Raw genomic sequence first — 57671 nt, 5'->3', positions numbered from 1 at the left:
GATCGTAAGTGTTTCTGATCTCCACCATTTCTTTCATGTGTTCCTCCGAAATACTTTCGTTCCCTGATTCGTAGAATAAAATACTTGGATTGTTTTTATTGTAAATAATAGCATCGCGCATCAACTCCGTACGTTGTTCCCATTGACGACCTGTAACATCTTTTTCTGCATCTCCTGCTGGCATGGCTTGGATTAAACCCACTCGATCACAAGATTCTACATCTTGTTTCCAAGGGGTAACGTGCATCCATCTTACCAGATTTCCGTTGCTTTTTATCATCAAACTATTACTGTAATCACTCATCCAGGCGGGAACTGACATTCCTACTGAAGGCCATTCATTACTGGTACGCTGTGCATAACCTTTCATTTGAATTACTCGGTCATTCAAATACACCATTCCTTTTTCGAATTTTGTTTTACGGAATCCTGTTTGAATATTTACCTTATCTACTGCTTTATTGCCTAACAGAACTTCACTGCTAACAGTGTACAAATACCCATAACCCCAGCTCCAAAAATTAAGATTATCTAGAGCTTTAGATGCTTTTAAATCCTTTTTTTCATTTGGATTTATAACGAAAGAATCCCCTAAAAAAGAAGCCACTTCTTTGCCTTTCATATCCACCACAGTCACTTTCAATTTTGCATTAACTGCTTTTGAAAGTTCATTTTTTACTTGTGATGAGACATTTATAACTGCTTTCTTATCGGCTATATTAAAATCTGTTGCATAGACATAAGTTCCAGTTGTTCCCAAAGTAGAAAACAATGGTAAAGTTTGATACACTTTAGACTTTACATGCAAGAAAACATTCTTTGGTAGCCCTCCATAATTGGCATTAAAATTATTATTATTCCATTGAAATCCTGAACCTGAAACTTTTTCTTTGTATTTCCAGTCGTTATCTGTTTTTACCGCAATTACATTTTCCTGAGGAAACGGTTTTACATAAGGCGTTAAATCGAAACCAAAAGCCATTACTCCATTTTCGTGGCGTCCAATAAAAGTTCCATTCAAATAGACTTCCCCCATTTGACGCACACCTTCAAATTCGATGAAAACTTTTTTATCATTCGAATCTTTAGGCAATTGAAATGTTTTGCGATACCAGGCAATTCCCGTTGATAAATGTGTGATATCATTTTTAAAAGCCTCAGCCTGATTCCATGCAAAAGGAAGATTGACAGCAGTCCATTTTTGATCGTCAAATTCTGGTTTTATCGCTTCTTCAGCAGCACCAACATTTAATTTCCAACCGTAATTGAAATTGTATTTTTCTCTCTCTGATTTGTTTTCCTGTGCATTTACCATACTTGCAAACAACATTACAAAACTAAATGCGTATAAAACTCTTTTCAAATTCATTACTTAATAATTTATTAGGGTTTATTCTGTATTATCGGCATTAAGATTAATGCTTAGCAAATATAAATAGCTGATTTTGTTTTTAATTATCATAGATTGCCATAACCATTCATAACTTGCCATTTGGTTGGATATGATATAAAATGGCGGAATACGACTAGTGATATAAGGAAAAACAAGAAGAAATTTATTCTAAAAATGAATAACCGCAGATTATTAAATTACTCTTTTAAAATCTGTGAATCTGTGGTCATTTTTTAGAACTTAAATAATATTACTGTAAGTTTATTTCAAATACTGCGATGGACTACAGCCAAAATGCTTAGAAAAAGTTCGGGAAAAATTAGAAGGCTCCGAAAACCCAAGTTTATAGGCAATTTGAGAAATACTCAAATCCGAATTTCTAAGCAGTTCTTCGGCCTGATTCATTTTGACTTTTGTAATAAATTCATGAACCGTATTTCCGGTTATTCCTTTTAATTTTCGATACAGCTGTCTTTGACTAATACCTAAAGTTTGCGCCAATTCATCCGAATTGAAATCGGTTTCCTCAATGTTGAGGTTGATTTTTTCAATTACTTTTTCAAGAAATTCATTATCCTGATCCGGAACTTCCTGTTGCAATTGTTCTATCTTTTTAATTGTTCCCAATCGGTTTTGCAAAAGAATTCTGTTTTCTAAAAGACTTTTTATTTGCGCATTTAAAACAGTAACATTAAACGGTTTCATTACATAAGCTTCCGCACCCAGATTGTAACCTTCAATTTGGTTTTCCTCAGAACCTTTTGCCGTTAAAAAAATCAGCGGAATATGATTTGTATTTTCATTTGCTTTCAATTCTCTACAAAATTCTGTTCCCTGCATTTCGGGCATCATAATATCCGAAACAATAATATCCGGAATGAATTGGATAGCGGCTTCCAGTCCTTTTTTTCCATCAAATTCCTGAATCAAAGTATATTCTTTACTCAGTTCTTTATTCAAATAAGTTTGCACATCAGGATTGTCTTCTACAATAAGCAATGTGGGTTTTGTACTTTCGAATGGAGTTTGCTCCCGCTCTATTTCTGGAATATGTGTATAATTATCCTTTTGAGGAATTTCTTCCACTTTGACTGAAACGCTATTTTCCATTTTAGCGGCTTCATAAGGCAAACTAATTAGCACTTTAGTTCCTTTGTCAGGCGTACTTTCAATTGCAATAGTTCCTTTTAAAAGTTCGATTAAATTTCGGGTTAAGGACAATCCAATTCCAGAAGAATAACCATGATACGGACTAGATCCGATAGTATTAAACGGTTCGAATATTTTCTCTAATTCGGCAGCATTGATTCCGACACCATTGTCTTCAACTGTAATTTCCAAATTAGATTCCGCATCATTTAGAGTTGCTGAAAGTGCTACAAGTCCTCCATCAGAAGTATATTGAAAAGCATTCGAGACAATGTTTACAATAATTTGTTGTACTTTTTCAAAATCCAGAGAGCAGTACAAAGGTATTTTTTCAACCTGAAGTTGAAGTCTTATGTTTCTTTTCTCAGCTATAAACTGAAACGAAGTATAACATTCTTCTATAAACAAATTAAAATTTTGAACCGTAGGATTTAATTTCAGTTTACCCATTTCTGATTTGCGGAAATCCAAAATTTGATGAATTAACCTAGTCAAATAACTAATGTTTCTATTAACTATCGAAAAATAAACTTCTTTGTCTTCGGGCGCTACTTTTTCTTCCTGAATGCGTTTTAAAGGATCCACAATCAAGGTTAATGGCGTTTTTAAATCATGGGAAATATTCGTAAAAAACTCTATTTTTTCTTTGTTTAAAGCTTCCTGTCTTTCAGTATTTAATCGTTCCAGTTTAATTTCGTTTCTCAAACGATCCCGGTACAACATGGCTTTAAAAATCCAAAAAGCTATTGCTGCTAAGAAACCAACAAAAAGTATTTTAGCCCACCAGGTTTCATACCAAGGCGCACTTACATGAATCCCCAATACTTTTATGGGCGATTTTGCATCATTTGAAGAAACTACACGAACCTTAAAAACATAATTCCCCGGAGGTAATTTATTATAGGTTATTTTACTGTTATTGGTCTTAATCCATTTGTCTTCATAACCTTCTAAGGCATATTCATAAATGGTTTTATTGGTATTCCTGTAATTAAACGAAGCTAATTCTATTGCAAAACTTCTATTTTCATAATCCAGTTGAATCGATTGGGTTTGCGATAAATCTTTGGTTATAATAGTACGCCCATTAATGGTATCCATCGGAACCACTTTTTCATTCGATAAATACAAGGTTTTAAAAATCAACTTATCATTAACAGAATTGGCTTTGATTTCATCAGGGCGAAAAGAAAGATAGCCGTTTTTATCTCCAAAATATATTTTCTGATTCGCTACATCTTTATAGAAAGCTCGTTCTGAAAAAGTCCAGGAGCCAAACTGATCTTCTCTTCTGTAATTGGATATTTTATTGGTTCCAATATCAATCATCGAAATCCCTTGTTTGTGAGCAATCCAAAGATTTCCTTTAGCATCATCGGTTATCGAAGAAATATAAATAGTAGGACTTTCCGATTGCAATTGTATTTTTTCAATTCGCATCGGATTGCTTTTTGCATCTATTTTATTCAATCCTTCGCTAGAACCAACCCAAATGGCACCTCGTTTGTCTCTATGCAAAGCATAAATCATATTTCCTGAAATTTGGTTTTCAAGATGTTTATCAAAAGTATTCAGTTCTAATTTGTCATATATTTTTCCCTGACTGTTTATTTTTAATCGAATAACACCACTTCCCTCAGTTCCCAACCATAATTCCTGATTGTTGACTGATAAAACATCCATTACACTTCCATTATTAATAGTAGTTGTTAAATCGTAAAATTTGATTTTATTGTTGACTAAATTGATACAAGCAATGCCATTGTATAAACCAACCCACAGATTATTTCCAGACGCCTCCAAAGCATAAACAGACCAAATTTCTAAATTAGGATTTAAAGTTCTATTGATTACAACCTTACACTGATTGGTTTTAGGATTGTAACATTCTAAGCCGTTACGGCCGCCTATCCAAATTTGACCTTGACTGTCCTTAAAAAAACTGCGTGCACTTTTAACCTGACTATTCGATTTATAAAAAGGATGATTGTAATCTAAACCATTGTTATTATAAATCAGTATTCCTTCATCAGTAGCTAGCCAAATCTCATTATCTACTTTCAAAATACCTTTAACAGTCGCTAGTTTGCTGTTTTCACTGGCTTTTCTATAGCTGTAATGCAATTCAAACGGATTTCGGCTTGGATTTGCTTTATAGACATCGCCACCTCTGGTTCCCAGCCAGATAATATTTTCGTCATCTATAAAAAAACTGGTAATATAATCATCCAATAAATGCCCAGGATGATTGATATTAGCCGTATAACGATAGACTTCAGCTGATTTTAAATCTTCAACAGTAAATAAATGGGAAGACAAAGAATATCTTTTTCCGTTTACAATTCGGTTTTTATTTAACTCACTAGAATTGCTCGCCAGCTTGTCAATTATGATTTTAGGAACTTTAGCATCAGCAACAATTTTAAAAGAATTCAGCTGATAATTGAATCGAACGTATTTTCTATCATAAGTTAAAAACCAAAGTCCTAATTTTTTATCAGAAACAATATTTCGGATTCGATTATTGGGTAATGAAGTTTTGTCTTTTGGATTATGATAAAAAAAGTCGAATGTTTTTCCGTCGTATCGGTATGCGCCATTCCAGCTTCCAAACCAAATATAACCGATAGAATCCTTAGTAATTCCATGAATTTGAGTCACGGGATTTGCATCCCGACCCGATATTTTTTCGAAAAAAAGATTTTGGGCTTTCAATCCTGTTAAAGACAACAGAGAAAACACAAAGAAAGAAACTACACCAAACCAAATTTGTCGCTTTTTCATAGAATTTCGATAAATAAGTTTCTTTTCATAGTAATTTCTAAAATTCAAAAATAGAAAAACATCCTTTAGAAAATAGAAAAACCTGATAACATTATGTCATCAGGTTTTTTTACTTATATATTTTTCTGAAATTTCTTTTTTACAACACTCTTACCACAAAATAGTTTTTCTTTCCACTTTGCAACAAAACAAATTGATTGTTGATTAAATCTTTGTTCGAAAGCGAGAAATCTTCTTTTACTTTTTCTCTGTTTACCGAAATAGAATTTGCAGTCAAAGCTCTTCTTGCTTCTCCGTTTGATTTAAAAAAGCCTGTTTTTTCGTTTAAAACATCTACGATATTAATTCCCGTTTCGATTTCAATTCTTGCAATTTCAGCTTGCGGAACTCCATCAAAAACTTCTAAGAAAGTCGCTTCGTCCAGTTGTTTCAAATCATCGGCAGTAGCATTTCCAAAAAGAATATTTGAAGCTTTAATCGCATTGTCTAAATCAGCAGCCGAATGCACCATTACAGTAATTTCTTCTGCCAAACGTTTTTGCAACAAACGCAAATGTGGTGCTTCTTTATGTTTTTCAGTTAAATCTTCAATTTCTTCTTTCGATAAGAAAGTAAAAATTTTGATGTATTTTTCAGCATCAATATCAGAAGTGTTTAACCAATATTGATAAAATTTATAAGGAGAAGTTCTAGCTGAATCCAACCAGATATTTCCACCTTCGGATTTTCCAAATTTAGTTCCATCTGCTTTTGTGATTAATGGGCAAGTCAAAGCATAAGCTTTTCCGCTTGCTATTCTGCGCACTAATTCCGTTCCAGTAGTGATATTTCCCCATTGATCGCTTCCTCCCATTTGTAGCGTACAGTTTTTCTCTCTGTACAAATGCAAGAAATCGTAACCTTGAACCAGTTGATACGTAAACTCAGTAAACGACATTCCTTCAGCAGACTCTGAAGACAAACGTTTTTTTACCGAATCTTTCGCCATCATATAATTTACAGTAATGTGTTTCCCTACATCACGAATGAATTCCAGAAAAGAGAAATTCTTCATCCAATCGTAGTTATTTACTAACTCGGCAGCATTGGGTGCATCTGAAGTAAAATCTAAGAAACGAGCCAATTGTCCTTTTATCGCATCCTGATTGTGACGTAAAGTGGTTTCGTCTAATAAATTTCTTTCGTTAGATTTCCCTGATGGATCACCAATCATTCCTGTTGCTCCGCCTACTAAGGCTAAAGGTTTGTGTCCAGCTATTTGAAAATGTTTCAATAACATTACTCCAACTAAGTGTCCTATATGTAATGAATCTGCAGTTGGGTCAATCCCCACATACGCCGCACGCATTTGTTCCATCAAATGTTCTTCTGTGCCTGGCATAACATCGTGGAGCATTCCTCTCCAAGTTACTTCTTCAATAAAATTCTTCATGTTTTTAATCAATTTACTTCGTCAGTTCAGCCTTTCAGGCTTTGAGTGCGCAAATATAATGAATCAATGGCAAAAATCAATTTCAATGACAATGGCAATGGCAAAAAATAAATTCCAAATTAAAAATTCCAAATTCCAATAACACCTCGACAAGTTCATTACGACAATTGGAATTTGGGATTTTTAAAATTAAGATTTTCTAATTGCTATTGATTTTTGTTATTGTCATTGCCATTGATTCATTATATTTACAAAATGATTTTAATTACAGGAGGAACTGGTTTAGTAGGCTCGCATTTGTTACTGCATTTAACAGAAAATGGAGAAAAAGTTCGGGCTATTTACCGCAAAGAAGATAAGATTCAAAAAACAAAATCGCTGTTTCAGCGTTATAATAAATTAGCATTTTTTAATACTATTGAATGGGTGCAAGCTAATATTGTTGACATTCCTTCATTAGAAACTATTTTTGACAATATTACAAAAGTGTACCATTGTGCGGGTTTAATCTCATTTGACCCAAAAGATGAAAATTTACTTCGAAAAACAAATATCGAAGGAACGGCAAACATTGTTAATTTTTGTCTTGCCAAAGGAATCCAGAAATTATGTTACGTAAGTTCCGTAGCCGCTCTAGGCGATTTAGCTGCACACGAAACCATCATTACCGAAGAAACCGAATGGAATCCAGAAAAGCATCATAACGATTATGCTATTTCTAAATACGGTGCCGAAATGGAAATTTGGCGTGGACAACAGGAAGGATTAGATGTCATTATTGTAAATCCAGGTGTGATTATTGGTCCAGGATTTGAAAATCAGGGCAGCGGATTATTATTTAAAAAAATTGCCGACGGACTATTATTTTATACTTCAGGAAAAACAGCTTTTGTGGCTGTAGACGATGTGGTACGAATGATGAAGCAACTGATGGAAAGCAATATTTGCAACGAACGTTTTATTTTAATTGCCGAAAACATTGTTTTTAGAGATCTTTTCAACACTATTGCTGACACCTTAAAAGTAAAAAGGCCTAGCATAGAAGCCAAGCCTTTTATTATGGAAATTACATGGAGATTGTACTGGTTCTTTAGTCTTTTTAGCCAAAAAACAAACCACGTTTCAAAAGATACATTACGTTCATTTCTGGGTAAAAAAGAATTTTCAAACAATAAAATTAAAACGACACTAAATACTTCTTTTTTAGATGTACATCAATACATCAAAGAGAAATTTGCCGTTAATTAACTTTTACTCCGTTTTTAATTACTGTTGATTTTATTTCAGTTGAATTCATTTTTACCTTTTTTGGTTTTTTCTTCAACAATAGCAAACTGTCTTTTTTCTTTACTTTTTGCAATGAATCTTTCTTTGCCAAGGCTGCTTTTTTAGCCACTTTGATAGAATCCAATCGTTTTCTTTTTACTTCAATCAAAGAATCTCTTTTTACTTCTTTTTTGATTATAGAATCCAAAACCGCCTTTTTGCTATCCATGCGTTTGACCACATTATCATACATTTCTTTGTACTCATCAAAATTAGAGGCATAATAAATATTGCTTTGCGCAAATTGAGCACTATCTACTTTATATTTTTTATAAATAAACTCTTTCGGGTTGATTTTATATTTTTCGGTTGTGCTGGGCTGATTGTATTTTATCGCATCCAGAAGCGACATATCATATATAATATTCTCCATCACTTCCTTATCAATAAGATGATCTGGTTTTTCAACCACTTCATTCTTACAGCTAAAAAGCAACATTACAATTACTAAAAATGATACCGTTTTTTTCATTCCCTATCGATCAAATAAAAGTCTTTTTCCGGCGCGAACGTTTTTTACTTTAAAAGCATTGTAAACCAATTGTCCGTTTACAAAAGTATGTGTAATTCTGGATTTAAAGGTATATCCTTCAAATGGAGACCATCCACATTTAGCAAATATATTCTCTTTTTTCACACCCCAAGGCAAACCTGAATTTACAATTACCAAATCGGCAAAATAACCTTCTTTGATAAAACCACGTTTTTCTATCTTGAAAATTTTAGCCGGATTGTGGCACATTTTTTCCACAATTTTCTCTACGCTAATTTTCCCCTGATGAAAAGCTTCAAACATAGCCACCACAGCATGTTGTACTAATGGACCACCAGATGGCGCTTTTAAATACGATTGTTTTTTCTCTTCTAATGTATGAGGCGCGTGATCGGTAGCAATAACATCTATTCTATCATCATTCAAAGCTTTCCATAAAGCATCTCTATCCTTTGCTGTTTTTACTGCTGGATTCCATTTGATAAAATTGCCTTTGGTCGCATAATCATCATTGGTAAACCACAAATGATGCACACAAACCTCAGCCGTAATTTTCTTTTCTTCCAATGGAATTTTATTGGTAAACAAATCCATTTCTTTAGCGGTAGAAAGATGAAAAATATGCAAACGAGCACCTGTTTTCTTAGCCAAAGCAATTGCTTTTGAAGAAGACAAATAACAAGCTTCCTCGCTTCTTATTAAATGATGCACTGTTACAGGAACATCGTCACCATATTCAGCAATATATTTTTCTGAATTAGCTCTAATAGTCGCTTCATCTTCACAATGTACTGCAATTAACATAGGCGTACTTGAAAATATTTTTTCCAAAGTAGCTTCGTTATCCACTAACATATTTCCAGTTGAAGAACCTAAAAATATCTTAATTCCAGCAACATTTTTTGGATTGGTTTTTAGAACTTCTTCTAAGTTATCATTAGTTGCACCCATCATAAACGAATAATTCGCATAGGATTTCTCGGCAGCCAACTGGTATTTTTCTTCTAAAATTTCCTGAGTAACCGCATTTGGAACCGTATTCGGCTGCTCGATAAATGACGTAATCCCACCGGCAACTGCAGCTTTGGATTCTGACTCAATATCGCCTTTGTGCGTTAAACCTGGTTCTCTAAAATGCACCTGATCATCAATGGCACCCGGAATTAAATAATTTCCTTCGGCATCAATAATTTTACAATCGGATGATTTTGCACTAATGCTTTCTGAAATTTCAACAATTAAGTCATTCTCAATTAAAACATCGCCCTCAAAAATTACCCCTTCATTTACTATTTTGGCATTCTTAATTAAAACCCTATTCATTGTTTTTATTTTATAATCTATTAACTAATTTTTTTAATCGAAGCGAAATTACCCCAAACACCGCTTCTACTATTATGGAATTACTCATTTTGGATTGTCCCTTAGTCCTATCGGTAAAAATAATTGGTACTTCGGTAATTTTAAAATTATTGCAAAAAGTGCGATACTTCATCTCTATCTGAAAAGCGTAACCCACAAATTTTATTTTATCCAAATTGATTTTTTCTAAAACTTCTCTTTTGTAGCAAACAAAACCAGCCGTAGCATCGTGAATTTGCATCCCAGTAATCATTCGAACATAAACCGAAGCAAAATAAGAAAGTAAAACTCGGTTTAAAGGCCAATTGACCACATTTACACCTGTAACATAGCGTGAACCAATAACCATATCAGCATCGCCAAAATGAGAAGCATTAAACAACTTTTCTAAATCATGAGGATTGTGTGAAAAATCAGCATCCATTTCGAAAACAAACTCATATTCTCTGGCTAATGCCCACTTAAAACCGTGCACATAAGCGGTTCCTAAACCCGATTTTTCCTTTCTGTTTTCTAGAAATAAACGCCCTTCAAATTCTGTTTGCAAAAACCGAACCTTGTCAGCCGTATGATCTGGAGAATTATCATCCACTATAAGAATGTGAAAATGTTTGTGTTGAGAAAGCGTTGCTCTAATAATGCTTTCAATATTTTCAATTTCGTTATAGGTTGGAATTATAACAATACAATTATTCATATTTCTAGAAATTTCAAGGCAAAAGTAACCTTTTTATGCCATTTGATTCATAATAAAATTATAATAAAAATATTGATATAAAATTTTACTAATTTTGCTTTTGCTATGACAGAATATCTCTTACATCCGAGAATTACCGAAAACAAAGACTGGGCAACCGTTTTATTTGTTTTGGCCTTTGGTATTATTGCCGTTACTAAATCCGTTTATGGAAATCGATTTGGTGATTTTATCAATCTTATTTTTTCTGATAAATATTCTAAAATCTATCGTGATAGCAGCCAGCTTAAAAGCAGTTTTACCATTTCGTTGTTTTTTGTACAAGTCATTTCTTTTGCTTTTTTCATCCAAATTTCATTGAGTATTTTTGGTTATGCCGCAAAAACCGATTGGATTTTATACATCCAAATCATCACTTTTCTGATCTTTTTTATTTTATCGAAGTATTTAGTCGAAAAAATTATTGCAACTACCTTCAATATTGAAGAATTTATGGAGCAATTTAACCTTCAAAAAATTACTTATCGAACCTATATTGGGATAATCATCTTGCCTATCAACATCCTTTTATTTTACTATAACACTTTTTCACAAAATATTCCTATAGCAATAATCAGCATTATACTGGTGTTAAGCGTAATAGCATATTCCCTTTCAATAAAAAAATATCAAAATTTAATATTCAGTAAGTTGTTTTATTTTATTTTATATCTTTGCACTCTCGAAATAGCTCCTTATTTTTTCATGTATTATTTGTTTACAAAAGGGAGCGCTTAGAAAATGTTAAAATATGAAAGTGAAAACAATTTTGGTATCGCAACCAGAGCCTAAAGTAGAGAACTCTCCTTACTTTGAACTCCAACAAAAACATAAAATCAAAATTGATTTCCGCCCTTTTATACATATAGAAGGAGTTAGTGCGAAAGAAATCAGACTTCAAAAAATTGATCTCAACAATTTTTCTGCAATTATTTTAACCAGTAGAAATGCTGTTGACCATTTTTTTAGAGTAGCCGAAGAAATGCGTTTTAAAGTTCCTGAAGGTTTAAAGTATTTTTGCCAATCAGAAGCAGTAGCTTTCTATTTGCAAAAATATGTTGTCTACAGAAAACGTAAAATTTATGTTGGTGCAAAAGATTTTGCCGATTTATCTCCGTTGATTAAAAAATACAAAGACGAGAAATTCTTGTTGCCTGCTTCAGACCAATTGAATGCTGATGCACCAATCACATTAAACAACTTAAAAGTCGATTGGACTCAAGCTACTTTTTACAAAACCGTAATGAGCGATTTGTCTGATTTAGCCGATGTTTATTATGATGTTTTAGCTTTCTTTAGTCCAACAGGAATCAAATCATTATACAAAAACTTCCCTGATTTCAAACAAAACGAAACTAGAATTGCTGTTTTTGGAAGCACAACACAAAAAGAAGCCTTAGATCACGGATTAAGAGTAGACATTCTTGCTCCTGCTCCCGGAACGCCTTCTATGACAATGGCTTTAGAAAAATATGTTGCCGAAGCCAACAAAACAAAATAAACCATAAACTGAATTGCAATAGCAATTGCAAAATTCAATTTCAATAAAAACTTCCAAATCCCAATTAATTATTATTGGAATTTGGAATTTTTATTTTTAGAATTTACTTATCAAATGACATTTGTAGTTGCCATTGCTTTTTGAAATTGAAATTTTATTTTAGTCTCTCCTATTTCCTCCTAAATAAATAGAAAGATAATACAACAACGTAGCGATAGAACCTAAAGCCGCTACTACATAAGTACGCGCTGCCCATTTTAACGAATCTTCGGCACCTGCATATTCGGCAGGATTAAGCATGTTTTTGTTTTTTAGCCAAGCCAACGCACGATTACTCGCATCATATTCCACAGGCAAAGTAACTATGGAAAAAACTGTTGTAGCAGCAAACAAAACAATACCAGCTAAAAGCAAACCTGGAAATGTATTCAGCATAAGAATACCCGCTAACAAAACCCATTGCATATAAGTAGAAGCCACATTGACAAACGGAACTAATTTAGAACGCATAGTCAGCCACTCGTAACCCACAGCATGTTGCACCGCGTGACCACATTCGTGAGCCGCTACAGCCGCAGCTGCTGCATTTCGCTGATTGTAGACCGCTTCACTCAAATTCACCGTCTTATCCATCGGATTGTAATGATCCGTTAATTGTCCCGGAGTGGAAATTACACGTACATCACGGATTCCGTTATCAGCTAACATTTTTTCAGCAATCTCAGCACCGCTCATATTATTTTGCAAATGCAATTTCGAATAGTGCTCAAACTTGCTCTTTAATCTCCAACTTACTAACCAGCTAAACAACATAATTGCTCCAGCAAGAATTAAATAACCGCTTCCCATATCTTTATGTATTTATTTCAAATTTATAAAATATATTCAGCAAATTGCGAACCAAATTCCAGAAATGCCAATTTGACAGCTGTTAAAAAAAATACAATTTCAATGGCAATGACAATTTCAAAAAAATCAATAACAATAGCAATAGTAAAATCCCAAATTTAAAAATTCCAAATTCCAATAAAAAGCAACACACAATCTTGTCATTCCGTAGGAATCTATACTCGAAGTAAATTGTAATATGAGATTCCTGCGGAATGACAAACTGTGAGGTAAAAAAACAATGGCAATGGCAATAGCAATAACAATGAAAATATCAAAAAGTAAAAATTCCAAATCCCAATTAACGCATAGTTATTGGAATTTTAAAATATTGGAATTTATTTCTATCCTACCAAATTAATGATTTTTCCTGGAACAATAATCACCTTATTTGGCGTTCTACCGTCTAATTGTTTTTGGGTTCTTTCGTCTTTCATTACAATTTCTTCTATTTGTTCCTTTGTTAAATCCAAAGGCAAAGTAAGTGTAAAACGCATTTTTCCGTTGAAAGAAACTGGATATTCTTTATCAGATTCTACCAAATGTTTTGGTTCGAAAACTGGAAAAGCCACGGTAGCAATTGAATCGTTATGTCCTAACAAACTCCATAATTCCTCAGCAATGTGTGGCGCATAAGGGGAAATCACGATAGCCAATGGTTCTAAAATAGCACGTGAATGACAATTTTGCGTAGACAATTCATTTACACAAATCATAAACTGAGAAACCGAAGTATTAAAAGAGAAACTTTCGATATCTTCTGAAACTTTTTTGATGGTTTTGTGTAATGATTTTAAGTTTTCTTTTGTTGGTTCTTCATCGGTAACGATCAAACCATTATTCTCATCAAAATACAAACGCCATAATTTTTTAAGGAAACCAAAAACCCCCGAAATTCCTGCCGTATTCCAAGGTTTTGCTTGTTCCAATGGACCTAAAAACATTTCGTACAAACGCAATGTATCCGCTCCATATTCAGCACAAATATTGTCTGGAGTTACCACATTATATTTCGATTTCGACATTTTTTCGATTTCTCTTTCAACTTTAAATGTAAAATCTGGTTCAGTTATTACATTATAAGTTTTAGTAAAATCTAATGCACGTTCAATGTTATTATCTTCTATCTGATTTGTAATTTGATTAACAACACTAATGTCTAATAATACTCTCCTAACACTGTAAGGCAATCCGTAATGAGGTCCATTGCATTTATGTTTCATAGCTAAATCATTGAAAGATTTAATTAAAAAATGAAACATTTTAGCTTCTTCTTCAGTAAATGAATTTAAAATTATTTGTTGATTTGATAAATCTTTGATAAAATAATCCTGAATTTTCCTAAAATTGGCTTTATAGAAATTGGAAATATCTTTACTTATAATAGTTTGAAATTCAAAACTACCTAATTGCGCACCTTCATTATCCCAAAAAAGTAAATCTATAACATCAACATAAGCACTCATCCCCAAAATCATTCCCTGATTGATCAGTTTTTTGAATGGTTCTTCTGTTGGAGCAAAACCTTTGTCTTTTAAAAATTTATTCCAAAAACGAGAATACAATAAATGGCCGGTTGCGTGCTCGCTACCGCCAATGTACAAATCCACAGATTCCCAGTATTTCAATGCATCTTTACTTGCAAATTCGTTTTCATTCCCTGCATCCATATAACGCATCCAGTACCATGAACTTCCGGCCCAACCTGGCATGGTATTCAGTTCCAAAGGAAATACTGTAACCTCCCCCGACCCCTCCGAAGGAGGGGAGAGTAGTTCGTTTGAAACCACTTTGTTGTTTACTGTATCCCAAGCCCAAGTAGTAGCATTCCCTAATGGAGGCAATCCGTCTTCGGTTGGCAAATATTTTTCTACTTCTGGCAAAATAATTGGCAAATGTTGCGCCTCAATCATCTGCGGCAAACCATTTACATAATACACTGGAAATGGTTCTCCCCAATAACGTTGACGGGAGAAAACCGCATCACGCAAACGGTAATTGATTTTACCATACCCTTGGTTGATTTTTTCTAATTCGGCAATTACTTTTTGAGTTGCCTCTTTGTAACCCATGCCATTTAAAAAATTAGAATTTTTTAAGGTAAATCCACTTTTTTCAGCAAAAGCAAAATCCACCCCGCCCTGCGGGCACCCCTCCAACGGAGGGGAATTTAAAGCAAAAATGTTTTTGACATCCTGCATTCCGTTATGGCCTTTAAAGAAATTAGCAAAAGCATAATCTCTTTCATCGCCACAAGGAACCGCCATTACAGCACCTGTTCCATAACCTGCCAAAACATAATCTCCAATCCAAACCGGAATTGCTTCCTTGGTAAACGGATGTTCAGCATAAGCCCCCGTGAAAACTCCTGAAATGGTTTTTACATCTGCCATACGCTCTCTTTCGGAACGTTTTGCTGTTTTTTCGATATATGCTTCAACTGCTGCTTTTTGTTCCGGAGTGGTAATTTGAGCAACCAATTCGTGTTCTGGTGCTAATGTCATAAACGTCACTCCGAAAATGGTGTCGGGACGGGTTGTAAAAGCGTCAATATACCTCACCCCCAGCCCCTCTCCAGCGGAGAGGGGAGCTTGAGCATCGTTCGTTTTAAAAGAATTTCGCAGGCTTAATTCTTCTTTTATCTTCGATAAAACGGATTGTATGTCGTTTAAAACTTCTTCATTAGTAAAACGAATTACTTTATAAAGATGTTTTTGCTCTAATTCTAAAGTTCGCTGTTCATCTAATTCAACTTGTTCTTTTTCATCATGATAACCTCCGTCAACTTCGATAATTAACTTTTTCTCCAAACAAACAAAATCAGCAATAAAATTTCCAATATAATGCTGTCTTCTAATTTTATATCCTAGATTCGAATTTCGAACTTCTTGCCAAAGTACCTCTTCAGCTTCTGTTGGATTTTTACGGTTTTCTCTTGCATTAGCTACTAATTGTGTTGCAATGGAAGCATTAGCTGTCATGTACCCCTTCTCAACAGCCTGGCTCCCCTCTCCGCTGGAGAGGGGCTGGGGGTGAGGTTTTACCGCAAACGAAACCATCGCACCAACACTCTTACCAATCCAGTTTCTCTGACTTTCTTTGATACTTTCACTCCAGTCGATATCATTTAATCCTTGCAACAAACGCTCCGCATAAGCCGAAATACGCATGCTCCATTGGGTCATTTTTTTGCGAATAACCGGATACCCGCCACGCTCTGAAACGCCATTAATAATTTCGTCATTTGCCAAAACCGTTCCTAAGCCTGGACACCAGTTTACTTCGGTTTCTGCCAAATAAGTCAGTCTATATTGCAACAAAATTTTCTCTTGTTGTTCTTTTGCGAAAGCATTCCATTCCGTAGCTGAAAAAGCTTCAATATTTTCATCGCAAACGGCATTGACAGTAGCATTTCCTTCTTTTTCAAAAAGGGCAATTAAAGTCGAAATGTCCTCTGCTTTATCTGAATCTTTATTGTACCAGGAATTGAATAATTGGATAAAAATCCATTGCGTATGCTTGTAATAATCTGGATTTGAAGTACGCACTTCTCTATCCCAATCAAATGAAAATCCTATTTTGTCTAATTGTTTTCTGTAACCTGCAATTTGGTTTCCTTCTTTATCCACGCCACCGTCGATATTCACACGAGTGGTATCTTCCGGACGCTGACCTGTTTGTATCGCATATTGTTCAGCTGGCAATCCAAAACTATCGTAACCCATTGGATGCAAAACGTTAAAACCCTGATGTCTTTTAAAACGAGAATACACGTCAGAAGCAATATAACCTAGCGGATGCCCCACGTGTAATCCTGCTCCCGAAGGATAAGGAAACATATCTAAAACATAATGTTTTGGTTTTTCGGAAGTATTGGATGCTGCAAAAGTTTTATTATCAGCCCAGTATTTTTGCCATTTGGCTTCTATTTCGTTCGGATTGTATTTCATTTTTCGAGTTGCTAAGCTATAAAGTAGCTGAGTTTCTAAGTTTTAATAAATAAAATTATGAAGTCGCAAATTTACGTTTATTGCACATTGCACCAAAGTTATTTGTTGAAAAGAAGAAATAAATCAACAACTAATAGAATGCTAAGTAAGAATACTTATTTTTGCACTCTGTTTTAAAAGCATTTTGCTACACACCTTCTTTTATGAAAAAAACGGTTTTACTCTATTTGCTGATTGTAGTTGGCTTTTTCTGTTCTGAAAAAATAGTTGCACAAGACACTTCAGCTATCACCCATTTATTACTTCAAAAAAAACTCATTACTCAAAAAGAAGCCGATTCATTATTTACACTATCATCTTTTAATCAAAAAGTAAATTCTGAAAATAAAAGCTTCGCTATTGGTTTAGAATTTAGACCCAGAATCGAATACCGTGACGGTTACAGACAATTAAGAACAGAAGATACTAAAGCTGCCTATTTTGGCACACAAAGAAGCCGATTGAATTTTAACTATGAACAACCTAAATTCAAATTCCACACTTCTATACAAGACATTAGGGTCTGGGGACAATATGAGCTTAACAATTCATCAGGCTCATTGAATGTTTTTGAGGCCTACGTAGAAACAGCAATCACAAATCATTTTTCGGTAAAATTAGGCCGTCAAAAAGTGGAATTAGATAACGGAAGACTTTTTTCGGCAGCCAATTGGAGGCAATCTGCTAGAGCGCATGACGGAATTAATTTCATCTACAATAACGATAGGATTCATTCGGAATTTATTACCGCTTTTAATCAAACCAGCGAACGTATTTTTGAAACTGATTTTGCTCCAACCACATTTACCAATTATAAAATGCTAAATATACATTACCTAAAAGCAAAATTAAACAAGCATTTTACTTTGACCACCATTAATGCTGCCGATGGTTATGAAAGCACAACCAACGCTAATACTTTATATACCCGAGCAACTTCGGGCGGAAGATTGGATTTTGAAAAAGGCAATTTATACCTAACCTTAAGCGGTTATTACCAATACGGAAAATTGCAAACTGGAAACCAAATTTCTGCTTATTATTTCCAACCCGAAATCCAACTCAAAACAAATAAACTAACCACTCGATTAGGTGCGGAATATATGAGTGGGGACAATGCCAACAAAACAACTGATATTTCTAAATCATTTGTGCCACTGTATGGCGTGGCTTGGCGATTTATGGGAAATATGGATTATTTTACTTCCTTCCCAACTGATTTAAAAAATGGAGGATTGATCAATCCGTATTTATTCTTTATTTATGATCTCAATAAAAAAGTAAGCTTGCGTTCTGATTTCCATTTATTTTATTTACAAAACAAAGTGAAAGACAATTTAGATCAAGTTGTTCATCCTTATTTAGGTTTCGAAAATGATTTGTCTTTTCATTATAAATACAACTCCTTTACAATGGTTGATTTTGGTTTTTCATATATGGCTGCCAAAAAAAGTATGGAAACACTTAAAGCAGGAAACAGCAATATCACTCCCGTTTGGAGTTATTTAATGATTACTTTCAAACCTGAATTATTTAGTTTTAAAAAATAACTCTGATGGATTGCAGCGCTATTTTAATACTTTTTCTATTAGCACTAGTTGCTTTTTTATATTCATCGGTGGGTCATGGTGGCGCTAGTGGATACTTAGCTATTATGGCAATGGCGGGTGTAGCTCCACTTATGATGAAACAATCGGCTTTAGTGATGAATTTAGCCGTATCCTTATTTTCATTTATTGGGTTTTACAGATCAGGAGTTTTTAGATTAAAGTTATTCCTCCCTTTTGTGATAGCGAGTATTCCCATGGCTTTTTGGGGCGGTACGATGAGTTTGCCCGATGCTATTTATAAAAAAATATTAGCGGTTTGCATTTTTGTTTCCATCATTCGATTAATATACCAATTTGAAGAAAGTAAGGAACCAAATCGAGAAATACCATTATGGGCTGGACTACTTTCAGGTGGAAGCATCGGATTGCTTTCTGGACTTTTAGGCATTGGCGGAGGTATTATTCTTAGTCCTTTAATGCTTTTAATGCGTTGGTCAAAATTAAAAGAAACCGCAGCGGTTTCGGCTTTATTTATTTTTGTCAATTCGCTTTCCGGGCTTTATGGGCAAATTCAAAAAGGAGGTTTTAATCTCACTGCCGATTTACAAATAGCCGTAATTGCTACAATCATTGGAGGTTTACTAGGCTCTTATTTTGGAAGTCAAAAATTCAATACCAAAACATTAAAATATCTTTTGGCTCTTGGACTCACCATTGCAGGCTTAAAATTACTTTTTACCTAAAAATTCTCTTTTTAGAGCCTGTTTAAATTTATAAAAAAGAAATTTTCTTTTCCCCAACCCCTAAAGGGTGGAAATTTTCTTGAAAAATCATCAAAATCACATCCGCCGCCGCGGAATGGGGAAATTAATTTTGATGATTTTTAAACAAGCTCTAGCAAAAATATTTTGAAAATCTGCGCTTTATTGCAAGAAAGTTGAAACTTTGGTCGTTATTAACTTCATATAAAGAAATACTTTATTATTTTTACCCCATAATTAAATAAACTATGAGTTCTTCATTTGATAAGTTTCAAAAACGCAGGTTAATTTCCTCTTATTTTTCGGTAGTTTTAAGCATCTTCTTAGTTTTATTTTTACTAGGAACATTGGGGCTTTTTATCATTAATTCTAAAAAATTAGCGGACGACTTTAAAGAAAAGATTGCTATGACTGTTTTCTTTAAAAACGAAGCCAATGATACTATTTTGAAAAAATTTGGAACCGAGTTAAAGAAAGCTCCTTATGCAAAGTCGATTGTTTATGTAAGCAAAGATGCGGCTGCAAAACAACATACCGATATTATTGGTGAAGACTTCCTGACTTTTTTAGGTGAAAACCCATTGCAAAACTCTTATGACATTCACATCAAAGCAGATTATGTAGAGAAAGATAGTGTTGCCAAAATAGAACAAAAATTACGTACTAACCCAATGATTTCAGATATTGTTTATGACAAACAATTAGTGAATTTAGTTAACGATAATATCAAAAAAGTAAGTATGTGGATTTTAGTAATCAGCGTATTTTTGACTTTTATTGCTGTATTATTGATTAACAGTTCTCTTAGACTTTCCATTTATTCCAACCGATTTATTATTAAAACCATGCAAATGGTAGGTGCAACCAAATCGTTTATTAGAAAACCATTTGTGATGCGAAGTGTAAAACTAGGAATGCTTGGAGCGGCATTAGCCATTTTAGCATTAATTGGACTTTTATCTTATGTAAACTCCAACTTTCCTGAATTAGGAATTTTAGAGAACAAAGTACTTATTTTATTTGTCTTTGCCGCAGTTTTTGGGTTTGGAGTTTTAATCACCTGGTTAAGTACTCATTTTGCTACGCAACGTTTCTTAAATCTAAGAACTGACGACCTTTATTAATTTTAGATTGCAGATTAAAAAAATATAAACTTTAAAAACATAGGAATGAGATTGCTTCGTTCCTCGCAATAAAAAGATGAAAGACGACAAAAAAGAATTTTTATTCGACAAAATCAATTATAAGATTCTATTGATAGGAATTGGAGTAATTACACTTGGATTTATACTAATGTCTGGAGGCGGTAGCGATGATCCTAATGTGTATAGCGATGCTATTTTTAACTTTAGAAGAATTCGATTAGCACCTACAACCGTTTTAATTGGCTTCGGAATTACCATTTATGCCATTTTAAAAAATCCTAAAAAAAATAGTTAGCAGTATTCCGTTGTAAGCTTGTAGTAAAAGCAAATTCGAATAACTGATTACTAAAAACTGAACACTGAATACTAAAAAATGAATACATTACAAGCTATTGTTCTGGCTATAATAGAAGGAATTACTGAATTTCTTCCTGTTTCTTCAACCGGACACATGATTATTGCTTCTTCTTTTTACGGAATAGCACAAGACGATTTTACTAAACTTTTTACAATTGTAATCCAACTGGGTGCCATACTTTCGGTGGTTGTTTTATATTTCAAACGTTTCTTTCAAACACTTGATTTTTACTTTAAACTTTTGGTTGCTTTTATTCCAGCCGTAGTTTTAGGATTATTGCTAAGTGATTTTATTGATAGTTTATTAGAAAATCCGGTTACTGTTGCCGTTTCGCTTTTAATAGGAGGAATCATTTTATTGAAAGTGGACGACTGGTTCAACAAACCCAATACTGCCGAAACCTCTCAAGAAATCTCATATTCACAAGCTTTTAAAATTGGAATGTTTCAATGTCTGGCTATGATTCCAGGAGTTTCCAGAAGTGGAGCCAGCATCGTAGGAGGAATGTCTCAAAAATTGACCCGAACTACAGCTGCCGAATTCTCCTTCTTTTTAGCAGTTCCTACCATGTTTGGAGCTACCGCTAAAAAATGTTACGATTATTACAAAGACGGTTTTATTTTAACTGACGAGCAAACTAATTTATTAATTATTGGCAATGTTGTCGCTTTTATTGTAGCACTTTTAGCTATTAAAACCTTCATTGGATTTTTGACAAAAAATGGATTTAAAGTTTTTGGTTATTACCGAATAATTGCTGGAATCGCTTTATTATTGATTCACTTTTTCATTCATCCGCTTAGCATATTATAATGACAACTGAAGAATATTTAGACGGACAAATTTTACTGATAGACAAACCTTTAAAATGGAGTTCGTTTCAAGCTGTCAATAAATTAAAATACCTGTTGATTAACAAAGTGGGGCTTCCTAAAAAGTTCAAAATTGGTCATGCGGGAACTTTAGATCCATTAGCGACTGGATTGTTATTAATTTGTACTGGAAAATTCACTAAAAGAATTGCTGAACTTCAAGGACAAGCTAAAGAATATACGGGAACTTTTTACATTGGAGCCACTACTCCATCCTACGATTTAGAAACTGAAATCGATGCTACTTTTCCAACTTCACATATTGATGAAGCTTTGATTCACGAAACAGTAAAACAATTTTTAGGCGAAATTGACCAAAAACCACCTATTTTTTCCGCTATTAAAAAAGATGGCGTTCGTTTATACGAACATGCTCGCGCAGGTGAAAGCATCGAAATTGCCAGCAGAAAAACCACCATTCACGAATTTGAAATTACCAGAATTGCACTTCCTGAAATCGATTTCAGAGTGGTTTGCAGCAAAGGAACTTATATTCGCTCACTAGCTTTTGATTTTGGAAAAGCGATGAATTCAGGTTCTCACCTAACCGCATTACGTAGAACAAAAATTGGAGATTTCGATGTGAAAAATGCTATTGATGTTACGCTGTTTGAAGAGTCAATTACTTCAACATAAACACACAATGACACCAATAAAAACTTTATTGTTTCTAGTATTTCTTTCAGGAAGTCTTTTGGCACAAGACAAAAAAATCACATATACTCAATTTGATGTCACAATAGCTTTCACTGGAAATCCTGACGAAGATGAAGTAAACCAATACGACAACGAAAAACAAGCTTTTTTTATACCTGATGGACTGGGAACAAAATTTGGCTATGGAATGCATCATAAAAAATGGATCGCACTTGGGATCCATAGTGGATTGAACTGGGATTGGTCTAATAAATTAGTTGTTGCTCCTGTTTTTGCTAATTTTAGATTAAGCCCAAAAATAAGTGATGAAACCAGAATCACATTACAACTTGGACTTGGCAAAGCAATTGCATTAGGTCGTGGCAACTTAATTGGTGATTATAAAAAAATCAGTCTTGGGATACAAAACGACGATAATATTTTATTTTTTATTGAATTAAATCATTATGCGTTACCCTTTAATAACCAAAAAGATTCGGGAAATGTTAGTTTGGGATTATCTTTAATAAGCTTTTAGAATTATTACTCACTGTTTCTTTACCCAGTAACACATAAAGCACCATCAGATGTTATTCATTTTCAACAATCTCCTGATCTAAATCCAGCATCATATCCATAATTTCTGCTTGGGTTGTCATTCCTTTATCGTGCAAATACCACAATTGCAATTCGGTTTTTATGGTTTCATCAAAAACTTTGTGTTCTTTTCTATAATTAGTAATAAGATCCGCCGCTCCTTTTGGTCTTGGTCCCCAATGCGCTAATGCTCCAGATGTTTCCTTATTAATAACAATCAACTTAGGAATGGCTCTTCCTTTATTCGTTAGAAAATGATCCATCAAATCTAAATTATCATCTCTTAACACAATTCTAAGATCAATTTTTCCCTCAGCAGCTTCGCTCATTTTATCAAAAATAGGCAACAATTGTGCTGCATCTCCACACCAGCCTTCAGAAATTACTAACCAGATAAACTCGTTGTTTAATGACTTTAGTTTATTGCTGTATTCATCAGAAATTTTCATCGTCTTGTCTAAACGATTCATGCGAGTTTCGTTTAGTTTACTATAATTTGTCAATTCTTCAGATTGTTCTTCTCCTGTTGATTTTCCTTCTTTTAATAAATCAGTAACTAATTTTCTATATTCTGGATACGAATAACTATTGAATAAAGCGCGAGCAATTGATTTTATCATGTTTTCTAAATGTTTTCAGTAAAGTTAAGATAAAAATCGTCCATCAAACAAAACAAAAATCACTTCTAAATAACTAAAAAGTGTATTTTTATACAAATTGCAGAAAATGAACCTACATTCCAAATCAATTGGTTTAGCACTTTCGGGTGGCGGATCAAAAGGTTTAGCCCATGCGGGTGCTATTAAATTTTTAGAAGAAAAAAACATTCGTCCCAATCAAATTGCAGGAACCAGCGCTGGTTCAATTGTTGGTGCCATGTATGCCTGGGGAAAAACACCAGAAGAAATTTTAGATTTCTTTAAATCGGTTTATTTATTTCATTGGCGACACATTACTTTTACAAAAGCGGGATTGATTGATTCAGACTCATTCCGAGATTATTTTCAAGCGGTTTTTGAGGATGCTACACTTGCCGATTTGCATATTCCAACTCAAATTACCGCCACGGATATGATTAAAGGCAAATTGAAAATATTCGAACCCGAAACAAAAATTGTCGATGCACTTATTTCTTCTTCTTCCTTTCCAGGCGTTATTTCGCCTTATGAAATTGACGGAAATCATTACAGTGATGGCGGAATTTTGAATCATTTTCCAACGGATTTATTAAGAGATGATTGCGATATGATTATTGGCGTTTATGTGAGTCCTATCAATATGATTACGGCTAAAGATTTGCATTCCATTCGAGCCGTGACTACCAGAGCTTTTGATATTCTTTCTGAAAATTCGAATGTTGCTAAATTCAGTCAGTGCGATTGGATTATTCAACCCAAAGAATTGAGTATCTACAGCACTTTTGAAACCAATAAGATTAAAATGGATACTATTTTCAACTTGGGTTACCAAGCAGCCAAATACAGTTACGAAAACAAAATTTATAAAATTTAAGTCACCCTATTTCAGAAAAAAAGAATATCCCTATATTTGCACCAATCAACGCAACAAACACATGAAATACAAAAGAATTCTTCTAAAATTAAGCGGTGAAGCTTTAATGGGAGACCGTCAATATGGAATAGATCCTGTAAGATTAGCTGAATATGCTGAAGAAATCAAAAAAGTGCACACCAAAGGAGTAGAAATTGCCATTGTAATAGGTGGTGGAAATATCTTTAGAGGAGTTGCAGGGGCAAGCAACGGAATGGACAGAGTACAAGGAGATTATATGGGAATGCTTGCTACTGTTATTAACGGAATGGCATTACAAGGTGCTCTGGAAGAAAAAGGCATGAAAACGCGTTTGCAAACAGCCTTAAAAATGGAGTCTATTGCTGAACCTTATATCAAAAGAAGAGCCGATCGTCACTTGGAAAAAGGAAGAATCGTAATCTTTGGAGCTGGAACAGGAAATCCGTATTTCACTACTGATACCGCTGCTGTTTTACGTGGAATTGAAATCAATGCCGACGTAATCCTAAAAGGAACTCGTGTAGATGGAGTATATGATTGTGATCCGGAAAAAAATGCTTCGGCAGTAAAATTTGATTTCATCTCTTTTGATGATGTAATCAAAAAAGGATTAAATGTAATGGACACAACTGCTTTTACATTAAGTCAAGAAAACAAATTACCTATCTTAATTTTTGATATGAACCAAAGCGGAAATCTGGAAAGAATTTGCGACGGTGAAAACGTAGGAACTGTAGTAAACATATAAATAGCAGACAGCAGTTTACAGATAGCAGGAAATCTGAAATCTATAATCTGAAATCTATAATCTGAAATAAAAATGACTGAAGAAATTGAATTTATATTAGATAGCACGCAAGAATCAATGGAAGGTTCTATTGCTCACTTAGAAAAAGAATTTCTAAATATTCGTGCTGGAAAAGCATCTCCTGCAATGCTAGGAAGTGTTTTTGTAGATTATTACGGTTCGGCTACACCATTAAATCAAGTAGCAAAAATTAGCGTTCCTGATGCCAGAACTATTACTTTGCAACCTTTTGAAAAAAACCTGTTGCATACTATTGAAAAAGCAATTATGGTAGCTAATATTGGGTTTAACCCAATGAACAATGGTGATATTATCATTATTAGCGTTCCGCCTTTAACAGAAGATCGTCGTCGTGAATTAGCAAAACAAGCTAAATCTGAGGCTGAAGATGCAAAAATAGGAATTAGAAATGCTAGAAAAGATGCCAATACAGACATCAAAAAACTAGAAAAAGAAGGAACTTCAGAAGACATTTGTAAAAGTGCGGAAGAAGAAGTCCAAACTTTGACTAATACTTATATCAAAAAAATAGATGAGCTTCTTGTTGCAAAAGAAGCCGAAATCATGAAAGTATAACTTTCAGGAAACATACTTTTAAATCCGTTTGGTTTTACTAATTCTAACTTTTTAGGAACAGTTCAACCAGACGGATTTTTTATTCTTACTTTTGCAATACCAAAACGAGTTTACAAGCGTTTTGATACAAACATTTACCATGAAGCAGCTTTTTTTGTTATTCTTTTTCACGCTTTCGCTTCAAGCGCAATTCCAAATTAATGGAATTGTAAAAAATACTAACTCTAACGAAGTTTTACCCTTTGCTACAATTACTACTGATAATGGAAACTACAGCATTACCGATGTAGATGGAAAATTCAGCATTACTTCCAGCACGCCGATTTCTTTTTTTTATGTTTCCTACATTGGTTATACCAAAACCAAAATTAACATTCAAAAAAACACTACTTTTTACAATGTATCCTTAACGCAAGCAACAGCTAATCTCAATGAAGTTGTAATTAATACGGAAAATGCAGCCTTAGCGATTATCAAAAAAACCATTGCGCTAAAAGACAACAACAACCCACAAAAAAGACTAAAAAGTTTTGAGTTTAAAACCTATAATAAATTAATTGTTTCTGCCAATCCCGATTCTATTTCCGGGCAAATTGATTCAATTATTGTTCGAAGAACTAAAAAAGGAGTTTATTATAAAATTGACTCAACCAATTACAAATTTAAAACTACGGTAGACAAACGTCATTTGTTTCAAACCGAAAAAGTATCTCAGTATCAATTTGGTAACAACAAATTAAAAGAAACTATTTTAGGAACTAAGATGGCGGGATTAAAGCAACCGCTGTATGAAATTCTAACTTTTAACTTGCAATCATTTTCTATTTATGATCCAAAATACGAACTTTTTGAAACCAAATACAACAGTCCAATAGCCGATAATTCCATCAAAGAGTATAATTACAAACTCCTCGATACGGTAGCTATTGCTGGGCGGGATTCGTACATGATTTACTTTAAAAACAAGAAAAAAAGTAAGGACAAAGGATTGGAAGGTATTTTATACATTGACCAAAATAGTTTTGCCGTTTCTAAAGCCATCATGCGTATTAGAGGTTTGCTCGACATTAGTGCAAACCATGATTTTGAATATTTCCCTGAAGAGAATATTTGGTTTCCAATTCATAAAAACTTCCAGATTATAAAAGGAAAAAACGACGATGATATCAAAATTTTTGGCGGAACAATTCAGTTTGATGGCGATGTGGAACAAGATCTTAGCGTTAGAAAAAAACAACCTTCGGATTATATTTATTTGCGTTCTGAAAGTCGCAATTTTGATATCAAAAATAATAAATCAATCCAGATTCCAAATCCATATTATGCAGTCGAAATTGATAAAAATGCTTTAAATAAAGAAGAATCTTTCTGGGAAACGTATCGAAAAGACAGCATTGATATCCGAACCCAAAAAACTTACAGCGACATAGACAGTATTGCGGTTCGAAAAAAAATTGCTAATCGCGTGCAATTGGGCAAAAAAATCATCAATGGTTATCTTCCAATTGGTTTTTTCGACATGGATTTACGTAAAATTTTCAGCTATAACAATTACGAAGGTTTCCGTCTGGGTTTAGGTGGTGTAACCAATGAAAAACTTTCTAAGGATTTTAGAATTGAAGGTTATTATGCTTACGGAACTAAAGATGGAATGTTTAAAGGAAGTCTTGGAGCAGCAGCAAAAGTCGACAAACAAGCCAATTCCTGGCTCGGAATTTCTTATACGGATGATTTGCGAGAAATTGCGAGTACTTCTTTTTCTATCGAAAAAAAACCATTCAAAATATACGACCCCAGACCTATTAATATCAGTACTTTTTACAATTATTTAAGTTGGAAAGGGTATTATGAAACCAAACAAATCCTAAAAACTGAAAGCATCTGGGAATTGTCTCATACTGAAATAGAACCAAAATTCAATTACACATTCCTTCAAAACGATAAATTATACACTTCCTATGTTATGACTACCGCAATGGTGTCTTTGCAATGGAGTCCGTTTAGCGATTTTATGCAAACACCTACTGGACGTATTGAAATTGAAAAAAGATTTCCAAAATTCACTTTTCAATATACCCAATCCTTAGGAAGATTGTGGGACAATGATTTTGACTTTAGCAAATTTGACTTTAAAACCGAATATGAAAGGAAATACCTAAGTGGTCAAAAAACTTCTTTATTACTTCAGGCAGGTTATGCCTTAGGCGATGTTCCGCTAACGCATTTATACAATACTTCGCCAAATAATATCACCAAAGGAACAATTATTGAAAGAATTACTTTTGGTGGAAAAAACAGTTTTGAAACTATGTTTTTTAATGAGTTTTTCTCGAATAGATATGCTTTATTCCAATTCAAACATGCTTTTAACCGAGTAACTTTATTCAAAAAAATAAAACCTTCGTTGGTTATTGTATCCCGAATGGCCTGGGGAGATTTAGACCATCCTGAACAACATTTAGGATTGGGTTTTAAAACTTTAGAAAAAGGTTTTTTTGAATCAGGAATCGAACTCAATCAAATTTTTAACGGTTTAGGATTGACTACTTTTTTCCGTTATGGCCCCAATCAATTGCCTAAACTTGAAGATAATATAGCTGTAAAACTAAGTTATGTATTGAATTTAGGGTTTTAAAATCATGCGGTCGAGTAAATAAGAAAACCGAACCATTTCTATAATATTTCATCCAGTTAAAGTATTTTTGTGATAGATTTAATTTGAAGCCAAATCTATATGAAAAATATTGACAAGAACAGTTTAGAAAACGCATACCGATTGTTTGAATCGAATGACATAGACAAAATAGAAATTGGTACAACAAAAGGTCTGAGAGAAATTCACCGTTATTTATTTGATGGTTTATATGATTTCGCTGGAGAAATAAGAAAACTCAACATTTCAAAAGGCGGGTTTAGATTTGCAAACGCATTATATCTTAATGAAATTCTAGTTAAGATTGAGCAAATGCAAGAAAACAATTTTGAAGAGATTATTGCTAAATACGTCGAGATGAATATTGCTCATCCTTTTATGGAAGGTAATGGTCGATCTATGAGAATATGGTTAGACATGATTCTAAAAAATCGACTTAACAAAGTTGTAAATTGGCAATTTGTTGATAAAACTCTTTATTTACAATCAATGGAAAGAAGCCCTATTAATGATTTGGAATTAAGAACTTTATTAAAGGAAAACTTAACTAATGAAGTTAACAATAGAGAAATTATCTTTAAAGGAATTGAACAATCCTATTACTACGAAGGCTACGAAAAAGAGGAATAATAAAATATTTAAACCATTTAGACATTAAGAAAATTAAGGCTTGCAGTTCTTAAATTTCTTAATGTCTAAATGGTTTGAAAAAAAGCAAAAATCCGCAATCCTCTTTAAGATTTTATAATTAGAACAGAAGAAACATCTACGAGCCAATTAGTATCCGCATCAATAATGTATTTCCAACTTTCTAGACTGATAATCATTAAATTTTGATGGTCTAGAAACTCTTTTTTTACAATTCTATCGTGCATAATCATAATGTGATTTGGAGCAATCTGTTCTATAGAACGAATCGTTTCCTGCATATCCCGACTGTTTTTTACTTCGCCAATAGCGTCTAAAACCGTAATTTGAGAACCATTATTATTGATTAGCTTTTTAGCATACTCCAATAAAAAAATATCGTCTTTATTAAAAATTGGAATAAAGACCTGATCGATTTCTTCAAAATCTTTGTCAATAAAAATTCCAACAGGCATTTTACTTTTGGCAATAATATGACGGGTACTTTCATCAAAAGGCGAATTTTCAAACAAGCCTTCTTTTCCAGTAAACTTATCTATCAATCGGTCAGGATTGACTATTTGGGTGGTAAAACCTAAAATTTTTCCCAGTAAAGTTCCTTCAAAAATTGACTGTCCTAAACCTATTAACAATAAATCATAATCTCCATGGTTAGCAGTATCAACAATATCAGTATTAATATCATTAGTAACTTTAAAAACACTCACCATATTTTGCTCTAAACGTTCGGACTCTTTAATAACAGGCGTTAACATTTTTCGTTCATGATCTTTTACACCAAAAGAGTGTATCTCTGTACTTAACGAAAGGTGTAACCCCGTAACAATAGAATTTTCTGGTTGTTTTTTGACTAAACTATTAGCAATTTTCAACAATTTCTTTCCTTTTTCGGGAGTAGAAAACGAAAATAAAATCTTGTATTTGCTCTTATTGCTAATTTCCTCAGGAATTATTGTGGCTTTATTTTTAAAAATAAAATCAATAAAATCTAAAGCGGGCCCTGTCATAAAAGTGGTGACTAACGCCATAATAACCATCATTGTAAAAATCTCAGTAGACAAAACACCTAAATCATATCCAATATTTAAAACCACCAATTCCATTAATCCACGTGTGTTCATCAAAGCACCAATAGCTAAACTATCTTTCCAGCTCTGCCCTACAAATTTGGCAGCAAAAGCACTACCAAAGAATTTCCCCACCACCGCAACGGCAATAATTATAGCGGTAATTTTCCATAAATAAGGATCGTTTAGCAAACCTATCTGTGTACGCAAACCTGTGAAAACAAAAAACAAAGGCAACAAAACGATAATGGAAACATCTTCTACTTTTTCGATAAAAATGTTTCTGAATTTATTATTTTCGGGCATAATAGCTCCAGCTAAAAATGCTCCAAATAAGGCGTGAATTCCAATCAATTCAGATAAATATGCCGAAAATAAAAGGGTTATAAAAAAAATAGCCACTACTGGTTTATTTAAACTTTCGCGCGTTGAATTCAAATCGCCCACACGTTTTAAAAATGGACGAACTATTTTAAGCATCACAATTACATATAAAATAGCCAACCCAATAACGTACAATGCACTAGTAAACGAACCCGCTTTTACAATAGCAATTACTACCGCCAGAATACACCAGGCCGTAATATCATCGGCAGCGGCACAGGTAATGGCAATGGTTCCTAATTTTGTTTTTTGCATTTCTCGTTCCTGAACAATTCGGGCTAAAACTGGAAATGCTGTAATACTCATTGCTATTCCAAGGAACAGTCCGAAAGAAGAAAACTCCACTCCCATGGGTGCAAAAACCGGATAGATAAAATAAGCCAAAGTCAATCCTAAGGCAAATGGAATTACAATACTGGCATGACTAATTACAACGGCATCATGCGCTTTGTTCTTAAGTACTTTCAAATCCAATTCCATTCCGATTACGAACATGAAAAATATCAATCCTATCTGGCTCAAAAACTGCAAGTTTCCTAAAGAAGCCTCAGGGAACAAAAGAGCTGAAAATTCAGGAAAATACATTCCGACCAATGATGGACCTAAAACAATTCCGGCAATCATTTCACCAATTACTGATGGCTGTCCAATTTTCCTGAAAATCCAACCAAACAAACGCGCCGCTAAAATAATAGTCACAATTTGAGCCAATAAAATAGCTAACGGATGTTGTAAATTATCAACCATTGAATGTAAAAAATCATTCCAATGATTGCTTTCGATGCTTTTAGGAACAATTCCACGTCCTACTTCAAGCGAAGGCCCTATTGAAATTAACCAATAAATTAAAGCTGTAAAACCACCAATAACTGTAATGTAAAACAAAGAGTTTTTAATATTATTCATAACCCGTTTTTTTAATTCTTTGAGCAAATATCAGAAGTGATTTTTAAGTGAAAAAGTAATTTTAAACCTAATTTTTAATCTATGTAACAAGTAGGGAAAACTTTGTAATAAGTTATATTTTTATCTTTCTCAAAAAGTCGGCACGATAGGTTTCACTTAATAATAAGCTGCTATTTTTTTCATTTTCATCTAAATGATGCAAAACAATTTCATTGTGATTGAAAAATTTAATTGCCTTAACTGCTACTATTTCTTTCTTGTTCACACGACAAAAATCGGCTTCTGGTAATTCTTTTAAAAGCGTATCGAAGTTAATATTCTTCAAATTCAGCCAACTTCCATCAACTAAAAGCACGGTTTTATCACGGCTATCGCCCAAAGCTGTTTTGATGTATAGAATTTGATTAAAATACAAGAGACTCTTTCCTTTATCTGTATTTAATTGAATAAATCTCTTTGTGTTAATTGCGCTATTAAAACGTTCAAAAGCTTTTAAAATCGCTTTGTGCAAACGCTCTAATTTTACTGGTTTTGTGATATAATCAATAGCATCTATAGTAAAAGCATCGGCTGCATAATCTTTGTATGCTGTACAAAACACGACCATTTTATCCTGCACTAAACTGGCCAGATGCAATCCGTCAATTGCTGGCATTTCGATATCCGTGATTAATAAATCAAAATCGAGATTAGGAATTTCAGCCAACAGTTTTTCAGGATTATTAAACGTTTTTACAATTTCTACTTCGGGAATTTGTTCGCAAAGCATTTTCAGGTACGTTAATCCAGGTAACTCATCATCTAGAAGCAAGCATTTCAGTTTTGTATTCAAGCAGATTAATCTTTAAGTGAGCAGTATAAATATTGTTTTCTATAAATTTTTCTAGTTTGAAATTATTTTTATAAATAATTCGCAAGCGATGTTCTAAAGTAGTATTTCCAATACCGCTTCGTTCTTTTTTTAATACTTTTTTATCCGAAACTTTATTAGAAACCGTCATTGAAAAAACATTGTCCTTAAACTCAAAAAGAACTGAAATAAAAGCATCTGAACTCTGTAAATCAGCATGTTTAAATGCGTTTTCAATCAAATCGATAGAAATTAACGGAGCTAACAAAGGCTGTTCATATAATTTCTCTTCTGAATTGATTTTGGTTTTTATCTTTAATTCAAAAAGCGGACTGATTTTGATTTTATTGATTTCGATTAAATTCAGCGCAAAGTCGATTTCTTCTTTGGCTGTAACATATTTTTTCTTGCTTTCGTACAAAATATAATCCAACACATTGGCTAATTTATCCAAAGCAAAATAGGTTTGATAAGCATGCGATTGAATTGAATTCAAAATATTCTTGAAAAGATGTGGATTTAGTTTGGCTTCTAATGTCTCTAATTGCAAATCATTCACTTTCATTTCGAGGTCAAAAAAGCTTTTTTTAGCCTCATTTTTTTCCTTTCGGGCAAGCATTAATTGATAGATCATAAAACCAATAATGACTATTAGAAGTAAAATGATAATTAAAAAAATAAAAATAATATTATCGCTTTGTTGCATAATCTATTTCGGTTCGATTTATTAATGACTTGACACAAATTTCAGCCCAATGATGGATGCAATAAGTGTTACTATGAAAAATAATCTCCAAAAAGTAGCTGGTTCTTTAAATACTAAAATCCCAACTAAAACGGTACCTACAGCTCCAATTCCTGTCCAAACTGCATAAGCTGTTCCAATAGGTAATTCCTGAGTAGCTTTGTACAATAAAAACATACTTATGGTTAAACTCACTAAAAAACCCAACATCCAGTAGGCTGATTCCATTCCGGTAGTTTCTTTAGCTTTTCCTAAACAAGAGGCAAAAGCAACTTCAAATAAACCTCCAATTATCAATAATACCCAACTCATTTCTTTATGATTATATAATTAAAATTTGAGGAAAGTTATTTTGCCAGAAAGCAAAAACTACCTCGTACTCTGTTTTTTTTAAAATTCAAAATGCTACACAAAGATGCTAAATTCTTCAATAGTATTTACATCCCTAAAATTAACTTTGAGACTAAGAAAACACCGCTAAAAAACCTAAATTTAATTTAAAATTTACAAATAATCCGCTCCATTCCTATGGTTTTTAATACATTTGCAGCCATTTAAAACCCTATGAAAAAGAAATTAAAAGTGGGATTCTGGGAATTTGTTGCCCGAATTGTACTTAAAAACAAAATAGCGATACTAGGACTTATTTTTCTAATAACCCTTTTCTTAGCTTTTCAATGGAAAAACATCCGATTTTCATTTACAGAAGCCAACTTACTTCCTGACAACAACATCGTTAACACTGAATACAATGCTTTTCTAGACAAATTTGGCGAAGAAGGAAATCTGATTGTGGTAGGTGTTAAAGACAATGCGCTTTTTACGCCAAAGGTTTTCACGGCTTGGAACAAATTGATGACTGAATTTAAATCGCAAAAAGAAATTGATTTAGTGGTATCAGTTAGTGATTTGAAAAAATTACAAAAAAATGAAGCCATAGAAAGCTTCGAATTAGTGCCTTTTGTTGACCAAAACAAAGTTATCGATCCAGCTTATCTTACTACTGTCAAAAAAGATTTATTCGAAAACATGCCTTTTTATGAAGGATTGCTTTTTAATAATGACGGCACCATTCGCTCCGCTATTTACATGGACAAGAAAATTGTAAATACTGCGGCTCGAAAAGATTTTATTCTAAACGAATTTATCCCAAAAGTGGAAGCTTTTGAAAAAGAAACAGGAATTGACTTGCGTGTTTCGGGAATGCCTTACATTAGAACGCTAAATGCAAAAAGTATAACTGATGAAATCAGTTTGTTTATAGGTGCTTCGTTACTGATTACTTCGTTGATTTTCTTTTTCTTTTTCCGATCGTTCCGTGCTACTTTAATTTCGATGCTAATTGTAATTATTGGTGTGATGTGGACTTTTGGATTATTGGGTTTATTCCATTTCGAAATTACCGTACTTACCGCTATTGTTCCCTCATTAGTGATTGTAATTGGGATTCCAAATTGTATTTTTCTTACCAATAAATACCAACAGGAATATCGTGCTCACGGAAACAAAGCGCGTGCTTTACAAAGGGTTATTACCAAAGTAGGAACAGCTACTCTAATGACCAACTTAACAACGGCGGCAGGTTTTGCTACTTTTATTATTACTCAAAGTGAATTATTGAAAGAATTTGGTATTGTTTCTTCATTGAGTATTATTGCTTTATTCTTTTTATGTTTAATTGTAATTCCTATTTATTATAGCTACCAGCCCGTTCCTAAAGACCGTCATCTGGAACATTTAAGTCGTAATTATACTAAAACATTTATGGCTTGGATAGAAAAAACAGTAAAATACAATCGTCGTTATGTCTATGCAGTAGCTATATTTTTGTTTTTAATTAGTAGTCTTGGTGCTTTAAAAATTCAAACTTCGGGAAGTTTAATTGAAGATATGCCTAAAAAAACAGGCTTTTTTCAAGACATTCTTTTTTTCGAAAAAGAATTTAATGGAGTAATGCCGCTAGAAATTACTATTGATACACAAAGAAAAAAAGGTGTTATGAAACTTTCGACCATGAAAAAAATGGACGAATTACAAAAAACTATTGAAGAAATTCCTGAATTATCTAAGCCTATTTCGATTCTGAATTTGGTTAAATATTCCAAACAAGCTTATTACAACGGAAATCCTGACTATTATGAATTGCCTACGTCGCAAGAGCAAAGCTTTATTTTGGGTTATGCTAAAAATGCAACTAAAGACAGTAAAGAAAACATCATGAAAAGTTATGTAGACAGTACGGGGCAAGTAGCACGTATGACTACTTTTATGAAAGATATTGGAACTGGAAACATGGCTAAAATAGAAGACCAACTTTGGTCAAAAATAAATACTATTTTTCCAAAAGACCGTTATAAAGTGGTGATGACAGGAAAAGCTTTGGTTTTTGAAAAAGGAACTAAATACTTATTAGACAATTTGGTCAGCTCTATTCTTTTTGCTATTTTGTTAATCTCATTATTGATGGTTTTCATGTTCCGCTCGTTCAAAATGGTGGTAGTTTCTTTAATTCCAAACATACTTCCATTGATGATCACGGCTGGATTGATGGGTTATTTTGGTATTCCGTTAAAACCTTCCACGATATTAGTTTTTAGTATTGCTTTTGGACTTTCTGTAGATGACACCATCCATTTTCTAGCACAATACCGACAGGAATTAACAAACAACAACTGGAAGATAAAAAAATCCGTTTTTGCAACAATCAAAGAATCTGGAATTAGTATGTTTTACACTTCGGTGGTATTATTTGCTGGGTTTTCAGTTTTTATGCTATCTGATTTTGGAGGAACCGTGGCTCTTGGAGGATTAATTGCTATTACATTAGCGTTTGGAATGTTATCTAATTTAATGTTATTGCCTTGTTTGGTATTAACATTAAACAAATCATTAGCTAATGAGCAGGAATTTATTGAACCAAAAATTGATGTTTTAGATCATCAGGATGAATTAGAAGATAAATAAGAATATAAAATTAAATTAAAATGGCAATAGATCAACACGTTACATTAGTAAATAAATACATAGAAAAAACAATCGATTTTGGTTTTGAATTCGCACCTAAATTATTGGGCGGACTCATTGTTTTGATTATCGGTTTGTGGTTTACAGGAATGGTCACTAAAGCTGTAGGACGCTCATTAGAGAAATCAAAAATTGATCAATCACTAGTTCCTTTCTTAAAAAGTTTGACAAACATTACCTTGAAAGTTTTGGTTGTTATTACGGTTATGGGTATTATTGGTATCCAAATGACTTCGTTTGTAGCTATTCTGGGTGCGGCTGGTCTTGCCGTTGGTATGGCGCTATCGGGCACGCTTCAAAATTTTGCTGGAGGAATTATAATTTTAATTCTAAAACCATTTAAAATTGGTGATTTTATAGAAGCACAAGGGTTTACAGGAACAGTAAAAGAAATCAGCATTTTTTCGACCATGCTAAATACTCCAGACAAAAAATTAGTTATTATTCCTAACGGGCCGCTTTCTACAGGTGCTTTGATTAATTATTCAGCTGAGCCAACACGAAGAGTAGATTGGACATTCGGAATTGCTTATGGTGATGATGTAGAAAATTTTAAAAGAGCTCTTAATGATTTTATTGCCCAAGACGATCGAATTTTAAAAGATCCTGCTCCTTTTATAGGACTTTCGGCACTAGCAGATAGTTCAGTTAATTTTACCGTAAGAGTATGGGTAGATGGTCCTGATTATTGGAACGTATTTTTTGACATGAATGAAAAAGTATATACTAAATTTACTGATTACAACCTTAACATTCCATTTCCCCAAGTGGATTTTAATGTTAGAAACTTCAAATTATAATTTATTTAAAATCTTATCACAAATATATGAACTTCCCTCTTTTTAAGACGGGAAGTTTTTTATTTAAAAATAGTTTTTTCTTACAAACAAAACTTAAAATTAATATATTTGGAATTGATTACTATAAAACCAACTCCAAATGACCAAAAATTTAATCTTCCTATTTCTATTAGTTAGCTTCATTTGCAATGCGCAAAACACTGTAAATGAAAAAACAGCGCTTACTACCACTGAAAACGACTCTATATTAATTTGTCCTTTTCCAAAAAATTGTGGTTATTATAAAGGTGAAATCGAATATGATGGGATTATCAGAAAAGCAAACGGTAAAGGCATAGCTAATTTGAGTCAAGGAATAGCCGAAGGAAATTGGAAAAACAATCGACTGGATGGATATGGATCTTTTCATGTTAAACAAGTATATAAATATACAGGAGAATTTAAAGACGGTCGTTTTTGCGGACAAGGCTCAATGACTTATAACAATGGCTCTAAATATGTTGGCGAATGGAAAGACAACAAATTTAACGGTAAAGGAACTATGACTTATGCAAATGGAGCCAAATATATTGGCAATTGGAAAGAATATAGATTCGATGGCCTTGGTACTTTTTATATTCCAAATGGACAGAAATTTGCTTTCGAATGGACGGATCAAAACACAAAAGAGCAAAGATTCATAACTTATGCAAAAGATTTAAAATACTCTGGAAAATTCAAATTGAAAGACAACAAATTTAATGGTCAAGGAACCCGAATATACGAAAGTGGAAATATTTATACAGGTGGATTCAAAGAAGGGAAATTGAATGGTCAAGGAACACAAATTTATCCAGATAGCTCTAATTATAGTGGTCAATGGAAAGAAGACAAATTTGAAGGCAAAGGAACGCTTATAAACATTAGTGAAAAATATAATTATGCAGGCGATTGGAAAGATGGCAGAATGAATGGTCAAGGAACTATCGACTATACAAATGGTGAAAAATATTCTGGGGAATGGAAGAATGGAAGTAGAACTGGACAAGGAACTTATACTTGGCCCAATGGTGATAAATATGTCGGTTTGTTTTTAAACTTCAAACAAAATGGACAAGGTACAATGACTTATGTAAATGGAGAAAAATTTGTTGGCGAATGGAAAGATAGGAAAGAATTTAATGGAATTATTTATAATAGCAATGGAACTAAAAAATCCAACTACAAAGATGGTGTCCTAATAGAATAAAACGGATACTACTTCATCAAAAAAATAACATATTTTTTTTCGATAAACAAAAAGATTCTTAACAATACCAACAATTAGGCAATACTTCTTCACCAAATGGGCAGATGTGGAAAAAAATCTTATTTTTACTAAAGACCACTTAGAAAAATTACATTAAAATGAGTTTTTAAAAACTGGTCTCAATATTAATAATACCACTAACTAGTACAAAACAACATGGGGAATACCAATTCGGAAAAAGAAAAATTAGCCGTTGCTAATAACTACAAAAATTGGAAAAAATGGGGACCATATTTGGCCGAAAGACAATGGGGAACCGTTCGCGAAGATTACAGTCAACATGGAGAAGCATGGGAATACATCGACCATGACAAAGCACGAAGCAATGCCTACAGATGGGGAGAAGAAGGAATTGGTGGTTTTTGCGATTCTCGAGAGATTTTGTGTTTGGCACCTGCTTTTTGGAATGGCAAAGATCCTATCCTAAAAGAACGTTTATTTGGACTTACCAACAATCAGGGAAATCATGGTGAAGACGTTAAAGAACTCTACTTTCATCAACTTTCTACGCCTACACACACTTACAACAAATACCTTTACAAATATCCACAAAACGAATTTCCATATACCGATTTAGTCAACAACAATAGGAGAAGTCGGGAAGAAACCGAATTTGAATTACTAGACAGCAATGCCTTTAAAGACAATGCTTATTTTGATTGTTATATCGAATATGCCAAAGCTGGTATTGATGATATATTGATGAAAATTACCGTGGTTAATAGAGCTTCAACTGATGCCAGTATCCACGTTTTGCCACATATTTGGTTTCGTAATTTCTGGAAACACAACACCAGACATCCACGTCCTAATATGGAATCTGTTGCTAATAATGTGATACTTACTAAAAGCAGCAGAAATGGAGACTATTACTTCTATCATCAACATGGCGAACAGTTATTTTGCGAAAATGAAACCAATAACGAACGTATTTACAATGTTCCTAGCGAATATGAATATGTTAAAGACGGAATTAACAATCACGTTGTAAATGGCGAATCGACTGTAAATCCTAACAAAATTGGGACTAAAGCAGCCATTTGGTACAAATTCGATTTAAAAGCTGGCGAAGAAAAAAGCATTAACCTCCGTTTAAGTAATATTGCCTTAGAAAACCCTTGGGCAGATTTTGAAATGTTATTTGAACAAAAAAAACAGGAATGTGAAGCTTTTTATAACGAAACCATAAACGAAAAAATCCCCGAAGCACATCGCGCGATTGCAAAAAGTGCGTTTTCAGGTTTGTTGTGGACAAAGCAATTCTATTATTTTAATATCCACAAATGGCTGTTTGGTGGAACCGAAGAAACACCAGCAAACAGAACGAATCCACGCAATTTTAGTTGGCAACATCTTAATAACCGACACATTATTTCCATGCCCGACAAATGGGAATATCCTTGGTATGCCGCATGGGATTTGGCTTTTCACATGGCGTCTTTTGTAGAAATCGATCCTTATTTTGCTAAACAACAATTGCTGTTAGTTTTACAAGAAAGTTATATGCATCCTAATGGTCAAATTCCTGCTTACGAATGGAATTTTAGCGATGTAAATCCACCTGTTCATTCCTGGGCAGTTTGGCATGTTTACGAAAAAGACAAAGTTCGTACTGGCAAAGCCGATACTCCATTTCTGGAAAAAGCATTCCAAAAACTGCTTATCAATTTCACCTGGTGGGTAAACCAAAAAGATACCAGTGGTACCGATTTATTTGAAGGTGGATTTTTAGGTTTGGATAACATTGGAGTTTTCGACCGCAATCACATGCCTGAAGGAATTAAAAAAATGCAACAAGCCGATGCGACAAGCTGGATGGCTATGTTTTCGTTGAATATGCTTCGAATGTCACTCGAATTGGCAAAAACCAACAAAATCTACGAAGAAGTATCTGCTAAGTTTTTCCGTCACTTTTTGAATATTGCCTGGGCGATGCATCACATTGGTAAAAAAGACATTTCACTTTGGGATGACGAAGACAATTTCTATTATGATGTTGTCGAAATGTCAAATGGTAAAACGGAGCGTTTGAGAGTTCGCTCATTAGTGGGTGTAATTCCAATGTTTGCAGTCGAAATAATGCACAAAGATTTATTTGATGAATTAAAAGATTTTAGAAGACGGGCGAACGAAATTATAAGAACACGTCCCGACTTAGCCTCGTTAATTTCTAATTTAGATAAATTCAACGAAGATGGCAATTTTCTATTCTCCATCATGCGCGGTTTTAGATTAGAACATTTGTTAAAACGCTTGCTGGATGAAAATGAGTTCTTATCCGAGTTTGGAATTCGTTCACTTTCTAAGTTCCACAAAGACCATCCTTTTGTATTTAATAATTCGCACCAAATTCAGTATGAACCTGGCGAAAGTCGTTCGGCTATGTTTGGCGGAAATTCAAACTGGCGAGGCCCTATCTGGATGCCATTAAATTATATGATTATTCAATCGTTGCGAAAATATTACACTTTTTACGGTCCAACTTATGTGTATGAATTCCCAACGGGTTCTGGAAATAAACTAAACCTAAAAGAAATTGCAAACGAACTGAGCAAACGACTCATCAAACTCTTTGAAAGAAACGAAGAAGGTAAATTTCAATACCATGCTGACGACCATGAAAAGCATTTTGCCAAAGACGAACATTTTAGAAACGAGCACTTCTTCTATGAATTTTTTGATGGTGACAATGGTAAAGGACTCGGTGCTTCCCATCAAACAGGATGGACGGCGCTTATTGCTAATTTAATTCTGGAATTAGAAGATAATAGTTAAAATTAATATTTGTGAAATACTTAAAATCCTATCTCTTTTTCAGGAATGAGATAGGATTTTTTGTTTTTGAAGCGGTAATTTTGAGATTTTTAAAAAGAGTGAGTCAAGTTAGCAGTTAGAGTAAGAAAATTCCGTTTTATAAAAAAATTTAATATATTTGAGAAAAACAATACTAAACAAAACCTCACATACAACACTAAATATCAATAAATTAATTTCATTTATAAATGATTTAGTAGTTATCTATAAAAATGAGAAAACATAAAAAAAAATATTATTTAGCAGGATTAATTAGCATCATAATGCTTCCTATTATGTGCATTATATACTTGAAACATATAGATGCTTTTACCACCTATGGATCATTAAGTTTATCTGTTTGGAATGGTACAGATTTTAAAGAGGAAACTACAAATTTTTTAAATTCAAAGAAGTTCGCAGTTGTAAATATAACCGGTGATTTAGGGTCTGATACAGCAAAATTAAAAATTGCTCAAGAAAGTGTGAAACAAATAATTTTAACTAAGGATTCAATAAAAGGAATAAAATTTCATTTCGAAAAAAAATCACAATATTGGTCTTACATTAGAGTTATCGACATTTTAAATACAGAAAAAGCTTCCACTTTCTTAACATATAAAAATGACATCTGGTTTGCTAATCCAAGAATACCGAAACCTGATAAAAATTTAAAAGAGATAAAACCCTTTATTTGTATTTCAGGTAGATTACAAAATGAATATCTTGAGAGAGTACAAAATGAATATCTCGAAAAAAATAAATATAAAATATTTTACCAAAAAGTAATAGAATTTTCTAAAAAATATTATTTACCAATAATAGCCTATGTTTTTATGGTGTTTTTTACATTAAGAAGATTAGTAAACGAAAAAAAAGCATCTGCTAACACAACAACACAGAAAAACAAAATAGATAAAATATGAAGCATAAATTTCAACTACTAGACTTTCCAAATTCTAATTTTGAAATAGAAACATCAATCTGGACAGGAAAATCAAAATTACTAAAAGACAATGTTCAAGTTGAGCAATCAAAGGAAAAAGGCAGACCATTTCTTATACCTAATGGAACTAGCGACTTAATCAAAGCATTTCCCAAACAATCATTTCCTGACTTTATTCCAACTTTAGAAATAAATGGAGTTAAAAATCAAATAGTAGAAAAACTTAAATGGTTTCAATATGTTTTAGGTGGATTACCAATTATATTATTATTTGCAGGAGGTGCAATTGGAGGTGCAATTGGTGTTGTTGGTGCAATTACGAATTTTAATATTTTTAGAGAAGAAGGTTCAGAGGCCTCAAAATATTTGAAGGTGACAGGAGTTGTATTAGCAACATTTACACTTTACTTTGTTATTGTAACATTTTTTTCGATATTAATAAAATAGGAATTTGACCAACTGGTGCTCGATTGCATCGAGTACCTACTCCAATTAAAAGAAAAATCGAAGCGTTTGTAACGCGCATAATCAAAACAAAAACAACCAGAAATATTATATCGAGACCTACGCATTCCCACAAATTACCGTCAATTGTGGATGGATTAAAATCCATCCCTACAAAATATGCCGAGCCTACGGCTCTTTGACACGCTTCTATAAAATGAATTGAATTTCTATACCAGATTTAGACAATAAAGTTCCGTAGGAACGACGCATTTTGTAGCCCCGAAATTTATTTCGGGGTAAAATAGTTGATATTCATTAGAAAGTCCCGTAGGGACGATACATAAATCTTTAGTAAATTCAATTTGTTAATTAAAAAATCACAATGACTGCACCTGAATAGACTCTTTCCTGCAATGGCATTTACAAACAAATCCTTTATATTTGCAATTAAGAACAAGAGGAATTTTAAAATTAACTCTATACGCAAAATGAGGCATACCAAAGTTAAAGACTTACTAAATAGTACCACGACGCTTCAGGAAGTAAATGCAAAAGGTTGGGTGAGAACTTTTAGAAACAACCAATTTATTGCTTTGAATGATGGTTCTACCATTAACAACATTCAATGTGTAGTCGATTTTGAAAATACTGCTGACGAAATTTTAAAAAGAATCACTACCGGAGCTGCGGTTTCGGTAACTGGAACTTTGGTTGAGAGTAAGGGATCAGGACAAAAATATGAAATTCAGGTAGCGAAATTAGAAATTCTTGGAGATTCAGATCCCGAGAAGTTCCCAATGCAACCTAAAAAACATTCGCTGGAATTCCTGCGTGAAAATGCACATTTGCGTGTAAGAACGAATGCTTTTGGTGCAATTATGCGTATTCGTTCGGTATTATCCTTTGCGGTGCACAACTATTTTCAGCAAAAAGGTTTTGTATATGTGAATACGCCAATTATCACTGGAGCTGATGCCGAAGGAGCTGGAGAAATGTTTCAGGTGACTTCGTTGCCATTGGACAATTTGCCAAAAAATGAAGAAGGAAACATTGATTACAAGAAAGATTTCTTCGGAAAACATACTAATTTAACGGTTTCTGGACAACTGGAAGGCGAAACTTTTGCCATGGCTTTGGGACAAATTTATACTTTTGGACCAACGTTTAGAGCAGAAAACTCCAATACTTCTCGCCATTTGGCAGAATTCTGGATGATCGAGCCGGAAGTGGCTTTCAATGATTTGGATGACAATATGGATTTGGCTGAAGATTTTATTCAGTACGTAATCAAATATGCTTTGGATAATTGTGGAGACGATTTGAAGTTTTTAGAAGGAAGACTTTTAGAAGAAGAAAAATCAAAACCTCAGGCGGAAAGAAGCGAAATGACTTTGCTGGAGAAACTGAATTTTGTTTTAGAAAACAATTTCAAACGTGTTTCTTATACGGAAGCCATTGACATCTTGAGAGAATCGACTCCAAATAAAAAGAAAAAATTCAGTTATATTATCAAGGAATGGGGTGCCGATTTACAATCGGAACACGAGCGCTATTTGGTAGAAAAACACTTTAAATGTCCGGTAATTTTGTTTGATTATCCGGCAAATATTAAAGCGTTTTACATGCGTTTGAACGAAGACGGAAAAACCGTTCGTGCCATGGATATTCTTTTTCCAGGAATTGGAGAAATTGTAGGAGGTTCACAAAGAGAAGAGCGTTTTGATGTTTTGGTCGAAAAAATGAAGGCTTTAGGAATTGACGAAAAAGAATTATCATGGTATTTAGATACCCGAAGATTCGGTTCGGCAACACATTCTGGTTTTGGACTTGGATTTGAAAGATTAGTACTTTTTGTAACCGGAATGTCCAATATTCGTGATGTAATTCCGTTTCCTAGAACACCAATGAATGCAGAGTTTTAATTCTCGCTGCGAAGTTTTTTTAAAATATTTGCCACAAAGGCACTAAGTCTCAAAGTTTTTTTAAATAATAATTAAAAAAAAGCCAGAAGATGCAAAGGCACTAAAAAAAAAATCAACGATATTACATTAATAAAATAATTTACAACTTGGCGCCTTTGCGTCTTAGCGGCAATTAAAACATGATTACAGAAAAAACCGAAGCCATTGCAAAAATTGTTGTTAATTCTGCATTCAAAGTTCATAAAGAACTTGGGCCAGGTTTGCTGGAAAGGGTTTATGAAATATGTTTGGCTCATGAAATCAGAAAAGCGGGACTAGATGTAAAAAGACAGATTGATATTCCAATTGTTTATGATGGTATTGAATTCAGTGAAGGTTTACGATTGGATTTATTAATTGAAGATTGTATCATTATAGAAGTAAAAGCAGTCGAACAAATAAATCCCGTTTGGGACGCTCAAATTATAAGCCATTTGAAATTATTAAATAAAGATTTGGGTTTTTTAATTAATTTTAATGTACCTCTTATAAAAAGTGGTATCCGAAGATTTATCAATACAAAAAAGAATTATTAAAAACCTTTGTGACTTTACGCCTTCGTGGCAATAAAAAAATAGTGCCTTATTATGCTAAAGCAATTCTTAAATTTAAAATTATCCCAGAAATTATCTCCACAGCAAATTCAGCTGATGAAGTTAATTCAATTGCCTACGCAAGCTTTTGAACAACGTCTTTTAGAAGAAATGAATGAAAATCCAGCCTTAGAAACTGGAAAAGAAGATGAGGAATACGAAAAAGACGAGTTTGAAAATGATGATTATGACGATTTCGATGACTCTGAAAGCATTGATGCCGACGACATCAACATCGACGAATATTTAAGTGACGATGACACGCCTGATTATAAAACCCAGGCAAATAATTACAGCGATGACGATGAAGCTCGCGAATCGCCACTGGCGGCACCAATCAGTTTTCATCAGGATTTAATCAACCAACTCAATACTTTTATCTTAGACGATCACGAAAGAGAGATTGCTGAATTTCTTGTAGGCAGTATTGACGATATGGGTTATATCCGCAGAAGTATTCCTGATATTGTGGATGATATGGCATTTACCCAAGCTATTTATACGGATGAATACATGGTAGAACGCATGTTGCAAGTTATTCATCAATTAGAACCTTCTGGTGTAGGTGCCCGCGATTTACAAGAATGTCTTTTATTACAACTAAAACATAAAACTCCGACGGATTCGGTTGAATTGGCTGCCGATATTATCGAAAATCAATTTGATGCTTTTACTAAAAAACATTACGATAAACTGATTCAGAAATACAACATTTCGAATGAACACCTTAAAAAAGCGGTTTTTGAAATAGAAAAACTCAATCCCAAACCAGGAGGAGGTTTTACAGGAAATAACAAAATAACTGAAAATGTTGTTCCCGATTTTGCTATTCGAATTGTTGATAATGAATTAGAATTAAGCCTGAACGGAAGAAATGCGCCTTCGCTACACGTTTCTAAGGATTATCAGGAAATGATGCAAACCTACAAGGCTTCGAGGGATAAATCAAATTCTCAAAAAGAAGCAGTTCAGTTTATAAAACAAAAATTAGATTCTGCCAAATGGTTTATTGATGCTATCAAACAACGCCAAGAAACACTTTTTGTGACCATGAACGCCATTATGCATTATCAGGAAGAATATTTCCTTGATGGCGACGAAACCAAATTGAAACCGATGATTTTAAAAGACATTGCCGATATTGTTGGTCTTGACATTTCAACAGTTTCTCGTGTTGCTAACAGTAAATATGTAGAAACGCCTTATGGTACAAAATTAATTAAGGAATTTTTCTCAGAAGCCATGAAAAATGATCAGGGTGAAGATGTTTCGACATTGGAAATCAAAAAAATACTTCAAAATATTATTGAAGAAGAAGATAAGAAAAAACCACTTCCTGATGATCAGCTAGCCGAATTATTAAAAGAAAAAGGCTATCCAATTGCCAGAAGAACTATTGCTAAATACCGTGAACAACTGGATATTCCTGTAGCAAGAATGCGAAAAAAGATATAAGTATTCACCTTTCCGAAAATAGAAAAAGGCTGTTTCAAATTCATGAAACAGCCTTTTTTTATAATAAAAAATTAATTTATTCTTTCTTCTTACCATCAATGATAGCTCCTGTTCCAGCACCAACACCGGCACCAGCTAAACCACCAATAATTGCACCTGTTCCTTTTTTCTTGCTAACAATTGCACCTGTAGCCGCACCTACACCAGCACCAATAACGGCACCTTTAGCAGTACTACTCCATTTCTTTTTTGCTGCTGGAGCTGGAGCAGCTTGAGTTGTTGTGTGGTTAACCACCGTTACCTCTTTTTCTTTAGCCGCTGTTTCCGCTTCTTGTTTTGCCATTTCTATTTTCATGGAGTCAATCGCTTTTTGTTTCACCATTTCCATTTTCATAGAATCAATTTTAACTTGGCTATCATCCATAACTCCTGCTGTTTCTGCTTTTTTACAAGAAACAATCATTAAAGAAGCTAACATTACATAAATATATTTCATGACTTTTTAATTTTAAATATTAATATGCAACAAATATACGACCAACACAAGTGAATCCGATTTATATAATTCTGTTAATTTATTATAAAATTCTAATTACCAAAACAAACTAACAGTCAACAAGTTAAACTTCGCTGTTTTTTTGCATCGCTTCAAAATAAGCCGCTCTACTTAAAGGTTCGTACTCTTCAGTCTCACCTAATAGTACTAATTTGTCATTTGCGGTTTTTCTAAAACTAAAATGTGCTAAGTTTCCCGTTCTGGTACACACCGCATGAACCTTGGTAACATATTCGGCTGTCGCCATCAAAGCAGGCATGGGACCAAAAGGATTTCCTTTAAAATCCATATCTAATCCTGCAACTATTACTCGAATGCCTTGGTTGGCTAAATTATTACAAACTGTTACAATTTCGTCGTCAAAAAATTGTGCTTCATCAATCCCAACCACATCGCAACCTTGTGCCAAAATAGCAATATTTGCCGCAGCAGGAACTGGTGTCGAACGAATTTCATTGGCATCGTGAGAAACCACCATATCTTGATGATAGCGGGTATCAACCTCTGGTTTGAAAATTTCTATTTTTTGCTTAGCGAATTGTGCTCTTTTTAATCGGCGAATCAATTCTTCTGTTTTACCCGAAAACATCGAACCGCAAATAACTTCAATCCAACCAAATTGCTCTTTATGATTTACTGTATTTTCGAGAAACATTTTGTATTTTTCTAACTTAAAAAATGAATAGTTTTTATTACTTTGTAAACTTATAAATCGGCTTAAGATTTTATACTTTTACACTTTCTCAAAAGTAGAAAATTTTTAGCAATTTGGAGGTTTATGAGTACTTAATTAAAAGTAATCTCAAAAATCCTTCTGCATTCAACAAACAAAAAGTCATTCGCCAAAATACATACTATAATTTAATCATTATGAAAAAAAGATTAGAAGCCGATTTAATTAGCATCGCTCATAGAATATTACAAATCAAGGATAAATCTGATGTCAATCAATTGTATTTGGAAACCCAAAAACTTTATGAAAAACTGTCTGTTTTAAAATTTGTAGAAGAGAATTACAGCGATGTAAGACCTACAATTGGTAACTACAGCGAAATTGAAAAAGAAATCGAAAATTTTTATGATGAAGAAGCTTTGTTGCCTGTTGAAACGGAAATAGAAATGAACGAAAGTAATATGTTTCAGGATGTGGAAACCGATGAACCTATTGCCGAAAAAGAAGAAACAGAAGCCGAAGCAATAGTTGAATCTGAAACAAGTATTGAAGAAGAAACTACCGATGAGGAAATTGTAGCTGACGAAAATGATGATGATGAATTAGTTTCTGTGGAAGAAACGGAAACCGAAGACAACAATATTGAATTTCATGAATCAGAACCTGAAATTGAGGAAGATGAAGAGGAAGAAAAAGCTGAAGTAAAAGAAGATGAGGAATTCAAGGCTGCATTTGAATTAACAGAAGAAGCTGAAGACGAAGAAAAAGAAGAGAAACAAGAGGAAGAGGTTAAAAAAACTGAAACTGTACAAATTTCATTTGAAGATTTATTAGGCTTAAGTTATAGCGAACCTGAATTTGTAAAAGTAGATGACGTTCCTGCTCCCGCAAAAGAGATTGTTTTTGAACCAATCAAACCAGCAGAAACTCCAGTACAAAAAGCTGTTGAAACCGCTGAGAAAGCAACTCCAAAAAAGGTTTCCTTAAATGATAAATTATCCAAAGGAATCGAAATCGATTTGAATGATCGTATTGCATTTGTAAAACATCTTTTTGGCAACAGCAATGAAGATTACAATCGTGTGATGAATCAATTGATTACCTATGATAATTTTTTCGAAACCAAAAGTTTCATAGACGAAATGGTAAAACCCGATTACAACAACTGGGAAGGAAAAGAAGAATATGAAGAACGTTTTATGGAAATTATTGAGAAAAAATTCCTTTAAAAACATAAACAACAATCGCTGCTTAAACTAATTTATGTCAAAATTATATATCGTTCCCACGCCAATAGGAAACCTCGAAGACATGACTTTTAGAGCCATTCGGATTCTAAAAGAAGCCGATTTGATTCTTGCCGAAGACACGCGTACCAGTGGAAAACTCTTAAAGCATTTTGAGATAAGCACCCACATGCACAGTCATCACATGCACAACGAGCACAAAACCATCGAAAATGTAATTTCCCGACTCAAAGCTGGCGAAAATATTGCATTGATTTCTGATGCCGGAACACCTGCTATTTCCGATCCTGGTTTTTTATTAACACGTGCCTGTGTCGAAAACGGAATTGCTGTAGAATGTCTTCCAGGCGCTACCGCATTTGTTCCTGCTCTGGTGAATAGCGGATTACCAAATGACAAATTTGTTTTCGAAGGTTTTTTACCTGAAAAAAAAGGGCGTCAAACCCGATATTTAGAACTAGCCGAAGAAACCAGAACCATGATTCTGTATGTTTCCCCACATAAATTAGTAAAAACATTAGCAGAATTTGTGACTTATTTTGGCGAAGACCGACAAATATGTGTTTCTAGAGAACTCTCAAAATTACACGAAGAAAACCGCCGAGGAACCGCAAAAGAAGTATTAGCTCACTTTGAAAAAACTGCTCCTCGTGGTGAAATTGTTGTAGTTGTTGCTGGAAAAACCATCGTTAAAGAGCCTAAGAAAAGTAAATTTTCGAAAGAAGAAGAAAAAGAATAATAAAAATTTAACCCCAGATTAAAAATCCTTAAAATCTTTTTTAATCTGTGGCAAAAAATAAAATTTAAAATCATGAGCATTCAAGCCTTTTTAGAAAAATTAAAAGAAACACCAGAAGCAATCACTTTTCCTGAAACTATTGCTGTTATTGAAGAAAATTACAACTTTACTCCTACCGCTTTTCAAAATGGAGATACTCATAATGCTGCAGGAACAAACTCAGGTTCTTGTAAATTATTTGCTTTTGCTCAATTACAAAACTTATCTCAAGCTGAAACCTTATTTTGTTTTGGTGCATTTTACCAAGATGAAGTATTAGGCGATCCAGAAGGAACGAATCATCAAAATATTAGAAACTTTATGATTCACGGTTGGGACGGAATCGAATTTGAAGGAACTGCTTTAGAGTTGAAATAAATTATTTAAGATTTTCAATTAACGATTTTGATTTCAGATATAAAATCAAAAATCGTTAATCGACATTCAAAAATCACAAATCAAATGCGTTGGACTCTTAGACCCAAACCTTCGGAAGACAAAATCAAACATTTAGCACAAGCCTTAAATGTAGAAGATTTTGTTGCCCAACTTTTAGTACAACGCGGAATTGAAACTTTTGAAGAAGCCAAACATTTTTTTCGTCCTTCGTTAGAACATTTGCATGATCCTTATTTGATGAGAGATATGGAAAAGGCAATTGAACGCATAGAAAACGCCATTGAAAACCAAGAATGCATATTGGTTTTTGGCGATTATGATGTTGATGGAACTACAGCTGTTTCACTTGTTTCATCCTATTTAAAAAGTTTTTATCCCAATGTTGCCACTTATATTCCAGATCGTTATGACGAAGGCTATGGGGTTTCCTTTAAAGGAATTGACTTTGCTGATGACAATGGTTTTTCATTAATAATTGCTCTGGATTGCGGAATTAAATCCATTGATCATGTGGCTTACGCCAAAGAACGTAACATTGATTTCATCATTTGCGATCACCATAGACCAGGAGAAACTTTACCTGATGCTGTTGCCATTCTCGACCCAAAAAGAAATGATTGCAACTATCCTTATGATGAATTATGTGGTTGTGGAATTGGTTTTAAACTCATTCAGGCTTTGGGTTTAAATCGAAATCAAACCATCGAAGATTTGGCTCCCTATCTTGATTTGGTTGCCACTGCCATTGCTGCTGATATTGTACCAATGACAGGTGAAAATCGAGTGTTGGCTTATTTTGGTTTACAAGTAATCAACAATAACCCAAGACCCGGAATTAAAGCTTTGGTTCATCAAATAAAGAAAAAAACATTAGATATTACCGATGTTGTTTTTATCATTGCACCTAGAATTAATGCCGCTGGACGAATCAAACACGGAAATCATGCCGTAGAATTATTAACCGAATTTGATTTTGAACAAGCACAACAATTTGCTTCTGAAATCGAAAAATACAATGCTGACCGAAAAGATTTAGACAAACAGATTACCAAAGAAGCTTTTCAGCAAATTGAAGAAAATCAGGAGCAAGAGCGTTTTACAACTGTAGTTTTTCAGGAAGATTGGCACAAAGGCGTCATCGGAATTGTAGCTTCCAGATTAATCGAAACCTATTATCGCCCGACATTGGTTTTTACCAAAAGTGGAGACAAATATGCTGCTTCGGCTCGTTCCGTAAAAGGATTTGATGTTTATAATGCTCTGGAAGCTTGTTCGGAACATTTGGAGCAATTTGGAGGACATATGTATGCTGCAGGAATGACCTTAAAAGCCGAAAATTATGCTGTTTTCAAAGAAGCTTTCGAAAAACAAGTTCAGGAGACGATTCATCCCGACCGACTTGTTCCCGAAATAGAAATTGATGCGGAAATCAATTTTTCTGATATTACACCAAAACTCACCCGAATCCTGAAACAATTTGAACCTTTTGGACCTATGAATATGACACCTGTTTTTCTAACCAAAAATGTAATTGATACAGGTTATGCAAAAAAACTAGGCTCTGGAGACGAACATTTGAAACTATTTGTAAAACAAAACAACTCTGAAGGCATTGCCGCTATAGGTTTTGGTTTAGGAAATAAAATCGATTTGACTACGAATCAAAAACCATTTCAAGCTGCTTATTGCATTGATGAAAATGAATGGAATGGGAATGTTTCAACCCAATTACGATTAAAAAGCATTCAATAATGAATCTAAAAAAAATAGGCAAAAAAGATCCATACGCTGCCTTGCGTTACAAAGAATTTAATACCTTTTTATTCCTGCGTTTTGCCATGGTATTTGCCTGGTCAATGCAATTTATAGTAATCGAATGGCAAGTATATAGCATTACCAAAGACGCTCTTTCATTAGGAATTATAGGCTTAATGGAAGTCATTCCAGCAGTTTCATTAGCCTTATTTGCAGGTCACATTGTAGACCAAAAAGAGAAAAAAGGATTATTAATGAAATGTATTTTTGGCTTCTCAGTAATTAGTTTTGGCCTTTTTCTATTGACCTGGCCAGCTGTTGTTGAAGGATATTCAAATCAAGTCATTTTATATTCTATCTATTTTCTAGTTTTTCTAGGAGGATTAGTAAGAGCTTTTCTTGGACCAACTATTTTTTCGCTTTTATCCTTACTTGTTCCAAAAAAAATCTATCCCAATGCTGCTACCTGGAGCAGTTCCGTTTGGCAAATTGCTGCGGTGGTAGGACCTGCTGTTGCAGGATTTTCCATTACATTAATTGGGGTTCATTGGTCTTTATGCTCCGTTTTTGCTTGTTCAATTATGGCTTTATTGGCTTTATCTCAAATAAGTAAAAAACCAATTATGAATCCAAAAATTGGCGAACCTGTAATGCAAAGTTTAGCCGAAGGAATCAAATTTGTTTTTAATAACAAAACCGTTTTAGGAGCAATTACACTAGACATGGTTGCCGTACTATTTGGTGGTGCGGTAGCTCTTTTACCTATTTTTGCACAAGACATTTTAAAAGTAGGACCAGAAGGTTTTGGTTTTTTGAGAGCAGCACCAGCTGTTGGAGCTTTCTTAACCATGCTCATTACAGCTTATGTTCCTTTAAGTAAAAATGCGGGAATGAAATTATTGAGTGCTATTTTTGGTTTCGGAGTATGTATTATCATTTTTGGACTTTCTACCTTATTTTGGGTTTCTCTTTTTGCTTTGTTTTTTAGTGGCGTTTTTGATGGTATTTCGGTGGTTATTCGTCAAACGATATTACAAATTAAAACGCCTGATAACATGCGTGGAAGAGTTTCAGCTGTAAATTCCATGTTTGTTGGTTCTTCAAATGAGTTAGGTGCTTTTGAAAGTGGGCTAACTGCTCGATTAATGGGAACAGTAACTGCAGTTGTTTTTGGCGGAAGCATGACGCTTCTAGTGGTTTTAACAACTGGAATCATCTCTCCTACTTTTAGAAAATTAGATTTGACTAAAGATATTGAAGAGCATGAAAATCAAGACTAAAATTCATTTCAATTTTTATAATTCTTAATTGAATTGACACACAACAAACAACGGAAAAATCTTAAAAAAATGCTTAATTGCTATGAAAAATTAATTTTTAATAAATAAATTAATATGTTTAGGTTGAATTTATAGTACTTTCAACTTTTTTAAAAGAACATATATGAGTTTCAAATCTGAAATTAATGCGGTAAGAAGAAAAATTACACGTGGTTTAACCAAAAATATTGGGAGTAATAAATTGAACCACAATCCAAATGTAGTGGTTGATTTTAAAAACATTCTTATCTCTCGTCCCAATCATCGTCTGGGAAATTTACTTCTTATCACACCATTAGTTCAAGAAATCAATAGTGTTTTTCCTGATTGTAAAATCGATTTATTTATAAAAGGGAATTTAGCTCCCATTATTTTCGAAAATTACTCATCTGTAGAAAGCTACATTGTTTTACCCAGAAAACCTTTTGATAATCTCCTAAAATATTTTCAGGTTTGGTTTAAAATCAAACAAAAAAAATATGATTTAGTCATTAATATCGATAAAGGTTCTTCTTCTGGACGTTTGTCAACACAATTGGCTAATGCTAATTTTAAGTTTTTTGGAGAATTAAATGAAGAAATTGTTCAGGAACATCCAGATTACAAGCACATGGCAAAATATCCGGTATATGAGTTTCGTCATTATTTGAATCAACTTGGACATCCACAACAACAAAAACCAGTCCCTACAATTAACATCAAGTTGAGCGATAAAGAACTTCAGGATGCAAAATTAGTATTAGAAAAAATTGTTCCTAATAATAAAAAAACAATTTCCATTTTTACTTTTGCTACAGGCGAAAAATGCTATTGCACTGATTGGTGGGATACTTTTTATGAAAAACTACTAATCTCTTTTCCAGATTATAACATTGTAGAAGTATTGCCAGTTGAAAATGTTTCTCAAATCAATTTCAAAGCGCCATCCTTTTACAGTAAAGATGTTCGCGAAATAGCTGCTTTTATTGCAAACACATCTCTTTTTATTGGTGCCGATAGTGGAATTATGCATCTGGCTTGTGCCTCACAAACTCCTGTTTTAGGCTTATTTTCTATTACAAAACCAGAAAAATATGAACCTTATGGCAACGGAAGTCAAGCTATTGAAACTAAAGTTACCAGTTTAGAATCAATGATGAATATCATAAAAAATCAGCTTGATTAACTACAGAATCATTACTGGTTTTATTTTTTATTATTTTTATTTAGAATTAATATAAATAAATAATTATATTTGTTTCATACATTAAAAATCATGGAGCAAATACAACAAATCTATCTCAATAGCCTCGGAATTACTTTTTACTGGGAAAAACAAGAAGGCATTATTCCAAACAGAGTTCAATTGATATTTAAGGAAATTGGACTGTTTTTTACTGTTGACGAATTAAACGAATTTGAATATTTAATTGACGAAAGTATTGCCAAAAACAACTGTTGTGAAGGCTGTGCTTTAAGGAATGCTAACTGTAAATTTTTATTAAAAACACCTTTGTATCAGCTTGATCTATCAGTTTCTATAGCTGAATTAAAGTTCTTAAAAGACTTGGTTAACGGAACTTTATTTAGAATAAAAATGGAAATTTACCTGAATGGAGATGGGCAAAATTAATTTTCGAATGTTTTAAGTTCAAAATTTTCTCCATCGAAAACACCATAAGTAAAATACGAAATCCAGTCGCCTAGATTGACATAGTCGGAGTTTTCTCCCACTGGATGAATCATTGGTAAATGACGGTGACCAAAAATCAAATAATTATAATGTTTGGTTTCTAATTTTCTTTTGGCATATAAAATCAGCCATTCATTGTCTTCGCCTAAAAATTTAACGTCAGATTCTCCGGAAATCAATTTGTTTTTTACCGAAAGATATTGTGCCAAACGCACGCCAATATCCGGATGAAGCCATCTAAAAAGCCATTTAGAAAACGGGTTAGTAAATACTTTTTTCATGCGTTTGTATCCTAAATCTCCAGGACCTTTTCCGTCTCCATGTCCGATAAGGAAGGTTTTTCCATTAAAAGTAAACTCTTTATTGTCATGAAAAACGGGAATATTTAGCTCTTTTTCGAAATAATCATCCATCCACAAATCATGATTTCCAACGAAGAAATAAATTGGGATTCCGCTGTCGCGAATTTCAGCCAACTTCCCTAAAACACGGACAAAACCTTTAGGAACCACGGTTTTGTATTCGAACCAAAAATCGAATAAATCACCTAAAAGAAAAATACCTTCAGCATCTTTTTTTACTTCGTCAAGCCAGGCAACAAATTTCTGTTCTCGTGGAAAACTCAATTCGGCTGTTGGTGCTCCAAAATGTTGGTCAGAAGCAAAATATACTTTTTTCATTTAGATAAACTTGGAATTTAAAAAATTGGAATTTCTACAAATTATCACTCGCAAACCATTCGGCAAACGAAGATTCTGTTTCTTGCAATTTTAAAGAGAAGAGCGTAATTCCTGCTGGTAAGCGTCCTATTATTCTTTCTGCAAAATCAACAACCATATTTTCACTAGTTGGTTGATAATCTACTAAAATTACGTGATGGCCGCGGTTTTTTAATTCTTGAGCCAACTCAACATGTGGAGTCGTTTCGTTAAAAACAGTTGCATGATCAAACTGATCTACAATCTCTTCTTTGACAATTTTTTTCAAATCCGAGAAATCGATTACCATTCCGAATTTAACATCATTACGATTGGTAATTGGCTTTCCAATAACCGTTACAGACAATTTATAACTATGACCATGTACGTTTTTACACTTTCCGTCGTAACCGTATAAGGCATGACCTGTTTCGAAACTAAATTGTTTTGTAATTCTGATATTACTCATTTTGGTTTTATTTTGACTGCAAATTTAATGAATTGATATGAGAAATAGCTTTCCTTCTATGAACTTATACAAATTGTAAAATAGAAGCTTTTGATTTTAAAACCATTTAGAAATTAAGAATCATTTAGAAATCCTGTATAAATAAGAATAAAAAAATGAATTGATTTAAGAAATAGATTTCCTATGAACTTATCCTAATTACAAGAATTGAATTTTTAATTCATTAAGATTAAAACTTATATGGTAAATCATTTACGTTTAAATTGTTCCAATGCATTTTTAGTAAAATCAGATAAAACCAATTGTCCCGTAATTGTAGCTCTTTCTAATAATAGCGATTCCCAATTTTCAGTTCCTTCCCAAATCACTTTCTTCATTTCGAATAACGCATCGGGATTATAAGCAGCTAATTTGGAAGCAAAATCAGCAATAGCACTATCTAATATTTCAGTAGTTTCAAAAACGGCAGCATACAGTCCTTTTTGTTCTGCCCAATCTGCGGATTTCCATTCATGAGCTGCTAAAGTCATTTCGGTCATCGCCGTTTTTCCAATTTTTCTGCTCACAGCTGGTTCAATTACAAAAGGACCAATTCCGATGGCTAATTCGGATAATTTTATTGAAGCAGTTACAGTTGCAAAAACATAATCGCAAGCTGCTACAATACCCACTCCTCCTCCAACTGCTTTTCCATGAATACGTCCAATAATCAGTTTAGAACAACGACGCATAGCATTAATTAAATGAGCAAAACCAGAGAAAAACTCCAATCCTTCCTCGTGATTTGAAACAGCCAAAAGTTCATCAAAAGAAGCACCAGCACAAAAAGCTACCGTTCCTTTGCTTTTTAAAACAATCGCATTAACGTCATCATTACCACTTAAATTATTAATTTCGGAAGTCAACAAATCCAATAAGGAACGTGGGAAAGAATTGCTTGCTGGATGTCCAAATTCAACGGTAGCAATATTATTTTCAATAGTTGTAATCAAGGAGCCATTAGAACTTTGCATATTCATCGAATAGTTAGTTTTTAGGTAAAGTTAAAAATATTCAACAAAAAGAATAGTTTTTTTAAAAGTTGTTTTTTGAATCCTATAAAATACTATATTTGCCAAACTTCGGGGGATTAGCTCATTTGGCTAGAGCGCTTGCCTGGCAGGCAAGAGGTGATCGGTTCGAATCCGATATTCTCCACAAAACAAATTCAGCTTATAAATCTTAATTTATAAGCTTTTTTTATGCCAAATTGGCTCTAGAAAGTAAAATTCAAATCAAATTGAAAGAAGCTCTCTATTGCTTGAATATATACTGATTCCCAAAAAGCATACAATCCAACTCTGGACTTACATAATATCTTCAAAAAACAACTGATAAAGTCATTGGTTTTACCTATCAAGAACAATAATAAATCATTATCAAACGATATTGAATTATTTTGACAACAGAAGTACTAATGCTTCAGCGAATCTTTCAATGCAAACCTGCCTGCCACAGGCAAGTAATAAAAGCTTTTAGGTCCCAATTCAGAGGTGTTAGGAATGTAGAATTTTTTCTTTTTAGACTAACTAATATATATGTTTAAATTTTGTCAATACACAGGTTTTTGTGTTGAACCCAAAAAACGATGATTGATGTAAACGAAAAAACCCTATT

49 protein-coding genes and 1 tRNA gene (1 of these 50 running past the window's edge) are annotated in these 57671 nt (G+C 33.5%); 32 read left to right on the top strand and 18 right to left on the bottom strand.

Going from position 1 to position 57671, the window contains the following annotated elements; genetic code table 11:
* The 3 genes from AAGV33_RS11915 to tyrS all read right to left on the bottom strand — a co-directional run.
* On the bottom strand, positions 1 to 1369 hold the 5' portion of the coding sequence (locus tag AAGV33_RS11915; protein ID WP_373392247.1) for a glycoside hydrolase family 2 protein. 1616 nt of this gene lie to the left of the window's left edge; the window shows 1369 of its 2985 coding nt (coding positions 1–1369); its start codon is at positions 1367 to 1369; its stop codon lies beyond the left edge, outside the window.
* 285 nt (positions 1370 to 1654) lie between these two features.
* Positions 1655 to 5326: a hybrid sensor histidine kinase/response regulator transcription factor gene (locus AAGV33_RS11910; protein ID WP_373392246.1), complete on the bottom strand. Its 3672-nt coding sequence runs from the start codon at positions 5324 to 5326 to the stop codon at positions 1655 to 1657.
* 139 nt (positions 5327 to 5465) lie between these two features.
* Positions 5466 to 6758: a tyrosine--tRNA ligase gene (gene tyrS, locus AAGV33_RS11905; protein WP_373392245.1), complete on the bottom strand. Its 1293-nt coding sequence runs from the start codon at positions 6756 to 6758 to the stop codon at positions 5466 to 5468.
* Positions 6759 to 7013: 255 nt separating this feature from the next.
* Between tyrS and AAGV33_RS11900 the strand changes: the two genes are divergently transcribed.
* Positions 7014 to 8006 carry an NAD-dependent epimerase/dehydratase family protein gene (locus AAGV33_RS11900; RefSeq protein ID WP_373392244.1) on the top strand — a complete coding sequence of 331 codons (993 nt, stop codon included), beginning with the start codon at positions 7014 to 7016 and terminating at the stop codon, positions 8004 to 8006.
* On the opposite strand, the gene AAGV33_RS11895 is transcribed toward AAGV33_RS11900, so the two are convergent.
* From AAGV33_RS11895 to AAGV33_RS11885, 3 genes are read right to left on the bottom strand one after another with little or no spacing between them, the layout of a single operon-like run.
* Positions 7999 to 8556, bottom strand: a complete 558-nt coding sequence (locus AAGV33_RS11895; RefSeq protein WP_373392243.1) for a DUF4296 domain-containing protein — start codon at positions 8554 to 8556, stop codon at positions 7999 to 8001. The genes AAGV33_RS11900 and AAGV33_RS11895 overlap by 8 nt on opposite strands.
* Before the next feature lie 3 nt (positions 8557 to 8559).
* On the bottom strand, positions 8560 to 9900 hold the full coding sequence (locus AAGV33_RS11890; protein ID WP_373392242.1) for a dihydroorotase: 1341 nt from the start codon (positions 9898 to 9900) through the stop codon (positions 8560 to 8562).
* A 10-nt stretch (positions 9901 to 9910) separates the two neighbouring features.
* The gene (locus AAGV33_RS11885; protein ID WP_373392241.1) at positions 9911 to 10636 is read right to left on the bottom strand and encodes a polyprenol monophosphomannose synthase; all 726 of its coding nucleotides are present in this window, start codon (positions 10634 to 10636) and stop codon (positions 9911 to 9913) included.
* 105 nt (positions 10637 to 10741) lie between these two features.
* Here AAGV33_RS11885 and AAGV33_RS11880 point away from each other — a divergent pair, with 105 nt between their 5' ends.
* Both AAGV33_RS11880 and AAGV33_RS11875 read left to right on the top strand, forming a co-directional pair.
* Positions 10742 to 11413, top strand: a complete 672-nt coding sequence (locus tag AAGV33_RS11880; RefSeq protein WP_373392240.1) for a DUF4271 domain-containing protein — start codon at positions 10742 to 10744, stop codon at positions 11411 to 11413.
* Positions 11414 to 11426: 13 nt separating this feature from the next.
* Positions 11427 to 12176 (top strand): uroporphyrinogen-III synthase, encoded by a 750-nt coding sequence (locus AAGV33_RS11875; RefSeq protein ID WP_373392239.1) that lies wholly within the window; start codon positions 11427 to 11429, stop codon positions 12174 to 12176.
* Between the two features lie 159 nt (positions 12177 to 12335).
* Here AAGV33_RS11875 and AAGV33_RS11870 read toward each other — a convergent pair whose 3' ends face one another.
* Positions 12336 to 13025 carry a zinc metallopeptidase gene (locus tag AAGV33_RS11870; RefSeq protein ID WP_373392238.1) on the bottom strand — a complete coding sequence of 230 codons (690 nt, stop codon included), beginning with the start codon at positions 13023 to 13025 and terminating at the stop codon, positions 12336 to 12338.
* Between the two features lie 383 nt (positions 13026 to 13408).
* Positions 13409 to 17014, bottom strand: coding sequence for a leucine--tRNA ligase (locus AAGV33_RS11865; protein ID WP_373392237.1), 3606 nt, complete (start codon positions 17012 to 17014; stop codon positions 13409 to 13411).
* A gap of 203 nt (positions 17015 to 17217) precedes the next feature.
* Between AAGV33_RS11865 and AAGV33_RS11860 the strand changes: the two genes are divergently transcribed.
* The 7 genes from AAGV33_RS11860 to AAGV33_RS11830 all read left to right on the top strand — a co-directional run bounded on the left by AAGV33_RS11860 (position 17218) and on the right by AAGV33_RS11830 (position 22913).
* Complete coding sequence (locus AAGV33_RS11860) at positions 17218 to 18603, top strand: alginate export family protein (protein ID WP_373392236.1); 1386 nt, start codon at positions 17218 to 17220, stop codon at positions 18601 to 18603.
* 5 nt (positions 18604 to 18608) lie between these two features.
* Positions 18609 to 19346, top strand: coding sequence for a sulfite exporter TauE/SafE family protein (locus AAGV33_RS11855; RefSeq protein ID WP_373392235.1), 738 nt, complete (start codon positions 18609 to 18611; stop codon positions 19344 to 19346).
* Positions 19347 to 19612: 266 nt separating this feature from the next.
* The gene (locus AAGV33_RS11850; protein WP_373392234.1) at positions 19613 to 20488 is read left to right on the top strand and encodes a cell division protein FtsX; all 876 of its coding nucleotides are present in this window, start codon (positions 19613 to 19615) and stop codon (positions 20486 to 20488) included.
* Between the two features lie 76 nt (positions 20489 to 20564).
* Positions 20565 to 20804, top strand: coding sequence for a DUF3098 domain-containing protein (locus tag AAGV33_RS11845; protein WP_373392233.1), 240 nt, complete (start codon positions 20565 to 20567; stop codon positions 20802 to 20804).
* Positions 20805 to 20882: 78 nt separating this feature from the next.
* Entirely contained in the window at positions 20883 to 21680 is a 798-nt protein-coding gene (locus tag AAGV33_RS11840; protein WP_373392232.1) for an undecaprenyl-diphosphate phosphatase, read from the top strand.
* A complete protein-coding gene (gene truB, locus AAGV33_RS11835; protein WP_373392231.1) occupies positions 21680 to 22375 on the top strand; it encodes a tRNA pseudouridine(55) synthase TruB in 696 nt (231 codons plus the stop codon). The genes AAGV33_RS11840 and truB overlap by 1 nt, the downstream gene beginning before the upstream one ends.
* 7 nt (positions 22376 to 22382) lie before the next feature.
* Positions 22383 to 22913, top strand: a complete 531-nt coding sequence (locus AAGV33_RS11830) for a hypothetical protein (RefSeq protein WP_373392230.1) — start codon at positions 22383 to 22385, stop codon at positions 22911 to 22913.
* Between the two features lie 52 nt (positions 22914 to 22965).
* Here the strand turns inward: AAGV33_RS11830 and AAGV33_RS11825 are convergent, their stop codons facing one another.
* Positions 22966 to 23592, bottom strand: a complete 627-nt coding sequence (locus AAGV33_RS11825) for a thioredoxin family protein (RefSeq protein WP_373392229.1) — start codon at positions 23590 to 23592, stop codon at positions 22966 to 22968.
* Between the two features lie 106 nt (positions 23593 to 23698).
* Here AAGV33_RS11825 and AAGV33_RS11820 point away from each other — a divergent pair, with 106 nt between their 5' ends.
* The 5 genes from AAGV33_RS11820 (at position 23699) to fic (ending at position 29172) form a co-directional block, all read left to right on the top strand.
* Positions 23699 to 24484, top strand: coding sequence for a patatin-like phospholipase family protein (locus AAGV33_RS11820; protein ID WP_373392228.1), 786 nt, complete (start codon positions 23699 to 23701; stop codon positions 24482 to 24484).
* A 61-nt stretch (positions 24485 to 24545) separates the two neighbouring features.
* Positions 24546 to 25253: a UMP kinase gene (pyrH, locus tag AAGV33_RS11815; RefSeq protein WP_373392227.1), complete on the top strand. Its 708-nt coding sequence runs from the start codon at positions 24546 to 24548 to the stop codon at positions 25251 to 25253.
* A 72-nt stretch (positions 25254 to 25325) separates the two neighbouring features.
* Positions 25326 to 25889, top strand: a complete 564-nt coding sequence (gene frr / locus AAGV33_RS11810; RefSeq protein ID WP_373392226.1) for a ribosome recycling factor — start codon at positions 25326 to 25328, stop codon at positions 25887 to 25889.
* A gap of 139 nt (positions 25890 to 26028) precedes the next feature.
* Positions 26029 to 28524 carry a DUF5686 family protein gene (locus AAGV33_RS11805; protein WP_373392225.1) on the top strand — a complete coding sequence of 832 codons (2496 nt, stop codon included), beginning with the start codon at positions 26029 to 26031 and terminating at the stop codon, positions 28522 to 28524.
* Positions 28525 to 28623: 99 nt separating this feature from the next.
* Positions 28624 to 29172: a protein adenylyltransferase Fic gene (gene fic / locus AAGV33_RS11800; protein ID WP_373392224.1), complete on the top strand. Its 549-nt coding sequence runs from the start codon at positions 28624 to 28626 to the stop codon at positions 29170 to 29172.
* 104 nt (positions 29173 to 29276) lie between these two features.
* Here the strand turns inward: fic and AAGV33_RS11795 are convergent, their stop codons facing one another.
* From AAGV33_RS11795 to AAGV33_RS11780, 4 genes are all read right to left on the bottom strand, one after another.
* The gene (locus AAGV33_RS11795) at positions 29277 to 31547 is read right to left on the bottom strand and encodes a cation:proton antiporter (protein WP_373392223.1); all 2271 of its coding nucleotides are present in this window, start codon (positions 31545 to 31547) and stop codon (positions 29277 to 29279) included.
* Positions 31548 to 31659: 112 nt separating this feature from the next.
* On the bottom strand, positions 31660 to 32379 hold the full coding sequence (locus tag AAGV33_RS11790) for a LytR/AlgR family response regulator transcription factor (RefSeq protein ID WP_373392222.1): 720 nt from the start codon (positions 32377 to 32379) through the stop codon (positions 31660 to 31662).
* Positions 32345 to 33103 (bottom strand): sensor histidine kinase, encoded by a 759-nt coding sequence (locus AAGV33_RS11785; protein ID WP_373392221.1) that lies wholly within the window; start codon positions 33101 to 33103, stop codon positions 32345 to 32347. Before AAGV33_RS11785 ends, AAGV33_RS11790 begins: the two co-directional genes overlap by 35 nt.
* A 21-nt stretch (positions 33104 to 33124) precedes the next feature.
* Positions 33125 to 33454 (bottom strand): DMT family transporter, encoded by a 330-nt coding sequence (locus tag AAGV33_RS11780; RefSeq protein ID WP_373392220.1) that lies wholly within the window; start codon positions 33452 to 33454, stop codon positions 33125 to 33127.
* 252 nt (positions 33455 to 33706) lie between these two features.
* Here AAGV33_RS11780 and AAGV33_RS11775 point away from each other — a divergent pair, with 252 nt between their 5' ends.
* The 9 genes from AAGV33_RS11775 to rpoN all read left to right on the top strand — a co-directional run bounded on the left by AAGV33_RS11775 (position 33707) and on the right by rpoN (position 46449).
* Positions 33707 to 36106 (top strand): efflux RND transporter permease subunit, encoded by a 2400-nt coding sequence (locus AAGV33_RS11775; RefSeq protein WP_373392219.1) that lies wholly within the window; start codon positions 33707 to 33709, stop codon positions 36104 to 36106.
* 20 nt (positions 36107 to 36126) lie between these two features.
* Entirely contained in the window at positions 36127 to 36966 is an 840-nt protein-coding gene (locus AAGV33_RS11770; protein WP_373392218.1) for a mechanosensitive ion channel family protein, read from the top strand.
* A gap of 139 nt (positions 36967 to 37105) precedes the next feature.
* The gene (locus AAGV33_RS11765) at positions 37106 to 38194 is read left to right on the top strand and encodes an MORN repeat-containing protein (protein ID WP_373392217.1); all 1089 of its coding nucleotides are present in this window, start codon (positions 37106 to 37108) and stop codon (positions 38192 to 38194) included.
* 216 nt (positions 38195 to 38410) lie between these two features.
* Positions 38411 to 41029 (top strand): MGH1-like glycoside hydrolase domain-containing protein, encoded by a 2619-nt coding sequence (locus tag AAGV33_RS11760; protein WP_373392216.1) that lies wholly within the window; start codon positions 38411 to 38413, stop codon positions 41027 to 41029.
* Positions 41030 to 41280: 251 nt separating this feature from the next.
* A complete protein-coding gene (locus AAGV33_RS11755) occupies positions 41281 to 41973 on the top strand; it encodes a hypothetical protein (RefSeq protein WP_373392215.1) in 693 nt (230 codons plus the stop codon).
* Positions 41970 to 42440, top strand: a complete 471-nt coding sequence (locus AAGV33_RS11750) for a hypothetical protein (RefSeq protein WP_373392214.1) — start codon at positions 41970 to 41972, stop codon at positions 42438 to 42440. Before AAGV33_RS11755 ends, AAGV33_RS11750 begins: the two co-directional genes overlap by 4 nt.
* Positions 42441 to 42928: 488 nt before the next feature.
* Positions 42929 to 44362, top strand: coding sequence for an asparagine--tRNA ligase (gene asnS, locus AAGV33_RS11745; protein ID WP_373392213.1), 1434 nt, complete (start codon positions 42929 to 42931; stop codon positions 44360 to 44362).
* A gap of 179 nt (positions 44363 to 44541) precedes the next feature.
* Complete coding sequence (locus tag AAGV33_RS11740) at positions 44542 to 44937, top strand: GxxExxY protein (protein WP_373392212.1); 396 nt, start codon at positions 44542 to 44544, stop codon at positions 44935 to 44937.
* 51 nt (positions 44938 to 44988) lie between these two features.
* Complete coding sequence (rpoN, locus tag AAGV33_RS11735) at positions 44989 to 46449, top strand: RNA polymerase factor sigma-54 (protein ID WP_373392211.1); 1461 nt, start codon at positions 44989 to 44991, stop codon at positions 46447 to 46449.
* A 76-nt stretch (positions 46450 to 46525) separates the two neighbouring features.
* On the opposite strand, the gene AAGV33_RS11730 is transcribed toward rpoN, so the two are convergent.
* Positions 46526 to 46945, bottom strand: a complete 420-nt coding sequence (locus tag AAGV33_RS11730) for a YMGG-like glycine zipper-containing protein (protein ID WP_373392210.1) — start codon at positions 46943 to 46945, stop codon at positions 46526 to 46528.
* A gap of 124 nt (positions 46946 to 47069) precedes the next feature.
* Positions 47070 to 47660 (bottom strand): thymidine kinase, encoded by a 591-nt coding sequence (locus tag AAGV33_RS11725; RefSeq protein WP_373392209.1) that lies wholly within the window; start codon positions 47658 to 47660, stop codon positions 47070 to 47072.
* A 215-nt stretch (positions 47661 to 47875) separates the two neighbouring features.
* On the opposite strand from AAGV33_RS11725, the gene AAGV33_RS11720 reads away from it, so the two are divergent.
* The 7 genes from AAGV33_RS11720 to AAGV33_RS11690 all read left to right on the top strand — a co-directional run bounded on the left by AAGV33_RS11720 (position 47876) and on the right by AAGV33_RS11690 (position 54788).
* On the top strand, positions 47876 to 48907 hold the full coding sequence (locus tag AAGV33_RS11720; protein WP_373392208.1) for a hypothetical protein: 1032 nt from the start codon (positions 47876 to 47878) through the stop codon (positions 48905 to 48907).
* Between the two features lie 34 nt (positions 48908 to 48941).
* Positions 48942 to 49664: a 16S rRNA (cytidine(1402)-2'-O)-methyltransferase gene (gene rsmI, locus AAGV33_RS11715; RefSeq protein WP_373392207.1), complete on the top strand. Its 723-nt coding sequence runs from the start codon at positions 48942 to 48944 to the stop codon at positions 49662 to 49664.
* Between the two features lie 72 nt (positions 49665 to 49736).
* Positions 49737 to 50081, top strand: a complete 345-nt coding sequence (locus AAGV33_RS11710; RefSeq protein WP_373392206.1) for a HopJ type III effector protein — start codon at positions 49737 to 49739, stop codon at positions 50079 to 50081.
* 84 nt (positions 50082 to 50165) lie between these two features.
* A complete protein-coding gene (gene recJ / locus AAGV33_RS11705) occupies positions 50166 to 51854 on the top strand; it encodes a single-stranded-DNA-specific exonuclease RecJ (RefSeq protein WP_373392205.1) in 1689 nt (562 codons plus the stop codon).
* On the top strand, positions 51854 to 53137 hold the full coding sequence (locus tag AAGV33_RS11700; RefSeq protein WP_373392204.1) for an MFS transporter: 1284 nt from the start codon (positions 51854 to 51856) through the stop codon (positions 53135 to 53137). The genes recJ and AAGV33_RS11700 overlap by 1 nt, the downstream gene beginning before the upstream one ends.
* Before the next feature lie 163 nt (positions 53138 to 53300).
* Positions 53301 to 54341 carry a glycosyltransferase family 9 protein gene (locus AAGV33_RS11695; RefSeq protein WP_373392203.1) on the top strand — a complete coding sequence of 347 codons (1041 nt, stop codon included), beginning with the start codon at positions 53301 to 53303 and terminating at the stop codon, positions 54339 to 54341.
* A 90-nt stretch (positions 54342 to 54431) separates the two neighbouring features.
* Entirely contained in the window at positions 54432 to 54788 is a 357-nt protein-coding gene (locus AAGV33_RS11690) for a hypothetical protein (protein WP_373392202.1), read from the top strand.
* Here the strand turns inward: AAGV33_RS11690 and AAGV33_RS11685 are convergent.
* The 3 genes from AAGV33_RS11685 to AAGV33_RS11675 form a co-directional block, all read right to left on the bottom strand.
* Complete coding sequence (locus AAGV33_RS11685; RefSeq protein ID WP_373392201.1) at positions 54785 to 55528, bottom strand: UDP-2,3-diacylglucosamine diphosphatase; 744 nt, start codon at positions 55526 to 55528, stop codon at positions 54785 to 54787. The two genes, AAGV33_RS11690 and AAGV33_RS11685, sit on opposite strands and share 4 nt — an antisense overlap.
* A gap of 34 nt (positions 55529 to 55562) precedes the next feature.
* Positions 55563 to 56015 carry a 6-pyruvoyl trahydropterin synthase family protein gene (locus AAGV33_RS11680; RefSeq protein ID WP_373392200.1) on the bottom strand — a complete coding sequence of 151 codons (453 nt, stop codon included), beginning with the start codon at positions 56013 to 56015 and terminating at the stop codon, positions 55563 to 55565.
* Positions 56016 to 56263: 248 nt separating this feature from the next.
* Positions 56264 to 57034, bottom strand: coding sequence for an enoyl-CoA hydratase/isomerase family protein (locus AAGV33_RS11675; protein ID WP_373392199.1), 771 nt, complete (start codon positions 57032 to 57034; stop codon positions 56264 to 56266).
* A 104-nt stretch (positions 57035 to 57138) separates the two neighbouring features.
* On the opposite strand from AAGV33_RS11675, the gene AAGV33_RS11670 reads away from it, so the two are divergent.
* A tRNA-Ala gene (locus tag AAGV33_RS11670) sits at positions 57139 to 57212 on the top strand.
* Positions 57213 to 57671: the final 459 nt, after the last annotated feature.

This window comes from Flavobacterium magnesitis (assembly GCF_041729735.1).
In the GTDB taxonomy this organism is placed as follows: domain Bacteria; phylum Bacteroidota; class Bacteroidia; order Flavobacteriales; family Flavobacteriaceae; genus Flavobacterium; species Flavobacterium magnesitis.
This window is presented reverse-complemented; position numbering and strand designations above follow the sequence as displayed.

Bases quoted from the DNA above. Each gene is read 5' to 3' on its own strand.
- AAGV33_RS11910 (WP_373392246.1), bottom strand. From the start codon at position 5,326: ATGAAAAAGCGACAAATTTGGTTTGGTGTAGTTTCTTTCTTTGTGTTT.
- tyrS (WP_373392245.1), bottom strand. From the start codon at position 6,758: ATGAAGAATTTTATTGAAGAAGTAACTTGGAGAGGAATGCTCCACGAT.
- AAGV33_RS11900 (WP_373392244.1), top strand. From the start codon at position 7,014: ATGATTTTAATTACAGGAGGAACTGGTTTAGTAGGCTCGCATTTGTTA.
- AAGV33_RS11895 (WP_373392243.1), bottom strand. From the start codon at position 8,556: ATGAAAAAAACGGTATCATTTTTAGTAATTGTAATGTTGCTTTTTAGC.
- AAGV33_RS11890 (WP_373392242.1), bottom strand. From the start codon at position 9,900: ATGAATAGGGTTTTAATTAAGAATGCCAAAATAGTAAATGAAGGGGTA.
- AAGV33_RS11885 (WP_373392241.1), bottom strand. From the start codon at position 10,636: ATGAATAATTGTATTGTTATAATTCCAACCTATAACGAAATTGAAAAT.
- AAGV33_RS11880 (WP_373392240.1), top strand. From the start codon at position 10,742: ATGACAGAATATCTCTTACATCCGAGAATTACCGAAAACAAAGACTGG.
- AAGV33_RS11875 (WP_373392239.1), top strand. From the start codon at position 11,427: ATGAAAGTGAAAACAATTTTGGTATCGCAACCAGAGCCTAAAGTAGAG.
- AAGV33_RS11870 (WP_373392238.1), bottom strand. From the start codon at position 13,025: ATGGGAAGCGGTTATTTAATTCTTGCTGGAGCAATTATGTTGTTTAGC.
- AAGV33_RS11865 (WP_373392237.1), bottom strand. From the start codon at position 17,014: ATGAAATACAATCCGAACGAAATAGAAGCCAAATGGCAAAAATACTGG.
- AAGV33_RS11860 (WP_373392236.1), top strand. From the start codon at position 17,218: ATGAAAAAAACGGTTTTACTCTATTTGCTGATTGTAGTTGGCTTTTTC.
- AAGV33_RS11855 (WP_373392235.1), top strand. From the start codon at position 18,609: ATGGATTGCAGCGCTATTTTAATACTTTTTCTATTAGCACTAGTTGCT.
- AAGV33_RS11850 (WP_373392234.1), top strand. From the start codon at position 19,613: ATGAGTTCTTCATTTGATAAGTTTCAAAAACGCAGGTTAATTTCCTCT.
- AAGV33_RS11845 (WP_373392233.1), top strand. From the start codon at position 20,565: ATGAAAGACGACAAAAAAGAATTTTTATTCGACAAAATCAATTATAAG.
- AAGV33_RS11840 (WP_373392232.1), top strand. From the start codon at position 20,883: ATGAATACATTACAAGCTATTGTTCTGGCTATAATAGAAGGAATTACT.
- truB (WP_373392231.1), top strand. From the start codon at position 21,680: ATGACAACTGAAGAATATTTAGACGGACAAATTTTACTGATAGACAAA.
- AAGV33_RS11830 (WP_373392230.1), top strand. From the start codon at position 22,383: ATGACACCAATAAAAACTTTATTGTTTCTAGTATTTCTTTCAGGAAGT.
- AAGV33_RS11825 (WP_373392229.1), bottom strand. From the start codon at position 23,592: ATGATAAAATCAATTGCTCGCGCTTTATTCAATAGTTATTCGTATCCA.
- AAGV33_RS11820 (WP_373392228.1), top strand. From the start codon at position 23,699: ATGAACCTACATTCCAAATCAATTGGTTTAGCACTTTCGGGTGGCGGA.
- pyrH (WP_373392227.1), top strand. From the start codon at position 24,546: ATGAAATACAAAAGAATTCTTCTAAAATTAAGCGGTGAAGCTTTAATG.
- frr (WP_373392226.1), top strand. From the start codon at position 25,326: ATGACTGAAGAAATTGAATTTATATTAGATAGCACGCAAGAATCAATG.
- AAGV33_RS11805 (WP_373392225.1), top strand. From the start codon at position 26,029: ATGAAGCAGCTTTTTTTGTTATTCTTTTTCACGCTTTCGCTTCAAGCG.
- fic (WP_373392224.1), top strand. From the start codon at position 28,624: ATGAAAAATATTGACAAGAACAGTTTAGAAAACGCATACCGATTGTTT.
- AAGV33_RS11795 (WP_373392223.1), bottom strand. From the start codon at position 31,547: ATGAATAATATTAAAAACTCTTTGTTTTACATTACAGTTATTGGTGGT.
- AAGV33_RS11785 (WP_373392221.1), bottom strand. From the start codon at position 33,103: ATGCAACAAAGCGATAATATTATTTTTATTTTTTTAATTATCATTTTA.
- AAGV33_RS11780 (WP_373392220.1), bottom strand. From the start codon at position 33,454: ATGAGTTGGGTATTATTGATAATTGGAGGTTTATTTGAAGTTGCTTTT.
- AAGV33_RS11775 (WP_373392219.1), top strand. From the start codon at position 33,707: ATGAAAAAGAAATTAAAAGTGGGATTCTGGGAATTTGTTGCCCGAATT.
- AAGV33_RS11770 (WP_373392218.1), top strand. From the start codon at position 36,127: ATGGCAATAGATCAACACGTTACATTAGTAAATAAATACATAGAAAAA.
- AAGV33_RS11765 (WP_373392217.1), top strand. From the start codon at position 37,106: ATGACCAAAAATTTAATCTTCCTATTTCTATTAGTTAGCTTCATTTGC.
- AAGV33_RS11760 (WP_373392216.1), top strand. From the start codon at position 38,411: ATGGGGAATACCAATTCGGAAAAAGAAAAATTAGCCGTTGCTAATAAC.
- AAGV33_RS11755 (WP_373392215.1), top strand. From the start codon at position 41,281: ATGAGAAAACATAAAAAAAAATATTATTTAGCAGGATTAATTAGCATC.
- AAGV33_RS11750 (WP_373392214.1), top strand. From the start codon at position 41,970: ATGAAGCATAAATTTCAACTACTAGACTTTCCAAATTCTAATTTTGAA.
- asnS (WP_373392213.1), top strand. From the start codon at position 42,929: ATGAGGCATACCAAAGTTAAAGACTTACTAAATAGTACCACGACGCTT.
- AAGV33_RS11740 (WP_373392212.1), top strand. From the start codon at position 44,542: ATGATTACAGAAAAAACCGAAGCCATTGCAAAAATTGTTGTTAATTCT.
- rpoN (WP_373392211.1), top strand. From the start codon at position 44,989: ATGCTAAAGCAATTCTTAAATTTAAAATTATCCCAGAAATTATCTCCA.
- AAGV33_RS11730 (WP_373392210.1), bottom strand. From the start codon at position 46,945: ATGAAATATATTTATGTAATGTTAGCTTCTTTAATGATTGTTTCTTGT.
- AAGV33_RS11725 (WP_373392209.1), bottom strand. From the start codon at position 47,660: ATGTTTCTCGAAAATACAGTAAATCATAAAGAGCAATTTGGTTGGATT.
- AAGV33_RS11720 (WP_373392208.1), top strand. From the start codon at position 47,876: ATGAAAAAAAGATTAGAAGCCGATTTAATTAGCATCGCTCATAGAATA.
- rsmI (WP_373392207.1), top strand. From the start codon at position 48,942: ATGTCAAAATTATATATCGTTCCCACGCCAATAGGAAACCTCGAAGAC.
- AAGV33_RS11710 (WP_373392206.1), top strand. From the start codon at position 49,737: ATGAGCATTCAAGCCTTTTTAGAAAAATTAAAAGAAACACCAGAAGCA.
- recJ (WP_373392205.1), top strand. From the start codon at position 50,166: ATGCGTTGGACTCTTAGACCCAAACCTTCGGAAGACAAAATCAAACAT.
- AAGV33_RS11700 (WP_373392204.1), top strand. From the start codon at position 51,854: ATGAATCTAAAAAAAATAGGCAAAAAAGATCCATACGCTGCCTTGCGT.
- AAGV33_RS11695 (WP_373392203.1), top strand. From the start codon at position 53,301: ATGAGTTTCAAATCTGAAATTAATGCGGTAAGAAGAAAAATTACACGT.
- AAGV33_RS11690 (WP_373392202.1), top strand. From the start codon at position 54,432: ATGGAGCAAATACAACAAATCTATCTCAATAGCCTCGGAATTACTTTT.
- AAGV33_RS11685 (WP_373392201.1), bottom strand. From the start codon at position 55,528: ATGAAAAAAGTATATTTTGCTTCTGACCAACATTTTGGAGCACCAACA.
- AAGV33_RS11680 (WP_373392200.1), bottom strand. From the start codon at position 56,015: ATGAGTAATATCAGAATTACAAAACAATTTAGTTTCGAAACAGGTCAT.
- AAGV33_RS11675 (WP_373392199.1), bottom strand. From the start codon at position 57,034: ATGAATATGCAAAGTTCTAATGGCTCCTTGATTACAACTATTGAAAAT.